Annotated in this window: 49 protein-coding genes and 4 tRNA genes (1 of these 53 running past the window's edge); 40 read left to right on the top strand and 13 right to left on the bottom strand. The window is 54.7% G+C overall.

What is annotated here, in order from left to right; genetic code table 11:
• The 11 genes from LC093_RS10815 to LC093_RS10765 all read left to right on the top strand — a co-directional run.
• Nucleotides 1–1,404, top strand: partial view of a bifunctional prephenate dehydrogenase/3-phosphoshikimate 1-carboxyvinyltransferase gene (locus LC093_RS10815; RefSeq protein WP_226664801.1) — the 3' portion only. Its footprint begins 837 nt before the window's first position; 1,404 of the gene's 2,241 nt are visible here — the last part of the coding sequence; the start codon falls outside the window, past its left edge; it ends in the stop codon at nt 1,402–1,404.
• 73 nt (nt 1,405–1,477) lie between these two features.
• Complete coding sequence (gene cmk, locus LC093_RS10810) at nt 1,478–2,155, top strand: (d)CMP kinase (RefSeq protein ID WP_319004923.1); 678 nt, start codon at nt 1,478–1,480, stop codon at nt 2,153–2,155.
• A 178-nt stretch (nt 2,156–2,333) separates the two neighbouring features.
• Nucleotides 2,334–4,013, top strand: coding sequence for a 30S ribosomal protein S1 (gene rpsA, locus LC093_RS10805; protein WP_226664799.1), 1,680 nt, complete (start codon nt 2,334–2,336; stop codon nt 4,011–4,013).
• Nucleotides 4,014–4,152: 139 nt separating this feature from the next.
• Complete coding sequence (gene ihfB, locus LC093_RS10800; protein ID WP_226664798.1) at nt 4,153–4,461, top strand: integration host factor subunit beta; 309 nt, start codon at nt 4,153–4,155, stop codon at nt 4,459–4,461.
• Nucleotides 4,462–4,537: 76 nt separating this feature from the next.
• Nucleotides 4,538–4,846, top strand: a complete 309-nt coding sequence (locus LC093_RS10795; RefSeq protein ID WP_226664797.1) for a lipopolysaccharide assembly protein LapA domain-containing protein — start codon at nt 4,538–4,540, stop codon at nt 4,844–4,846.
• Nucleotide 4,847: 1 nt separating this feature from the next.
• Nucleotides 4,848–6,038 carry a lipopolysaccharide assembly protein LapB gene (lapB, locus tag LC093_RS10790; protein ID WP_226664796.1) on the top strand — a complete coding sequence of 397 codons (1,191 nt, stop codon included), beginning with the start codon at nt 4,848–4,850 and terminating at the stop codon, nt 6,036–6,038.
• A gap of 36 nt (nt 6,039–6,074) precedes the next feature.
• Nucleotides 6,075–6,788: an orotidine-5'-phosphate decarboxylase gene (gene pyrF / locus LC093_RS10785; RefSeq protein WP_226664795.1), complete on the top strand. Its 714-nt coding sequence runs from the start codon at nt 6,075–6,077 to the stop codon at nt 6,786–6,788.
• 140 nt (nt 6,789–6,928) lie between these two features.
• Nucleotides 6,929–7,237, top strand: coding sequence for a ComEA family DNA-binding protein (locus tag LC093_RS10780; protein WP_226664794.1), 309 nt, complete (start codon nt 6,929–6,931; stop codon nt 7,235–7,237).
• A gap of 90 nt (nt 7,238–7,327) precedes the next feature.
• Nucleotides 7,328–8,272, top strand: coding sequence for an NAD-dependent epimerase/dehydratase family protein (locus tag LC093_RS10775; RefSeq protein WP_226664793.1), 945 nt, complete (start codon nt 7,328–7,330; stop codon nt 8,270–8,272).
• Between the two features lie 2 nt (nt 8,273–8,274).
• Nucleotides 8,275–9,162: an MraY family glycosyltransferase gene (locus LC093_RS10770; RefSeq protein ID WP_226664792.1), complete on the top strand. Its 888-nt coding sequence runs from the start codon at nt 8,275–8,277 to the stop codon at nt 9,160–9,162.
• 76 nt (nt 9,163–9,238) lie between these two features.
• Nucleotides 9,239–11,224, top strand: coding sequence for a polysaccharide biosynthesis protein (locus LC093_RS10765; RefSeq protein WP_226664791.1), 1,986 nt, complete (start codon nt 9,239–9,241; stop codon nt 11,222–11,224).
• A 153-nt stretch (nt 11,225–11,377) separates the two neighbouring features.
• Here the strand turns inward: LC093_RS10765 and LC093_RS10760 are convergent.
• Both LC093_RS10760 and LC093_RS10755 read right to left on the bottom strand, forming a co-directional pair.
• Nucleotides 11,378–11,453 (bottom strand) — tRNA-Asn (locus tag LC093_RS10760).
• A 78-nt stretch (nt 11,454–11,531) separates the two neighbouring features.
• A tRNA-Asn gene (locus LC093_RS10755) sits at nt 11,532–11,607 on the bottom strand.
• A 231-nt stretch (nt 11,608–11,838) separates the two neighbouring features.
• Here LC093_RS10755 and uvrB point away from each other — a divergent pair.
• Entirely contained in the window at nt 11,839–13,848 is a 2,010-nt protein-coding gene (gene uvrB / locus LC093_RS10750; protein WP_226664790.1) for an excinuclease ABC subunit UvrB, read from the top strand.
• Between the two features lie 59 nt (nt 13,849–13,907).
• On the top strand, nt 13,908–15,224 hold the full coding sequence (yegQ, locus tag LC093_RS10745; protein WP_226664789.1) for a tRNA 5-hydroxyuridine modification protein YegQ: 1,317 nt from the start codon (nt 13,908–13,910) through the stop codon (nt 15,222–15,224).
• 98 nt (nt 15,225–15,322) lie between these two features.
• Here the strand turns inward: yegQ and LC093_RS10740 are convergent, their stop codons facing one another.
• The 5 genes from LC093_RS10740 to LC093_RS10720 form a co-directional block, all read right to left on the bottom strand.
• A complete protein-coding gene (locus LC093_RS10740) occupies nt 15,323–16,306 on the bottom strand; it encodes a DMT family transporter (protein WP_226664788.1) in 984 nt (327 codons plus the stop codon).
• Nucleotides 16,307–16,432: 126 nt separating this feature from the next.
• Nucleotides 16,433–17,143 (bottom strand): proteasome-type protease, encoded by a 711-nt coding sequence (locus LC093_RS10735; RefSeq protein ID WP_226664787.1) that lies wholly within the window; start codon nt 17,141–17,143, stop codon nt 16,433–16,435.
• Between the two features lie 65 nt (nt 17,144–17,208).
• Nucleotides 17,209–18,045 carry a transglutaminase family protein gene (locus LC093_RS10730; protein ID WP_226664786.1) on the bottom strand — a complete coding sequence of 279 codons (837 nt, stop codon included), beginning with the start codon at nt 18,043–18,045 and terminating at the stop codon, nt 17,209–17,211.
• On the bottom strand, nt 18,042–18,977 hold the full coding sequence (locus LC093_RS10725) for an alpha-E domain-containing protein (RefSeq protein ID WP_226664785.1): 936 nt from the start codon (nt 18,975–18,977) through the stop codon (nt 18,042–18,044). Before LC093_RS10725 ends, LC093_RS10730 begins: the two co-directional genes overlap by 4 nt.
• Nucleotides 18,971–20,404, bottom strand: a complete 1,434-nt coding sequence (locus LC093_RS10720) for a circularly permuted type 2 ATP-grasp protein (RefSeq protein WP_226664784.1) — start codon at nt 20,402–20,404, stop codon at nt 18,971–18,973. The genes LC093_RS10725 and LC093_RS10720 overlap by 7 nt, the downstream gene beginning before the upstream one ends.
• Nucleotides 20,405–20,746: 342 nt before the next feature.
• Here LC093_RS10720 and LC093_RS10715 point away from each other — a divergent pair.
• The 10 genes from LC093_RS10715 to LC093_RS10670 all read left to right on the top strand — a co-directional run bounded on the left by LC093_RS10715 (nt 20,747) and on the right by LC093_RS10670 (nt 28,862).
• Nucleotides 20,747–20,823, top strand: a tRNA-Val gene (locus LC093_RS10715).
• A 135-nt stretch (nt 20,824–20,958) separates the two neighbouring features.
• Nucleotides 20,959–22,893 carry a threonine--tRNA ligase gene (gene thrS / locus LC093_RS10710; protein ID WP_226664783.1) on the top strand — a complete coding sequence of 645 codons (1,935 nt, stop codon included), beginning with the start codon at nt 20,959–20,961 and terminating at the stop codon, nt 22,891–22,893.
• A gap of 53 nt (nt 22,894–22,946) precedes the next feature.
• Nucleotides 22,947–23,474, top strand: a complete 528-nt coding sequence (gene infC / locus LC093_RS10705) for a translation initiation factor IF-3 (RefSeq protein ID WP_226664782.1) — start codon at nt 22,947–22,949, stop codon at nt 23,472–23,474.
• Nucleotides 23,475–23,620: 146 nt separating this feature from the next.
• Nucleotides 23,621–23,815 (top strand): 50S ribosomal protein L35, encoded by a 195-nt coding sequence (gene rpmI, locus LC093_RS10700; RefSeq protein WP_226664781.1) that lies wholly within the window; start codon nt 23,621–23,623, stop codon nt 23,813–23,815.
• Between the two features lie 33 nt (nt 23,816–23,848).
• Entirely contained in the window at nt 23,849–24,208 is a 360-nt protein-coding gene (gene rplT, locus LC093_RS10695; RefSeq protein WP_010131381.1) for a 50S ribosomal protein L20, read from the top strand.
• A 200-nt stretch (nt 24,209–24,408) separates the two neighbouring features.
• Entirely contained in the window at nt 24,409–25,422 is a 1,014-nt protein-coding gene (gene pheS / locus LC093_RS10690) for a phenylalanine--tRNA ligase subunit alpha (RefSeq protein ID WP_226664780.1), read from the top strand.
• Nucleotides 25,423–25,501: 79 nt separating this feature from the next.
• Nucleotides 25,502–27,880, top strand: coding sequence for a phenylalanine--tRNA ligase subunit beta (gene pheT, locus LC093_RS10685; protein WP_226664779.1), 2,379 nt, complete (start codon nt 25,502–25,504; stop codon nt 27,878–27,880).
• A gap of 126 nt (nt 27,881–28,006) precedes the next feature.
• Entirely contained in the window at nt 28,007–28,312 is a 306-nt protein-coding gene (ihfA, locus tag LC093_RS10680) for an integration host factor subunit alpha (protein ID WP_043315900.1), read from the top strand.
• Complete coding sequence (locus LC093_RS10675; protein ID WP_226664778.1) at nt 28,293–28,658, top strand: MerR family transcriptional regulator; 366 nt, start codon at nt 28,293–28,295, stop codon at nt 28,656–28,658. Before ihfA ends, LC093_RS10675 begins: the two co-directional genes overlap by 20 nt.
• Before the next feature lie 127 nt (nt 28,659–28,785).
• Nucleotides 28,786–28,862 (top strand) — tRNA-Pro (locus LC093_RS10670).
• A gap of 138 nt (nt 28,863–29,000) precedes the next feature.
• Here LC093_RS10670 and LC093_RS10665 read toward each other — a convergent pair.
• The 3 genes from LC093_RS10665 to LC093_RS10655 all read right to left on the bottom strand — a co-directional run bounded on the left by LC093_RS10665 (nt 29,001) and on the right by LC093_RS10655 (nt 31,093).
• Complete coding sequence (locus LC093_RS10665; protein WP_226664777.1) at nt 29,001–29,654, bottom strand: hypothetical protein; 654 nt, start codon at nt 29,652–29,654, stop codon at nt 29,001–29,003.
• 101 nt (nt 29,655–29,755) lie between these two features.
• Nucleotides 29,756–30,163: a hypothetical protein gene (locus LC093_RS10660; protein WP_226664776.1), complete on the bottom strand. Its 408-nt coding sequence runs from the start codon at nt 30,161–30,163 to the stop codon at nt 29,756–29,758.
• 450 nt (nt 30,164–30,613) lie between these two features.
• Nucleotides 30,614–31,093 carry a hotdog fold domain-containing protein gene (locus LC093_RS10655; protein ID WP_226664775.1) on the bottom strand — a complete coding sequence of 160 codons (480 nt, stop codon included), beginning with the start codon at nt 31,091–31,093 and terminating at the stop codon, nt 30,614–30,616.
• Nucleotides 31,094–31,505: 412 nt separating this feature from the next.
• On the opposite strand from LC093_RS10655, the gene LC093_RS10650 reads away from it, so the two are divergent.
• From LC093_RS10650 to LC093_RS10620, 7 genes are all read left to right on the top strand, one after another.
• Complete coding sequence (locus tag LC093_RS10650; RefSeq protein WP_226664774.1) at nt 31,506–33,920, top strand: TonB-dependent receptor domain-containing protein; 2,415 nt, start codon at nt 31,506–31,508, stop codon at nt 33,918–33,920.
• Between the two features lie 358 nt (nt 33,921–34,278).
• Nucleotides 34,279–35,349, top strand: coding sequence for an efflux RND transporter periplasmic adaptor subunit (locus tag LC093_RS10645; RefSeq protein WP_226664773.1), 1,071 nt, complete (start codon nt 34,279–34,281; stop codon nt 35,347–35,349).
• A gap of 4 nt (nt 35,350–35,353) precedes the next feature.
• Nucleotides 35,354–38,494: an efflux RND transporter permease subunit gene (locus tag LC093_RS10640; RefSeq protein WP_226664772.1), complete on the top strand. Its 3,141-nt coding sequence runs from the start codon at nt 35,354–35,356 to the stop codon at nt 38,492–38,494.
• A 67-nt stretch (nt 38,495–38,561) separates the two neighbouring features.
• The gene (locus LC093_RS10635) at nt 38,562–39,779 is read left to right on the top strand and encodes an MFS transporter (protein WP_226664771.1); all 1,218 of its coding nucleotides are present in this window, start codon (nt 38,562–38,564) and stop codon (nt 39,777–39,779) included.
• A 48-nt stretch (nt 39,780–39,827) separates the two neighbouring features.
• Nucleotides 39,828–40,532, top strand: coding sequence for an alpha/beta fold hydrolase (locus LC093_RS10630; protein WP_226664770.1), 705 nt, complete (start codon nt 39,828–39,830; stop codon nt 40,530–40,532).
• 115 nt (nt 40,533–40,647) lie between these two features.
• On the top strand, nt 40,648–41,172 hold the full coding sequence (locus LC093_RS10625; RefSeq protein WP_226664769.1) for an SRPBCC domain-containing protein: 525 nt from the start codon (nt 40,648–40,650) through the stop codon (nt 41,170–41,172).
• A gap of 67 nt (nt 41,173–41,239) precedes the next feature.
• Entirely contained in the window at nt 41,240–42,331 is a 1,092-nt protein-coding gene (locus tag LC093_RS10620; protein ID WP_226664768.1) for an NADH:flavin oxidoreductase/NADH oxidase, read from the top strand.
• A gap of 53 nt (nt 42,332–42,384) precedes the next feature.
• On the opposite strand, the gene LC093_RS10615 is transcribed toward LC093_RS10620, so the two are convergent.
• On the bottom strand, nt 42,385–43,293 hold the full coding sequence (locus LC093_RS10615) for a LysR family transcriptional regulator (protein WP_226664767.1): 909 nt from the start codon (nt 43,291–43,293) through the stop codon (nt 42,385–42,387).
• 4 nt (nt 43,294–43,297) lie between these two features.
• Nucleotides 43,298–44,674: a Na+/H+ antiporter NhaC family protein gene (locus LC093_RS10610; protein WP_226664766.1), complete on the bottom strand. Its 1,377-nt coding sequence runs from the start codon at nt 44,672–44,674 to the stop codon at nt 43,298–43,300.
• A 338-nt stretch (nt 44,675–45,012) separates the two neighbouring features.
• Here LC093_RS10610 and LC093_RS10605 point away from each other — a divergent pair, with 338 nt between their 5' ends.
• The 4 genes from LC093_RS10605 to LC093_RS10590 are packed head-to-tail and all read left to right on the top strand — an operon-like array spanning nt 45,013 to nt 48,647.
• Nucleotides 45,013–45,621 carry a PepSY-associated TM helix domain-containing protein gene (locus LC093_RS10605; protein WP_226664765.1) on the top strand — a complete coding sequence of 203 codons (609 nt, stop codon included), beginning with the start codon at nt 45,013–45,015 and terminating at the stop codon, nt 45,619–45,621.
• 19 nt (nt 45,622–45,640) lie between these two features.
• Nucleotides 45,641–46,174, top strand: a complete 534-nt coding sequence (locus LC093_RS10600; protein ID WP_226664764.1) for a DUF2271 domain-containing protein — start codon at nt 45,641–45,643, stop codon at nt 46,172–46,174.
• Nucleotides 46,175–46,226: 52 nt separating this feature from the next.
• Nucleotides 46,227–47,057, top strand: coding sequence for a DUF4198 domain-containing protein (locus tag LC093_RS10595; protein WP_226664763.1), 831 nt, complete (start codon nt 46,227–46,229; stop codon nt 47,055–47,057).
• Between the two features lie 24 nt (nt 47,058–47,081).
• On the top strand, nt 47,082–48,647 hold the full coding sequence (locus LC093_RS10590; protein ID WP_226664762.1) for a flavodoxin domain-containing protein: 1,566 nt from the start codon (nt 47,082–47,084) through the stop codon (nt 48,645–48,647).
• Nucleotides 48,648–49,524: 877 nt separating this feature from the next.
• Here the strand turns inward: LC093_RS10590 and LC093_RS10585 are convergent.
• Nucleotides 49,525–50,511: a transposase gene (locus LC093_RS10585; RefSeq protein ID WP_226664761.1), complete on the bottom strand. Its 987-nt coding sequence runs from the start codon at nt 50,509–50,511 to the stop codon at nt 49,525–49,527.
• 297 nt (nt 50,512–50,808) lie between these two features.
• On the opposite strand from LC093_RS10585, the gene LC093_RS10580 reads away from it, so the two are divergent.
• The 6 genes from LC093_RS10580 to LC093_RS10555 form a co-directional block, all read left to right on the top strand.
• Entirely contained in the window at nt 50,809–51,825 is a 1,017-nt protein-coding gene (locus LC093_RS10580; RefSeq protein ID WP_226664760.1) for a hypothetical protein, read from the top strand.
• Complete coding sequence (locus LC093_RS10575) at nt 51,822–52,178, top strand: hypothetical protein (RefSeq protein WP_226664759.1); 357 nt, start codon at nt 51,822–51,824, stop codon at nt 52,176–52,178. The genes LC093_RS10580 and LC093_RS10575 overlap by 4 nt, the downstream gene beginning before the upstream one ends.
• Complete coding sequence (locus LC093_RS10570; RefSeq protein ID WP_226664758.1) at nt 52,178–52,528, top strand: hypothetical protein; 351 nt, start codon at nt 52,178–52,180, stop codon at nt 52,526–52,528. Before LC093_RS10575 ends, LC093_RS10570 begins: the two co-directional genes overlap by 1 nt.
• 204 nt (nt 52,529–52,732) lie before the next feature.
• A complete protein-coding gene (locus LC093_RS10565; RefSeq protein ID WP_226664757.1) occupies nt 52,733–53,185 on the top strand; it encodes a hypothetical protein in 453 nt (150 codons plus the stop codon).
• A 929-nt stretch (nt 53,186–54,114) separates the two neighbouring features.
• A complete protein-coding gene (locus LC093_RS10560; RefSeq protein WP_226664756.1) occupies nt 54,115–54,975 on the top strand; it encodes a glycosyltransferase in 861 nt (286 codons plus the stop codon).
• A gap of 177 nt (nt 54,976–55,152) precedes the next feature.
• Nucleotides 55,153–57,671 (top strand): non-ribosomal peptide synthetase (locus tag LC093_RS10555; RefSeq protein WP_226664755.1); only part of this gene is annotated, 2,519 nt, incomplete at its 3' end.

Here is a 57,671-nt window from a genome sequence, read left to right as displayed (position 1 = left end):
TTTACCCGGGCCAAGGCGGCGCGGGATCACTTTACCAAGATGCTGGCTAAAAAAGCGTACACGGAAATTATGGAAGCGAAGGAAGTAACTTTTGTCGCCCAGCCGGGCGGCGCAGTAAAGGGTGATATGCGGGTGCCGGGGGACAAGTCCATGTCCCATCGCTCGATTATGCTGGGTTCCCTGGCAGAGGGTGTCACCGAAGTGGAAGGGTTTCTCGAGGGAGAGGATGCGCTGGCAACCCTGCAGGCCTTCCGGGATATGGGGGTAGTGATCGAGGGGCCGGTCAATGGCCGGGTAACGATTCACGGTGTCGGTATGCGCGGCCTTCAGGCGCCTCCCGGGCCTCTGTATGTGGGTAATTCCGGCACGTCCATGCGTTTGCTGGCCGGGCTGCTTGCCGGGCAGGATTTTGATAGTGAGTTGACCGGGGATGAATCCCTGTCCAAGCGCCCGATGAACCGCGTGGCGAATCCGCTGCGGGAAATGGGCGCTGAAGTTGAAGCTGGTGTAGATGGTCGTCCGCCGCTGAAAATTAAAGGTCGCAACAGCCTGAAGGCGATCGATTACGTCCTGCCCATGGCCAGTGCCCAGGTGAAATCCTGTGTCCTGCTGGCGGGGCTCTACGCCGATGGGGAAACCAGCACTACAGAGCCGGCGCCCACACGCGACCACACTGAGCGGATGCTGGCCGGCTTCGGTTATGATGTTCGCCGCAATGGCGCCCGCGCCTCGCTGACTGGTGGCGGCAAGCTGACCGCCTGTCATATCGATGTGCCGGCGGATATTTCATCGGCAACCTTCTTTATGGTGGCGGCGAGTATTGCGCCCGGTTCCGATGTGCTGCTGAAGCATGTGGGTATCAACCCCACCCGTGACGGAGCTATCAACATTCTGCGCGCCATGGGTGCAGACATTGCGCTGCAAAACCAGCGCGAAGTCGGCGGTGAGCCCGTCGCGGATATTCGTGTACGCTATGCGCCGCTGAAAGGCATCAAAGTGCCAGAAGACCAGGTGCCTCTGGCTATTGATGAGTTCCCGGCGATCTTTGTGGCGGCGGCCTGTGCGGAAGGTGAGACTGTGCTCACCGGTGCCGAAGAATTGCGGGTCAAGGAAAGTGACCGGATTCAGGCCATGGCCGATGGGTTGAAGATCCTCGGTATCGACGCCGAGCCGACCCCGGATGGTATCGCCATTCAGGGCAAGGGCGGTAAAGAGGGTGCAGCAGTGTTTGGTGGTGGTGAGGTGGATAGCCTGGGGGACCACCGGATTGCCATGTCATTTGCGGTGGCGGCGTTACGTGCAGATGCGGATATACGTATCAAGCACTGCGCCAATGTCGCTACCTCGTTCCCCAATTTCGCCGAGCTGGCCACCGGGGCAGGGATGAATCTGGAGGTGTGCTGAGCGCGCGCCCATCCTATACCGGACTGACTTATTGAAAATTAACTAAAAGCTGTATCGATTAGTTATGACTGAACTGACCAAAAATGCTCCCGTAGTCACCATAGATGGCCCCAGCGGCTCCGGCAAGGGCACTATCGCCAAGTTGCTGGCCGACCGCCTGGGATTTGCGCTGTTGGACTCCGGGGCGCTCTACCGCTTGACCGCATTGGCGGCGCTCAATGCCGGGGTGGATCTCGTGGATGAGGCGCGTGTGGCCGATATCGCCGCTAACCTGGATATCCGCTTTGCCATTGCAGATGGTGAGGTGAGTGCGGTGTTGGGCGGCGTAGATGTGAGTCGCGATATCCGTATGGAGGAGGTCAGTATGGCGGCGTCCCGGGTTGCGGCCGTGCCTGCTGTGCGCGAGGCGTTGCTGCAGCGCCAGCGGGATTTTCGTGCGGCGCCGGGTCTCGTCGCGGACGGGCGCGATATGGGCACCACGGTGTTCCCGGACGCGCCGGTCAAAATCTTTCTGACCGCAAGCGCTGAAGAGCGCGCCCGCCGACGCTACGCTCAGTTGCAGGGCAGGGGCGTTTCTGTTAGCCTCCGCGACCTGCTGGAGGACATCCGCGCCCGGGACGACCGGGATATGAATCGCGCAGCCTCCCCTCTGGCCCCGGCGGAAGACGCTGTGGTGCTGGATAGTACGGACATCGATATAGAGGGTGTTCTACAAAAAGTGCTCGAACTGGTGCAGCAACGCGTTGTTTGAGCCCGGGAAGCAACAGGTTTCCACACAAAATTTTTAACAACAGCGGCCGGGGTCAGCCAGAATTGCCCGGCCGCTGTTGTAATTCGACCCGCGTGCTGGCAGCGCGGTGGGACTCTGACTGGCGGTTGACTAAACTACAAAGTTGCCATCGGTGGAGTCCATTTATATAGGTAATGTAATGAGCGAGAGCTTTGCTGAACTATTTGAAGAGAGCCTGAAAAGCGTTGAAATGGCACCGGGCGCCATCGTAACCGGTGTTGTTATCGACGTTGATAAAGACTGGGTAACCGTGCACGCGGGCCTGAAGTCTGAAGGCGTTATCCCTGCGGACCAGTTCAAGAACGACAAAGGTGAAGTGGAACTGCAGGTGGGCGACGAAGTACAGGTTGCCCTGGAAGCGGTAGAAGACGGTTTCGGTGAAACCCGTCTGTCCCGTGAAAAAGCCAAGCGCGCTGAAGCCTGGAAAATCCTCGACGCTGCACACGCTGCAGACGAAGTGGTTAAAGGTGTTATCAGTGGCAAGGTTAAAGGTGGCTTCACTGTTGACGTTGCCAACATCCGCGCGTTCCTGCCGGGTTCTCTGGTAGACGTACGTCCGGTTCGCGACACCGCGCACCTGGAAGGCAAAGAGCTCGACTTCAAAGTGATCAAGCTGGACGCCAAGCGCAACAACGTTGTTGTTTCCCGCCGTGCGGTTATGGAAGCAGCGAACAGCGAAGAGCGTGAAGCACTGCTGGCCAGCCTGCAAGAAGGTATGGCGATCAAGGGTATCGTGAAGAACCTGACCGACTACGGCGCGTTCGTAGATCTGGGCGGTATCGACGGCCTGCTGCACATCACCGATATGGCTTGGAAGCGCATCAAGCATCCGAGCGAGATCGTGAACGTTGGCGACGAGATCGAAGTAAAAGTACTGAAGTTCGACCGCGAGCGCAGCCGTGTATCCCTGGGCCTGAAGCAGCTGGGCGAAGATCCTTGGGTCTCCATCAAGCAGCGTTACCCGGAAAACAGCCGCGTGAAGGCTGTTGTAACCAACCTGACCGACTACGGCTGCTTCGCGGAGCTGGAAGAAGGTGTGGAAGGTCTGGTGCACGTTTCCGAAATGGATTGGACCAACAAGAACATTCACCCGTCCAAAGTTGTCAATGTTGGCGACGAGGTCGAGGTAATGATTCTGGATATCGACGAAGAGCGTCGTCGTATCTCCCTGGGCATCAAGCAGTGCCAGGAAAACCCGTGGGATGCCTTCGCGCGTAAATTCGCTAAAGGTGACAAAATCTCCGGTAAGATCAAGTCCATCACTGACTTCGGTATCTTCATCGGTCTGGACGGCAGCATCGACGGTCTGGTTCACCTGTCCGACATCTCCTGGAACGAAGCTGGCGAAGAAGCCGTGCGCAAGTTCAAGAAAGGTGACGAGCTGGAAACCGTTATCCTGGGTATCGACTCCGACCGCGAGCGTATCTCCCTGGGTATCAAGCAGCTGGAATCCGATCCGTTCTCTGATTACGTAACCAACAACGATCGCGGCAGCATCGTTATGGGTACCATCAAAGAAGTTGACGCCAAGCAGGCGATCATCACCCTGGCGGACGAAGTGGAAGGTGTTCTGCGCGCTTCCGAAATCAGCCGCGACAAGGTTGAAGATGCTCGCAACGCCCTGAAAGAAGGCGAAGAAGTAGAGACCAAGATCACCAGCGTGGATCGTAAGAACCGCGTGATCAGCCTCTCTATCAAGGCCAAAGATCAGGACGATGAGAAGCAAGCCATCAAGGATCACAGCAAGAAGCAGGCTGAACAAGTTCAGCCGGCTACTATCGGTGACCTGATCAAGGCGCAAATGAATAACAAAGACTAATAGTTCTTTGCTATTCCTGGCCTCAGCTTGATTGCTGAGGCCGCCCGAAAGCCGGACTGGGGTTGCCCAGTCCGGCTTTCTATTAGATGATTGCCGCTATTCCAGAATAATCAATGACTTAGAAAGGATTGCGGACTGCATGACCAAATCTGAACTGATCGAGAAGATTGCTCTGAGGTTGGATCAGCTGCCGGTAAAGGACGTGGAGCTGGCGGTAAAAGTCATGTTGGACACTATGTCGAGTGTCCTGGCAGAGGGGGAGCGGATCGAGATCCGTGGATTTGGCAGCTTTTCGCTGCATTACAGAGCGCCTCGTACCGGACGTAACCCCAAAACAGGGGATTCCGTTGAGCTTGCGGGCAAGTATGTGCCGCATTTCAAGCCGGGTAAGGAACTCAGGGACAGGGTAAACCAGCAGTTGAAGCGGGAATCACTGGAAAGTGCGTGATTGCCGGGCTGGTCGCAGTGGGCTAACACTGTAACGGATTATTGAATATTTACTCCTTCCGGGGTCGGAGGTTTTCTTGTCATTTTTGCGTTGGCTATCGCGCCTGCTATTCGGGCTGTTGGCCCTGCTGTGTATCGCGGTGGGTGTATATTTTGCCGTCGATAATCCCGAGACGATCTCGCCGCGCTTTGGCGGATATCAGCTGTTCTCCGGCAGTGTCGGGTTCTGGTTGATCGGTTTCCTGTTGCTTGGTGCATTGCTGGGGTTTCTTGCAAGCCTGTTGCCGTATTACACGGAGCGTCGTCGAGTGGGGCGTTTAGAGCGACAATTACTGCGCACTGAGCGGGAATTGCAGACCGTGCGCCGTCAGGTGTCCGGAGAGTAAATTGAGTGACCTGACGTTTTTCATCTTTATTTTTGCTGCCATCGCCATAGGCTGGTACCTGGGGCGCAAGAGCGGCAAAAAAAAGAGTGCGAGAAATGACCGAAGTCAGGCGCTGGCGCAGTCCTATGCGCAGGGTTTGAATTATCTTTTGAGTGAGCGTCAGGATGACGCGATCGAAAAGTTTATTGATGCGCTTGAGGTGAGCAGTGCCACCTTTGAAACACATCTGGCCCTCGGCAACCAATTGCGCAAGCGCGGCGAGCACGACCAGGCCATCAGGGTGCATCAGAATCTCCTGGCTCGTCCCAGTCTCAACCGTATCAGCCAGCAGAAGGCCCAGTTGGAGCTTGCGCGGGACTATATCGCCGCAGGTTGGCTGGATCGGGCTGAGCGGCTACTGCAGGAGCTGGTGGAAACGTCCAGCGAGCTGCGCAGTACGAGCCTGGAATATCTGGTAGAGGTCTACCGGGATGAGAGTGAGTGGGCCAAGGCGATTCACGCGGTCAATCTCCTTCATGGTCGTCGTTTCAAGAGGTTGTCCCCGGAATGGGCCCCGGTACAGGCGCATTTCTGCTGTGAGCTGGCAGAAGAGGCGATTAACAGCAAAGATTACCTGAGTGCGCGCAAGCACATCGATGCTGCGCTGAATTACGACCGCCATTCGGTGCGGGCGAATCTATTGCTCGGGAGGCTGGAGTACATTCTCGGTAAGCCTCGCGATGCCATTCGGGTGCTCGAGCGAGTGCCCAAACAGAATCCCGACTATATCCCCGAGATGCTTGAGCTGCTTATTACCTGCTATGAGGCGATAGGTGACGACAAGGGCTTGAGCGTTTATCTGGAAGCGCTGCTTAAAGAGCACCCGTCAAACAGCGTGTTGATCGCGCTGACCGGGCGCATACAAAAGCAGCAGGACGAAGCGGCTGCGGCAGCCTTTATGGGGCGCCAGTTGGCTATGCGGCCTTCGCTGCGTGGGCTGGGTTATTTTTTGAACCTGCACACGGATTCGGTGCAGGGCCGTGCGAAAGAAAATTTATTCCTGTTGAAAAGCCTGGTTGATCAATTGATCGCGAGCCGGCCGCACTACCGTTGTAGTAATTGCGGTTTTTCCGGTAACCAGTTGCACTGGCTTTGCCCGAGTTGCAAACACTGGGGCAGCGTCCGCTCTGTAAAGGGCGTGGAAGGTGAGTGATTTTCTCAGGGCGCCAAGTAAATTCAGAGGTTTCCATTGATAGAACAAGTAAATTCCCCGGTAATCGTTGCTCTGGACTATGACAACGCAGAGTCAGCCCTGGCGATGGCGTCCCGTTTGGACCCCAGTGTTTGCAGGGTAAAGGTCGGCAAGGAGTTGTTTACCATCGCGGGGCCTGAGCTGGTGCGCCAGTTGGTGGGGCAGGGCTTTCAGGTTTTTCTGGACCTGAAGTTTCACGATATCCCGAACACGGTTGCCAAGGCTGTCAAGGCGGCTGCGCAGCTGGGCGTATGGATGGTGAATGTTCATGCCGGCGGCGGCGAGCGTATGATGCGGGCGGCGGCGGAAGTGCTGGCGCCGCTTGGCGATCAGCGTCCATTGCTGATTGGTGTCACCGTATTGACCAGTACCGCGGAAGAAGAATTACCGGCGGTTGGTGTTGAGCGCCCGCTGCGTGAGCATGTGGTCTCTTTGGCAAAACTCGCGCAGGACAGCGGCCTGGATGGCGTCGTGTGTTCGGCGATGGAGGCTGAAACGCTGAAGCAGGCATGCGGAAAAGAATTTGCGCTGGTTACTCCCGGTATCCGCCCGGCGGGCTCTGCTGCCGATGATCAGCGCCGTATCGTCACACCGGTTGATGCGCTGAAGTCGGGTTCTGATTACCTGGTGATTGGAAGGCCGATCACCGGTGCCGAAGATCCGATGGTTGCGCTTAACAATATTGTTGCGGATATTGCGGCGAATACCTGATTTTTTGCATGGTACGGTTGCGCCAAGCATGTAACGGCATGTAAGCGCGCTCTTGGCGAGAGGGTGATAAAGTCTTCGGGCTTGGGGAAATTCGTGGTCCCAAGGGATTTAAGACCATAGGACAATGAAAGGAATTTCAAATGAAAGTCTCTCAGAAAACCCTCGCCGTACTTATTACTTTTTTCTGCCTGTTGGGTGGGGCGCAGCTCACTTTTGCTGAGGAAGCTGCAGATACAGTCGCGGCCGAAGCGGTCATGGTGGTCAACGTGAATAGTGCTTCTGCGGAAGAACTGTCTGATCACTTGATTGGCATAGGGCCTGCGCGAGCTGAGCTGATAGTAGAGTACCGGGAGCAGATTGGCGGTTTTACCGCAGTCGAACAGTTGCTCGATGTAAAAGGTATTGGGCTCGCGACGCTTGAGAAAAATAAAGATCGTATCCAGCTTTAAATAAAATCCGGGACAGCGCCAACAGGCGCTGTCTTTTTTTGTGTTCAAGTCGGTACGAGTGTGCCGAAAATATTATGGTTGCTCTGAGCTATGCGTTGGGTGGTTATAGGTAGTTCTGGCTATATCGGGTCCGCACTTTGTCGGTACCTGATTGGCGCCGGCCAAACTGTGGTGTCGGTTTCTCGCCGGGATTCTGCGCCCGCGGGATGTGAGCATTTCCAGGTTCGTGAGTTTACCGCCGACGCAATCGCGAAGGTTTTCACCACTGGCGATAAGGTGGTGTACACGGCGGGCGTGTCGTCGGCTGCTGTCTGCCGCAAGAAGCCTGCCTTGGCTGGCTGGCTGAACGGAGAACTGCCATCGAAACTGCTGGAGAGGGCCGATGCGGCCGGAGTTGAGTCATTTCTGTATTTGTCCAGTGTGAAGGCCCGTTGTGCGCCTTCGGGGGTTATTGCTGGTGAGGAGGCCGGATTTCCGGCGCAAGACGCTTATGGGGCCAGCAAGTGGCGGGCAGAGAAGTTGCTGTTAGCGCAGGGCGTATCCTGTCGATTGAATATTATCCGGCCGGCGGCGGTGTATGGCGGCCTGGCTGAGCACGACGGTGCTCCCGGGCAGGAGGCCTGGGCAAATAGCGAAAGACGAGCGAATAAGGTAGCTGGACTGATAAAAAACCTGGGGAAATGGTTGCCGAGAATTCCGGCGACGGGCTACCGGAGTTTTGTCTGCCTGTCTGACCTGGTGCAGGCGATATTGCTGGTTGGTGAGAGTGGTTGTAGTCGCGAAGTCTTTATCGTTGCTGAACCAGAATTTTATGATGCTGTTGCACTGGTTAAGGCGGTAAATGGTGTCAATATCCGGGGAAGTGCCGGACTATTGCGGCTGATACTGCTTCCTTTCCGGGTTATTCGGCGTACGGGCTTTGGCGCCCGTGTGTTAGAAATCGAAAAGAGTGAGCTGTATAGCGCCAGCCGTTTGAAAACGCTGCTGAACTGGCAGCCCCAAAGCCGATACCAGAATTTTCTTCGAGGTTGTTGATAGTGGATGTTTTGTACTTCTGGTTCGGCTTGTCGATATTGGCGGCAGTGATATGCCTGGTGTCGATGCAGTTTCTACTGGCGAGGATGGGGCAGTTTGCACTCGATGTCCCAAATCACCGTTCGTTACATGAGAAGCCGGTTCCAAGAACCGGAGGCTGGGCGATTTGGTTTGGGGTGTTCTCCGCTCTTTTGGTGAGCCCGCTATCGTTGAATGTGGGCGTGGCTGTCGCATTTGCTTCACTGTTGGCAGTTTCGGTGACCGATGATCTGCGTTCACTCTCGGCACGAGTCCGGTTTGCTGTGCAGCTGATTGCGGTTAGTAGCCTGGTGTTGTCGCTTTGGCCTGGGCTCGCTTGGTGGTTGGTGCCGGTTTTGGTTGTGAGTGGAGTTTGGGTGGTCAATCTCTACAACTTTATGGACGGGATGGATGGTTTTTCGGCCAGCATGACAATAATTGGCTTCGGCTCGCTGGCGATTATTTGTGCATATCGGGAATATTGGGACCTGGCTGGAATCTGTACGGTTGTGGCGGCCGCCACTTTGGTCTTTCTGTATTATAATTGGCCAGTTGCGCGAATCTTTATGGGGGATGCCGGCTCTACAACCGTAGGATTGGCTGCATTTGCTGTATCCATTTATGGTTGGAGCCGGGGGGCATTTCATCCAATAATTCCGTTGATTGTTTTTTCGCCATTTTGGCTGGACGCTACGTTTACTCTGTTGCGTCGAATATTTGCTGGTGAGCGCTGGTGGGAGGCGCATCGGCAGCATGTTTATCAGCGAATGGCGCTCAAGTATGGGGTTAAAAAAGCGCTTGTAGGCGAATTGAGCGTGATGGCGGGCACGGCAAGCGCTGCGACCATTTTGGTAATATGCGACATCGTATAGCGCTACGAGAGTTTTGGCTTGGGTAGGTAGATGCTTGGGGTCGGGTCGAACTCGGTAATTAAATTTGGGGGAAAGAGTGAAGCGCCTGCTTAGAGCTGCTCAAAAAAACTACAAGCCGGTCCTTATGCTGGTGTATGACCTGTTGATGCTGACGACAGCATTCATGCTCGCAATGACCCTGCGCTTCAACGGGGCCGGGCTGATTTCCGAGCCTGAGATGGCCCTGTGTCTGGGAATGACCCTCGTCTCCAGCAGCTTCATCTTTCTCCGCCTTGGGCTTTATCGCACCGTTATCCGTTATATGGGGCAGCAGGCTATCGTTGCTGTGCTGCAGGGTGTTACCGCCTCCGCTGTTGTTCTCGCCGTCGCTTCCTACCTGACCTACGCCGGGGTGCCACGCTCGGTGCCAGTCATTTATTGGTGTTTTGCGCTGATTACGGTCGGTGGTTCACGCTGGCTGGTGCGGCTCTACTATCAGATGGCGCTGGAAATTCACAAGACCAGGGTGGCCATTTATGGCGCCGGTACGGCTGGTCTGCAGCTCTACAAGGCCCTGGTGCATGGTGAAATGTACAAGACGGTGGCTTTCTTTGATGATAACGCCTCCAAGCAGAATACGTTGATAGACGGCGTACTTGTCTACAGCCCCGCAAATATCCATGAGGTGATTGCTGAGCGGGATATTGCCGAAGTACTGCTGGCAATGCCGGGGGTGCCCAAGCGTCGTCGGCGGGAAATTACCCGGAGCCTGCGTGAGCGCGGCCTGGTCGTTAAGGTGATTCCCGGTCTGGAAGAGTTGGTGGATAGTGCAGGGCGTGTTGCGGATGTTTCCCAGATCTATGAAAACATCCTGGGGCGGGCACCGGTGGAGCCGCAGAAGCAGCTGGTTTCGGCCTCGATCTCCGGTAAGGTTGTGCTGGTTACCGGTGCGGGCGGTTCGATCGGCTCGGAACTCTGCCGGCAGATTGTTCAGTGGGGGCCAGCGCAGTTGGTAATGCTGGAGGCGTCGGAATTTGCGCTGTATCAAATTGAGCGTGAATTGCGACAGCAGCAGCTGGATGAGAACTCCTCGGTGGAGGTGGTGCCTCTGCTGGGCGATGTTCGCGACAGAGCCCGTGTTGGCGAGATTATTGACTCTTTCAGGGTTCAAACGATTTATCACGCTGCGGCCTACAAGCATGTGCCGCTTGTGGAGCAGAATGTTTCCGTCGGGGCCGGGAATAACGTGCTCGGTACGCTTGCTGTGCTTGAGGCTGCTGAAGCCTATGGGGTTGAGCAGTTTGTTCTGGTTTCCACGGACAAAGCGGTGCGCCCGACCAATGTTATGGGTGCCACCAAGCGTTTTGCTGAGCTTGTCTGTCAGGATTTCGGGCGGCGCTTTGGGCGCATGCGTGTCTGTATGGTGCGCTTTGGTAATGTGCTGGGGTCGTCGGGTTCGGTGATTCCACTGTTTACCGATCAGATTAATGCCGGTGGTCCTGTTACTGTCACTCATCCGAAAGTGACCCGTTTTTTTATGACCATCCCGGAAGCGGCCCAGCTTGTTCTGCAGGCAGGCAGTATGGGGCGTAAGGGTGAAGTCTTTGTTCTGGATATGGGCGAACCGGTGAGGATTCTCGATATCGCCCGGCGCCTGATCCAGATTATGGGGCACACGGTAAGGGATGAGGCGAACCCTGATGGGGATATCGAAATTCAGATTACGGGTCTCCGCCCTGGTGAGAAGTTGTACGAAGAATTGTTGCTCGGCGATAAAGTTACCGGTACTGATCACCCGATGATTATGCGTGCAGAAGAAGAGCGTCTTTCTTCGGAGCGCTTACAGCAATTGATCAGAGAGCTGCGCTCTGCCTGCGAGCTGCATGATTGTGCCTCTGTGCATCGGCTTCTGATCGAGGCTGTTAAGGATTATGCGCCGAAGCAGGACTTGATCGACGCGGTCTGGTCTCAGGGAGGTGCTCAAGATGGGGTGCCTCTGTTAGAGGGGGCGGAAGTGCGCCGCTTACCTGTGCCTGCGGCCAACCGGGCGCAGAGAATAACTGGAGAGGCTCCACCGGTTTAGTTGCGTTGTGTTTGTTGGGGGCTCTCTGAAAGGGGGTGCCCTCCCGGCAGTGCTTGGTGGGGAGTGGCTTGGTGTAAAGTGATTTCGGGTATTTAAGGTTTTTTGACAGGCAAGAAAAAACCCGCGACCCTTTCGGGTGCGGGTTTTCTTATTTGGCTCCGCCTGCTGGGCTCGAACCAGCGACCCAATGATTAACAGTCATTTGCTCTACCAACTGAGCTAAGGCGGAACTGTAAGGTTGAGTGATAGTTGGTCTCACTCTAAATCGTTAGTCTTGCGGGAATGTTGGTTGCAAGGCTTAAAAATTTGGCTCCGCCTGCTGGGCTCGAACCAGCGACCCAATGATTAACAGTCATTTGCTCTACCAACTGAGCTAAGGCGGAACTACATCTTCCGGGTCGTTTGTGACGTCCCGTTCAGATGGCGCGTATCTTATATAGCACCTCGTAGCTGGTCAACCCCTTTATTCAAAATTAACTCATTGATTTTTCAGTGTTTATTTTCTCGCCGATACGCTGTCGACGAAAGGCAGTATTTGTCGTGCCATTGCCTGAACGCCTACAATTTCGATCCCTGAGGCAACATCGCCTTTACGAATTCTTTGGTGGATAGATATGGAATCACGCCCATTTCAGGTAGTCAGCAAATATGCGCCCGCCGGTGACCAGCCGGCCGCGATTGAAGCGCTGGTGGAAGGGATTGAGGATGGGTTGGCCCATCAGACACTTTTGGGTGTAACCGGGTCAGGCAAGACATTCACCATGGCCAATGTTATCGAACGTTTGCAGCGTCCGGCGATCGTTATGGCTCACAACAAAACGCTGGCGGCGCAGCTGTATGGGGAATTGAAGGAATTTTTTCCCAAAAATGCGGTGGAGTACTTCGTCTCCTATTACGATTACTACCAGCCCGAGGCGTATGTTCCTTCCTCCGATACCTTTATCGAAAAGGATGCGTCGGTGAACGAGCATATTGAGCAGATGCGGCTTTCCGCCACCAAGGCGCTGATCGAGCGCAAGGACGTTATCGTGGTCGCGACTGTTTCCGCGATTTACGGCCTTGGTGATCCGGATAAGTACCTGAAGATGGTGCTGCACCTGGATCGCGGTGACATCGTTGACCAGCGCACCATACTTCGCCGCCTGGCCGAGCTTCAGTACACCCGTAATGACGCAGATTTCCGTCGGGCAACCTACCGGGTGCGTGGCGATATCATTGATATTTACCCGGCGGACTCAGATCTGGAGGCCGTGCGCCTGTCGCTGTTCGATGAGGAAATCGAAGAGATCACCCTGTTTGACCCCCTCACCGGTGAAGTGCTCAAGAAAGTACCGCGGATCACTATCTTCCCGAAGTCCCACTATGTCACCCCGCGGGAAACCATTGTTGAGGCCATTGACGAGATCAAGGAGGAGTTGCGGGTAAGGCTGGAACAGCTGCGTGATAACAGCAAGCTGGTCGAGGCCCAGAGGCTCGAACAGCGTACTCGCTACGATCTGGAGATGATGCAGGAGCTCGGGTATTGCAACGGGGTGGAAAACTATTCCCGTTACCTGTCCGGGCGCGATGCCGGCCAGCCACCGCCCACGCTGTTTGATTACCTGCCTCCCGAGGCGCTGCTGTTTATCGACGAGAGCCACGTTACCGTGCCGCAAATCGGCGGCATGTATCGTGGAGACCGTTCGCGCAAGGAAACGCTGGTGGAATACGGTTTCCGCCTGCCCTCCGCACTGGATAATCGACCGCTCAAATTTGAAGAGTGGGAGCAGCTTTCGCCGCAAACCATTTTCGTTTCCGCGACCCCCGGCAAGTACGAGGGTGAGCATGCGGGCGCCGTGGTTGAGCAGGTAGTGCGGCCCACGGGGCTCGTAGACCCGATTGTGGAAGTGCGTCCGGCGGCGACCCAGGTGGATGACACCCTGTCTGAAATTCACCGTTGTGTTGATGCTGACCAGCGAGTGCTGATCACCGTTCTGACCAAGCGCATGGCGGAAGACCTGACTGAATACCTGCAGGACAGTGGTGTCAGGGTGCGTTACCTGCACTCGGATATCGACACGGTGGAGCGGGTGGAAATTATTCGCGACCTGCGTATCGGCGAGTTTGACGTGCTGGTCGGGATCAACCTGTTGCGGGAAGGCCTGGATATGCCGGAAGTCTCCCTGGTCGCTATTTTTGATGCGGACAAGGAGGGCTTTCTGCGCTCTGACCGCTCGCTGATCCAGACCATCGGACGCGCGGCGCGTAACCTGAATGGCCGGGCAATTCTCTATGCGGATCGTATTACTGACTCGATGCAGCGTGCGCTGGATGAAACCGAGCGGCGACGCGAGAAGCAGTTGGCCCACAATGCGGAGCACGGCATTACCCCGAAGGGGATTCGCAAGAGTGTGGCCGACATTATGGAAGGGGCGATCGCGCCCGGTGTTCCTGCTCGCGGAAAGCGCAAGGTGGCGGAGAAAGAGGGCGCATATGCGGCGGGTCAGAAACCGCTGTCTGACAAGCAGCGCTGGGCGAGGATCGAACAGCTGGAAGAGCAGATGTATAATCACGCCAAGAACCTGGAGTTCGAGGCTGCCGCCAAGTTGCGGGATGAAATTACGCAGCTGAAAGAGCAGAGCTGAGCCAGGTTGACTGCTATGTCGAACCCCCTGTTGTAAGCGTTGTATTCGAGGTACTTCCCATGGTTGAACTGCTTTCCCCGGCCGGCACGCTGAAAAGCATGCGTTACGCTTTTGCCTACGGTGCGGACGCGGTCTACGTTGGCCAGCCGCGCTACAGCCTGCGCGTGCGCAACAACGAGTTCAATAAGGTTGAAAACCTGGCCTCGGCGATTGAAGAGGCGCATGGCCTGGGCAAGAAGGTTTATGTCGCCAGCAACGTCGCGCCGCACAATGACAAGCTGCGCAGCTATATTCGCGATATGGAACCGGTGGTTGCGATGAAGCCGGATGCGCTGATCATGTCGGACCCCGGTTTGATCATGATGGTCCGTGAACACTTCCCGGATGTGCCGGTGCACCTTTCTGTACAGGCCAATGCGGTCAACTGGGCCACGGTCAAATTCTGGCACCAGCAGGGCCTGGAGCGGGTCATCCTGTCCCGCGAACTTTCCCTCGATGAAATTGAAGAGATCCGCCAGCGCTGCCCGGAAATGGAGCTCGAAGTCTTCGTTCATGGCGCCTTGTGCATGGCGTACTCCGGTCGCTGCCTGTTGTCCGGCTATATCAATCACCGGGATTCCAACCAGGGTGCCTGCACCAATGCGTGCCGTTGGGAATACAGTGCCCAGGAAGCCAAAGAAACAGAAACCGGAGACTTGGTGGTGAAGCATGCCGAGCCAGGGGCTGGCGAAGCTGTGCAGGTTCACCCGGAACCCATGTTACTGCGGGAAAAGAACCGTCCGGATGAACTGATCCCGGTGTATGAGGATGAGCACGGCACCTACATTATGAATTCCAAAGACCTGCGCGCGGTCCAGCATGTAAAGCGCCTGGTCGATATGGGAATTCATTCACTCAAGATCGAGGGGCGCACCAAATCCCACTATTACGTGGCGCGGACCGCACAGGTGTACCGTCAGGCGATTGACGATGCGGTGGCGGGGCGCGAGTTTGATTTCGGTCTGATGAATAGCCTGGAACACCTGGCTAACCGCGGATATACCGAAGGGTTTTACCGCCGGCATGTACCCAGTGAATTCCAGAATTATGAAAAAGGGGCATCCAGCAATACCAATCAGCAGTTTGTTGCTGAAGTGGTTTCGGTGGACGACAACTGGGTGCAGGTGGATGTAAAAAACCGCTTCGAGCGTGGCGACACGCTGGAGTTGATCACCCCGGAAGGTAATCACCGGTTCCGTCTGGAAGATATGCAGGGGTTGAAGGGGGAGGTGCTGGATGTGGCGCCAGGCTCCGGGCATTCCGTGCGCATTCCGCTGCCGGTGGACTTGTCTGCTGAGGCGGTCCGCTACGCCATGCTGATGCGGGATTTGAGTTGATCGTCAGCCTGGTACAGGCGTATTTGGCACAAGAAAAAGGGAGGCAATTGCCTCCCTTTTTCTTGTTGGGTTTTCGCCGGGTTTGCTGGCCGTCAGAATCATCCGGTTTTGACGGCCTGCTTGTCCGGGGAGGAGCTGTTGGCTGTGGCGGCGGTTCTTTTCATCAGTAACAGGCTGCCGATAATAATCGCCATGCCCACCAGGTGCATTGGGCCGAAGGGTTCGCCGAGGATCCACGCGGCGCCAAGCAGGGTGACAATCGGCCCGGTAGTGCCTATCGCGCCGGTAGTCGCCGACCCAATCTTCTGAATGGCGGCGCTCATCATGAGTGAGGGGATTACCGTGCATACAAACGCGACCGTAAGCGCGTAGCCGTAAACCGGCCAGGGCTGCATCAGGCGTGACAGGTCACCGCGGGCCAGGAAGTGAATGCAAATGGCAGCACTCGCCACGATCATGGCCAGCGCAGTGAATTGCCGGCTCCCCAGCGCTCGAATCACGTTCTCACTGAAGGCGACATAAATGGAGAACGACAGTGCGCTGCCAAATGTCAGCAGGGCGCCCCAGCTGGTGGGTGCCAGGCTGACCCAGTCGGGCGCGGCCACGCCGGTGCTGAAGCCCTGGTCCTGCCAGAAGATCAAAAGAATCCCGGCGTACGCACAGAGCACGCAGATCAGTTGGCGTGCGGAGATGGTTCGCTTCAGAAATACCCAGCCGAGAAATAAAACCATTGTCGGGTAAAGGTAAATAATCAGGCGTTCAAAATTAGCGCTGATATAGCGCAGCCCCTGTAAATCCAGGTAGCTGGCCAGGTAGTAGCTGCACAATCCCAGTGCAATTACTTGCAGTAGTGCTCGCCCGTTTACGGGCTTCCATTGCAGGCTCAGTCGCAGGCTGGCAAGGATCGCCAGGTAAAACGGCAGCGCCAGCAGCATGCGCAAAAGAATGAAGGTTTCGACATCCACGCCATGGCGGTACGCCAGCTTGATGAAAATCGCCTTGATTGAGAAGAGGGCGGCTGCGCCGAGGGCGAGCAGATATCCGTTCTGCCAAATAGCGGCAGGTTGTGAGGAGGGTTCCACGAAAATCCTTATTGGTGGGGGGTAAATCCGTTAACAGGCAGCTGATGATAGAGGCTGCAGGTCTTTATGCAACCGGCGTCGTATCGATTGGTACGCTGATGCGCGGTGTGGCCAGTGGGAGTGGGGTTACGGCAGGTCGTCGAACAGTAGACGTATTCCGGAGCTCCAGGCATTGCGCAGGCGTTGGAAATATTCGTCATTTTCCTGGATACGCTTACTGCTGAGTTCCAGGCTGTCGCAGCGGTAAGTCGCGATGTCCAGTGGCATGCCGACCGAGAGGTTGGAGTGCATGGTGGAATCGAAGGAGATCAGTGCGCATTTCGTCGCATGATCCAGGCTGGTGTCGAATCTGATAATGCGGTCGAGGATCGGCTTTCCGTATTTGGACTCGCCAATTTGCAGGTACGGTGTGTCCTCGGTGGCCTCGATAAAATTGCCTTCCGGGTAAATATGGAAAAGGCTCGGTGGTGCGCCCTGGATCTGCCCGCCGAACAGTACGTGGCAGCCAAAGTCCACCCCGGCGTTTTGTTGCCCGGCGGCGGTCTGGGCGATGATGGACTTTACCAGGTCGCCGACCAGTTCGGCGGCATCAAACAGGCTATGCGCGGCCAGCAGGTTAGCCTCTTCGTTATCGGCAATCTGCTGTTGCAGGCGATTGATCAGGTACTGGGAGGTGGCCAGGTTGCCAGAGGTCAGCAGGGCAAAGCAGCGCTCGCCGGCCTTCTGGAAAAGGTGCATTTTGCGAAAGCTGGCAATCTGGTCAACGCCGGCATTGGTGCGGGTGTCCGAGGCAAAAAGCAGCCCTTCTTTGAGCCGCATGGCGATACAGTACGTCATGAAATCCCTGTGCGCGTAAAGTCCGAACGGAAAATAGCACGGTGTATGGCGGTTGTCATCGCATGCTATTGCTGCTGGGCCTGCTCCGCCGACTGGCGCCGGTCCACCTGGTCCACCAGCGCGTATGCGCGCATATTCTCTTTGCCGCCACCCCAGCGCACCCCACGTACCGGAGACGCGTCCAGATAATCTACCCCGTGTGCCAGTTTCAGGTGATGGCTGTTGGTGGCCAGGCCGTTACTGACGTCGAAGCTGTACCAGGCGTTTTCAACCCATGCCTCAACCCAGGCGTGGCTGGCAATATGCTGGTCGTCACCTGCGTGGAGGTAGCCACTCACGTAGCGCGCGGGAATGCCCAGCCAGCGGCAGCAGGCAATAAAAATATGGCTGTGATCCTGGCACACGCCGAACCCCTGGGAGAAAGCTTCAGTGGCACTGCTTTGTACATGCGTAATACCGGGGCGGTAGGGGATGCGCGTGAGCAGTGCTGTCATCAGCTCAATCAGTTGTTCGCGTCCGGGCGTGTGGGCTGTGTTGCCGGTATCTGGTGAAAACCCCCGCGCAAATTCGCGCATGGCATCACTCATTTCGGTCAGCGGTGTAGTGCGTAAAAACACATCCGGTGGAACCCGGTTGTGTGTTTCCGGTACTTCCGTGTCGCTGATTTCTGCTGTGCCACTGGCGCGAATTGTAATACCGCGATGTGGTTGGTCGACCGTGCACACGTGCAGGATGTTGCCGTAGGCATCCATCGTTTTGTGAATAGATCCGGGGGCTTCCAGCTGCCAGTGCAGGATTTTTTGCCCGGCCAGCTCCGGTGGGGTCAGGCGCAGGTACTGAATGCTGTGGGTCACTTCCGTGTCATAGGAAAAACTCGTCACGTGATCGATACTGAGCTTCATGCGCCCTCCCAGTAGCTGCGGTGGATTTCATCGCCGATGGTGTGGATCCGCCGGAGTAGGTCGTTGAGATAATTCTGCAGTCCGAAGTCGAGAATGAACTCGACCTGGCCATATTCCAGGCGTGCGTGCAGCTCGGCACAAAGGCGCTTGGCCGCCAGGCCCTGATTGCCCTCGATTGCCGACAGAAGATTCATGATTGCGCCGACGCAGTAGCGCAGCGAGCGCGGCAGTTCCGCAGACAGGGTCAGCAGCTCGGTGACATTGCGCGCGGACAGGCCGCCGGTGTAGCTGTAATGGTAGGCCTCGTAGGCGCCGAGACTCTGCAGCAATGCGTTCCACTGGTAAAAATCGATCGCCTGGTTGTTGTCGCGCTGTGACGTCATCACTTCGAGTTTTACCCGCAGGATGCGCGCCGTGTTATCGGCGCGTTCGATGAAGGTGCCCAGGCGCATAAAGTGGAAAGCGTTGTTGTGCAGCATGGTGCCGTAGGCGGCGCCGCGGAATTCGTGGGAACGCTGCTTTACCCACTCGAGCAGCCCCTTGACGCCTTGATGGCTGATGCCCTTTTGGCGGCGGTGGCGCAATTCCAGCCAGGTGGTGTTGATGCTTTCCCAGGCCTCCGAGGAGAGATTGTCGCGCACGCTGTGGGCGTTGCCGCGCGCCGCCTGAATGCAGCTGTATATCGACCCCTCATTGAGCTCGTCAAACAGGAAGAAATCCATTAATGCATCGGCGCTCACCTGTTGGTGGCGCTCGTGGAACTGGTCCAGGCGGCCGGTAATGGTCAGTGGCGCGAGCAGCTCCTGGCGGCCGCCCTTGGAGTTCGGCATCAGTGCCATGTTGTGGGTGACGTCCAGCAGGCGGGTAATATTTTCCGCGCGCTCCAGGTTCCGTGCCATCCAGTAGATATTGCTTGCGGTGCGGCTCAGCATGGTGCGCCCTCCAATACCCAGGTGTCTTTGGTGCCGCCGCCCTGTGAGGAGTTGACCACCAGGGAGCCTTCCCGCAAAGCAACGCGGGTGAGCCCGCCGGGTACCATGCGGATTTCACGCCCGGTCAGAACAAAGGGGCGCAGGTCAATGTGTCGAGGGGCGATGCCTTCTTCCACCATGGTGGGGCAGGTGGACAGGCAAAGTGTGGGTTGGGCGATGTAGTTGGACGGGTTCTGCTTTAGAAGCTGGCGAAAATGTTCGATTTCACCGCGGCTCGCCTTGGGTCCGATCAGCATGCCATAGCCGCCGGCTCCGTGTACTTCCTTAACCACCAGTTGTTGGAGGTTTTCCAGCACGTAGGCCAGGTCATCCTCCTTGCGGCAGAGCCAGGTGGGTACGTTGTTCAGTATCGGTGTCTCATCCAGATAGAAACGGATCATGTCCGGCACGTAGGGGTAAATGGACTTGTCGTCTGCCACGCCCGTCCCCAGCGCGTTGGCGAGTACCACATTGCCGTCCCGGTAGGCGGAAAGCAGTCCGGGCACGCCGAGCATGGAATCCGGGTTGAATGCGAGCGGGTCCAGAAATGCATCGTCGATGCGACGGTAGATGACATGCACCTGGCGGGGGCCGGTGGTGGTGCGCATGTATACGCAGCTGTTGCGTACAAACAGATCCGCGCCCTCTACCAGGGGGACGCCCATTTGTTGCGCCAGAAACGCATGTTCGAAGAAGGCGCTATTGTAGCGGCCAGGGGTCAGTACCACCACGCAGGGGCTGTCGGCCTCACTGGCGCACTGCAGGGTGTCCAGCAGCAGGTTGGGGTAATGCTCCACCGGGGCCACGCTCTGTGCCAGAAACAGTTCCGGGAATAGCCGCATCATCATCTTGCGGTTCTCAAGCATGTACGACACGCCGGAAGGGGTGCGCAGGTTGTCTTCCAGAACGTAGTACTCGCCATCGCTGGCACGGATCAGGTCGACACCGGTAATGTGTGCGTAGGTTTCCCCCGGTAGGTCGACGCCCATCATGGCGACCTGGAATTGCTGGTTGGTCAGTACCTGCTCGGCGGGAATGATGCCGGCGCGCAGGATGTCCTGGTCGTGGTAGATATCGTGCAGGAAGCGGTTCAGGGCGGTTACCCGCTGGCGGAGCCCGAGTTCCAACTGTACCCATTCGCTGTGGGGAATGGCCCTGGGGATCAGGTCGAAGGGAATCAGTCGTTCTGTCCCTTCCTCTTCTCCGTACACATTGAAAGTAATGCCGAAGCGGCGGAAGAGGGTGTCTGCCTCGAGACGCTTCTGCTCCAGGCTGGCATCCGGTGTTTTTTGCAGCCAGTCGAGGTACGCCTGGTAGTGTGCCCTGGCGCCATCCCCGTGCAGCATCTCGTCAAAGACCTCGGGGCCGGGTATCTGGATCTTGGTCATCCCTGCATCCGTCTTATTGTTTTCAGGACTGTTTTAGGGAGAGAAGTGCAAGCACCGTGCCAGTGCTTGCGCCTCAAGGGGGCGCGTACAAATGCACAATAATTGCGTTTTTGGGCTGGTGAGGGCTGCGGGTGCGCCTTTTTGTGTTGCACCGCTCGCAATATCGCGCTTTAAAAGGCGTCAATTTGGCGCATCTATCGGCAGTTTGACTCTATTTTCGGCGGGAATTGCCGGTAAAATACACGTCGTGAAAAAACTCTTTTCGAGTTGTTGAATTACCCGGGGGGCGGTGCTAAAGTTCGCGTCCTCTGCAGCGGGGTGCACCCCCGGATGCCAGTCTTTAGACCCGTAGCTCAGTTGGTTAGAGCGCTGCCTTGACATGGCAGAGGTCAGCAGTTCGAGTCTGCTCGGGTCTACCAATTTCCAGTGAGTTGTTTCTACTAAAGTTGTCTCAGTTAGGCTGAAATAACTCGCTTTGGGCTTAACGCCCACCATCACCCATGAGAATCATGCGGTCTTTCGTAGGGATCGCCACTGATAGATAAGGAAGTACAATGCCTGTTGTCACCCTCCCTGACGGTTCCCGTCGCGAATTTTCCAACTCTGTTTCCGTGTTTGACGTCGCCAACGATATCGGCGCCGGTCTTGCCAAAGCTGCGCTTGCTGGCGTGGTGGACGGAAAAGAGGTGGATACCAGTTTTGTTATCGATCACGACGTAGAGCTCGCGATCGTTACCGACCGCCAGCCAGAAGGCCTGGAAGTCATCCGTCACTCCACCGCGCACTTGCTGGCCCAGGCGGTCAAGCAGCTGTATCCCGGTGCCCAGGTCACCATCGGCCCGGTCATTGATGACGGTTTCTACTACGATTTTGCCTACGAGCGTCAGTTCACCCCGGAAGATCTCGAGAAAATCGAGAAGCGTATGGAAGAACTGGCCAAGGAAGATATCCCGGTCAGCCGCCGCCTGTTGCCGCGCGACGATGCGGTGAAGTACTTCCGTGAAATGGGCGAGGAATACAAAGCGGAGATCATCGCCAGTATCCCGACCAACGAAGATATCTCCCTGTATCGCCAGGGCGACTTTGAAGACCTGTGCCGCGGCCCGCACGTGCCGTCCACCGGCAAGCTGAAGGCCTTCAAGCTGACCAAAGTTGCCGGGGCCTACTGGCGCGGCGACTCCAACAACGAAATGCTGACCCGTGTATACGGCACCGCCTGGGCCAACAAGAAAGAGCTCAAGGCCTACCTGCACCGTATCGAAGAGGCGGAAAAGCGCGATCACCGCAAGCTGGCGAAGAAGTTCGACCTGTTCCACATTCAGGAAGAAGCGCCGGGCATGGTGTTCTGGCACCCGAACGGCTGGACCGTCTACAGCACGGTTGAGCAGTACATGCGCCAGCGCCAGCGTGAGCGGGGCTACAATGAGATCAAGACCCCGCAGTTGGTGGACTTTTCTCTGTGGCAGAAGTCCGGTCACGCCGACAAATTTGGCGATGACATGTTCACCCTGACCAGTGAAGAGCGTCAGTTCGCGATCAAGCCGATGAACTGCCCCTGTCACGTACAGGTGTTCAACCAGGGCCTGCGCAGCTATCGCGACCTGCCGCTGCGCCTGGCGGAGTTCGGTTCCTGTCACCGCAGCGAGCCCTCTGGCTCCCTGCACGGCCTGATGCGTGTGCGTGGTTTCGTACAGGACGATGGTCACATCTTCTGTACCGAAGACCAGATTCAGTCCGAAGTGTCCGAATTCATGGACCTGCTGCACGCGGTCTACAAGGATTTCGGCTTCGAAGAGGTGATCTATCGCCTGTCTACCCGCCCTGAGCAGCGCGTCGGTTCCGACGAGAGCTGGGATAAGGCGGAAAAAGCGCTGGCAGATGCCCTGAACGCGGCGGATCTGCCGTGGGAAGAGCTGCCGGGTGAGGGTGCCTTCTACGGTCCCAAGATCGAATTCTCCCTGAAGGACTGCCTTGGCCGTGTATGGCAGTGCGGCACCATTCAGGTGGACTTCTCCATGCCGGGCCGCCTGGATGCACAGTATGTAGCGGAAGACGGCTCGCGCCAGACGCCGGTTATGCTGCACCGCGCGACTCTCGGGTCGTTCGAACGCTTCATGGGGATCCTGATCGAGCACTACGAAGGGGCTTTCCCCGCCTGGCTGGCGCCCCAGCAGGTTGCAGTGCTGAATATCACCGATCGCCAGGCCGATTATTGCCGAAATCTGCAAGATCAGCTGGGTGCGGAAGGTTTCCGTGCAGCAGCTGACTTGAGAAACGAAAAGATCGGATTTAAAATCCGCGAGCACACGCTACAGCGTGTCCCTTATCTGCTGGTCATCGGCGATAAGGAAGTGGAAAACCAAACGGTCGCCGTGCGGACACGCAGTGGTGAGGACCTCGGGACTATGACGTATGAGTCATTCCTTGAGCTCCTCCGCGAGGATGTAGCACGCCGCGGCCGTTCGTCTATTGCGGGCACTGAAGAGTAAGTGCCCCTAATAGCTTTTTTAGGTAACTGGAGACGAGTGTTATTAAACGAGATATGAAAGGACGGTCCAAAAAGGCCCGCATTAACGATCAGATCGAAGCTTCTGAACTGCGACTGATTGGCGCGGATGGTGAACAGGTAGGCATTGTAACTTTGGATGAAGCGCTCGAGCTTGCGCAGAAGGCCAGCCTGGATCTCGTTGAAATTGCCCCGGATTCAGATCCCATAGTCTGTAAGATCATGGACTACGGGAAGCACGTGTTTGAGGCCAAGAAGGCCAAGAACGCGGCTAAGAAGAAACAAAAGCAGCAGCAGATCAAGGAAATGAAATTCCGTCCCGGTACCGATATCGGCGACTACCAGATCAAGCTGCGCAACCTGACCCGCTTCCTGGAAGCCGGCGACAAAGCCAAGGTTTCCCTGCGTTTCCGCGGTCGCGAGATGGCGCACCAGGAGCTGGGTATGGAAATGATGCAGCGCATCGAGAAAGATCTCGATGAGCTGGGTGTTGTGGAGCAGCGGCCGAAAATGGAAGGTCGCCAGATGATCATGGTGATTGCTCCCAGCAAAAAGAAAAAGTAAGACTTGGAGTTTACTCCGGGTCTTCTTTTCGGGAAGTGGTCGGGCGACGGCTGCCTTCTCACTCCCGCAAGCTGTCCCTTTACGGGGCAGCCAATATCAACGTAGGAACCTGCTTGCAGGTAAACCTTTAATATTTGGAGTACAAAATGCCGAAAGCAAAAGTACACAGTGGCGCTGCCAAGCGCTTCAAAAAGACTGCGTCTGGCTACAAGCACAAGCACGCTAACAAGAGCCACATCCTCACCAAGATGACCACCAAGCGTAAGCGTCAGCTGCGCGGCACCCAGACCATGAACAAGTCTGATGCCACACTGGTCGATCGTATGCTGCGCGCCAAGTAATTGGCACCACTGAAGGTTTAAGAGGATAGAGTTATGGCCCGTGTAAAACGTGGTGTGGTGGCGCGTCGTAGTCACAAGAAAATTTTGAAGCAGGCTAAAGGTTACTACGGTGCGCGTTCGCGTGTATTCCGTGTTGCCAAGCAGGCAGTCATCAAAGCTGGTCAGTACGCTTACCGCGACCGTCGCGTTAAGAAGCGTAACTTCCGCGCTCTGTGGATCACGCGTATCAACGCCCAGTCCCGCGCTGAAGGCCTGAGCTACAGCCGACTGATTGCTGGCCTGAAAAAGGCGGATATCGCACTGGATCGCCGTGTTCTGGCTGATCTGGCGGTATACGATAAAGCCGCTTTTGCTGCCGTAGTTGAAAAAGCCAAGGCAGCCCTGGCAGCTTAATTAGCGCCTGCATAATGAGCCGACCCCTCGGGGAAGGTTCATGCATTAAAAAATAGGGAAGGGCTGTAATGGCTCTTCCCTATTTTTTTATCGAATTTTGGTACAGTTCCGGCCCGGATATCGCTCCAGTATTGGCGGCGGGAACAATCGCAATACGCGAATGCTAAACGCAAATCATCGAAAAGAACGAGAAGGTTTCAATGCAAGACTTGCACTCCCTCACGGAACAGGCGCTGGAACTGGTGGGCCAGGCGAATGACCTGGCAGCTCTGGATCAGGTGCGGGTAGATTACCTGGGCAAGAAAGGCCACCTCACCGCGCTGCTGAAAGGCCTCGGTAAACTGTCGGCCGAAGAGCGCCCGGCAGCAGGGGCCAAGATCAACGAAGCCAAGCAGCAGGTAGAGTCGGCGATCAAAGTCCGCCGTGACGCGATGGAAAAAGCCGCGATTGAAGAGAAACTCGCGAGCGAAACCATCGACGTAACCCTGCCGGGCCGCGGCGAAGAGCAGGGCAGTGCGCACCCGATCACCCGCACCCTGCGCCGCATCGAAGAAATCTTCCAGCGCCTGGGCTTCTCCGTCGAGCAGGGCCCGGAAGTCGAGGGCGATTACTACAACTTTGAAGCCCTGAACATTCCCGCGCACCACCCGGCGCGCGCGATGCACGACACCTTCTATATCGATCCGTCCACCGTGCTGCGCACCCATACCTCCTCCGTGCAGATCCGCACCATGGAAGAGAAGAATCCGCCCCTGCGCATCATCTGCCCGGGCCGCGTATACCGCTGCGACTCCGACGTGACCCACTCGCCGATGTTCCATCAGGTGGAAGGCCTGGTGATCGACGAGGGTGTGAGCTTCGCGCACCTGAAAGGCTGTATCGACCAGTTCCTGAAAGCCTTCTTTGAGGCCGACGTACCGGTGCGTTTCCGTCCGTCCTACTTCCCGTTCACCGAGCCCTCCGCAGAGGCCGACATCCAGTGCACCAACTGTGGTGGTAAAGGCTGTCGCGTGTGCTCCGGTACCGGCTGGCTGGAAATCCTCGGCTGCGGCATGGTACACCCGAACGTCTTCGCCTCCTGCGATATCGACAGCGAAAAATACTCCGGCTTCGCCTTCGGCCTCGGGGTAGAGCGCATGGCCATGCTGCGTTACGGCGTCAACGACCTGCGCCTGTTCTTCGACAACGACCTGCGCTTCCTGAAGCAATTCTAAGCGCGCTCCTCCCCGTAGGAGCCTGCTTGCAGGCGAACAGCGAACAGCGAAAAACCGAATTCAGAATTAGAGAAAGACTATGAAATTCAGCAATGCCTGGTTACGGGAGTGGGTAAACCCGAGCCTGACAGCACAAGAGCTGGCCGATCAGATCACCATGGCCGGTCTGGAAGTAGACGCAGTAGAAGCCGTAGCCGGTGAATTCTCCGGCGTAGTCGTGGGCGAGATCGTGGGTTGCGAGCAGCACCCGGACGCCGACAAGCTGCGCGTATGTAAAGTAAAAGGTCACCCGGACGGCGAGATGCAGGTCGTGTGCGGCGCACCCAATGCCCGCGTCGGCATCAAGATCCCGTTCGCCACCGTTGGCGCCAAACTGCCGGGCGACTTCAAAATCAAGAAAGCCAAGCTGCGCGGTGTCGAGAGCTTCGGCATGCTGTGTGCCCAGACCGAGCTGGAACTGGGTGACGACAACGACGGCATCTGGGAACTGCCCGCAGACGCGCCGACAGGCAGCGACCTGCGCGAATACCTGCAGCTGGACGACAGCACCATCGAAGTCGACCTGACCCCGAACCGTTCTGACTGCCTGGGTGTCGCCGGTATTGCCCGCGAAGTGGGCGTACTCAACCGCTGCGCGGTAGAAGGCCCGGCGGTAGAGCCGGCCGCGGCAAAAATCGAAGACAGCCTGCCGGTCTCCCTGATGGCGGAAGAAGCCTGCCCCCGTTACGTGGGCCGCGTGATCCGCAATATCGACATTACCGCTACCACCCCGCTGTGGATGGCTGAGCGTCTGCGTCGCAGCGGCGTGCGCTCCATCGACCCGGTAGTAGACGTCACCAACTATGTCCTGCTGGAACTCGGCCAGCCGATGCACGCCTTCGACCTCGACAAGCTGAACGGCGGTATCAAGGTGCGCATGGCAGAGCAGGGCGAGAAGCTGACCCTGCTGGACGAGCAGGAAGTGGAACTGCAGGCGGGCACTTTAGTGATCGCCGACCACAAAGCCCCGCTGGCCATCGCCGGCATCATGGGCGGTCTGGACTCCTCCGTGACCGACGGCACCCGCAATATCTTCCTCGAGAGCGCCTTCTTCTCCCCGCTGGCGATTGCCGGTAAAGCGCGCTCTTATGGCCTGCACACCGATTCCTCCCACCGCTTCGAGCGCGGCGTGGACTACCGCCTGCAGGAAAAAGCCATCGAACGCGCAACCCAGCTGCTGCTGGAGATCGTCGGCGGTGAGCCGGGCCCGGTACACCTGCGCGAAGCCGCAGAAGCCATGCCCGCCGAGCGCCGCATTACCCTGCGTCGCGCACGGGTGAAGAACGGCCTGGGTATCGATATGGCCGACGACGAGATCGTCGAGATCATTACCCGCCTCGGTCTCGAGAAACTGTCTGAGAGCGAAGAGGGCTGGACCTTCCTGGTACCGAGCTTCCGCTTCGATATTTCCATCGAGTCCGACCTGCTGGAAGAGCTGGCGCGGGTATACGGTTACAACCGCATCCCGAGCATCAGCCTCACCGCCGCGCTGGATATCATCCCGCGCGAAGAGGCCGACGTCGCCCAGTCCAGCCTGGAAGAAACCCTGCTGGCGCGCGGTTATCAAGAGGCCATCACCTTCAGCTTTATCGACCGTGAAGCTTCCGCCAAATTTGACCCGGAAGTAGAGCCGGTGGCCCTGCAGAACCCCATCAGCAGTGACCTCGCGGTAATGCGCACCACCCTGATGGCAGGCCTGGTCAAAACCCTGCAGTACAACCTGAACCGCCAGCAGGACCGCGTGCGCCTGTTCGAAACCGGCCTGCGCTTTGTACCGACGGGTGAAGAGCTCAAGCAGGAGCGCATGATTGCGGGCCTGATCTATGGCACCCGCCAGCCGGAAGGCTGGACCGGCAGCAAGGATGTGGTGGATTTCTACGACATCAAAGCCGACGTGGAAGCACTGCTGGCGCGCTACGACGCGGAAGCGGAGTTCACCTTCGTTCCGGCCAAGCACCCGGCACTGCACCCGGGCCAGTGCGCCCAGGTACTGCGCAACGGCGAGGTGGTAGGCGTTATCGGTGCACTGCACCCGACCCTGCAGAAAGCCTACGACCTGCCGAAGGCGGCCTACCTGTTCGAGCTGAGCCAGGATGCCCTGGGTCAGTCTCTGCTGCCTGCGTTCACGCCGCTGTCCAAGTTCCCGGAAGTGCGCCGCGACCTCGCCATCCTGGCGGATGTGGAAACCCCCGTGGGCGATTTGCTCAAGGTTGCGGTTGAGGCTGCCGGCGAATATTTGACGGACTTCAACATTTTTGACGTCTATCAGGGCAAAGGCATTGATTTTAATAGAAAAAGTGTCGCAATGGGCTTGACCTTTCAGCATCCCTCGCGCACCCTTAACGACGAAGAAATCAATGCCGCAGTTGATGCGGTAGTCCGTGAGTTAGAACAAAAATATAACGCCAGCCTGCGCTAATCCCACCAGACCCTCGGGATGTGCAGGTTGACGAGCGCATCCCGAGAGCGTCTGCTACCGGGTTAAAGCCGCCGCGGTATCAGGCTTACAACCGGAGTCGACGCCTCTGAATCTGTTGGGGAACCAATGACAGAGGCACTGACCAAGGCCGGGCTCGCCGAAAAGCTGTACGAAGAGCTGGGTTTCAACAAGCGTGAAGCCAAAGAGATCGTCGAATATTTCTTCGAGGAAATCCGCAACGCGCTGGAAAATAACGAGCAGGTAAAGCTGTCGGGTTTCGGCAATTTTGACCTGCGTGACAAAAGCCAGCGTCCGGGAAGGAATCCCAAGACTGGCGAAGAAATCCCTATTTCCGCGAGAAGGGTAGTTACCTTCAAGCCGGGACAAAAACTCAAGGCACGAGTAGAAGAAGATGCTGGAAGCGAGTCATAACAGCGAACTCCCGGTAATCCCGGGTAAGCGCTATTTCACCATTGGTGAGGTAAGCGAGCTGTGTGCAGTGAAGCCACATGTACTGCGCTACTGGGAACAGGAATTCCCGCAGCTCAGCCCGGTAAAGCGCCGTGGAAACCGACGCTATTACCAGCACCAGGACGTCATCCTGATCCGCCAGATCCGCGCACTCCTGTACGAAGAAGGCTATACCATTGGAGGCGCACGCCTGCAGATGGAAACCGGCTCCTCGGAAAAAGTGCAGACGGTACAATTGCAGCAGGTGATCCCACAGATGATCGCCGAACTGGAAGGTGTACTGGAGCTGCTGGAAGCTGACGCCTGATTCAAAAAGTGAAAAATCAGGCTTGCAATCCACCGGTAACCCGGTATTATTTGCGCCTCATCGCCAAGCGATGCCCCTTATAAATCAAGCACTTAGGTGATTTTCACGCAGCTTGATTTCCTCCTGTCGGAGTGTAGCGCAGCCTGGTAGCGCACCACACTGGGGGTGTGGTGGTCGTCGGTTCAAATCCGGCCACTCCGACCATATATAAAAAGCCCGCTTTATGCGGGCTTTTTTGTTTCCAAAACTATCTACTCTGCGCTGTCTATCCGATGCTGCTCCATGTGGCAGCTATAGGGGGCGCGAGCCTTCTCGCAGCTGGCGCGCGGTAAAAGCTGCCATTCACCAGCGTTTGGTTATCCGCATTATTTTCTCATCTGCCTCGATTAACAAAAGGTCGTAACCTTTCCCATATGCTGTTGTCATTGTCCAGTCAAGTCGCAGCAAGAGGTCCTCAATCCCATCACCATTGAAATCGCCCTTTGCTAGTGTGGTGAAATTGATATCCATGTCATCGAGTTGTACTTGTAATACTGAGGGGCTTATCTCTTGGGTTTTAAGGTTAGGGTAGGCCTTTTCCATCGTCTCATTACTTTCGGTAGGTTTTTCTCCACCTAGGTAGGGGATAGATGTGGCGGGAAGATTGCGAATGAACTCCGATGAGAGCATGTTTGGTAAGAAGGTTGCGGATGAATTCTGGCCATTGAAGAATAAGTTTAGTGCTTGGCAATTCCGCACTAGCATTATAAAAAGTGGAAACTGATCCTCTTTTACGGATTCCTTATGCGTGTTTTCGACATCTGAACAAGATGTAAAATTTATTAGTGAACCGTCCTTTGCGTCCAATTCATAGTTTAGCGCGGTGGATTCATAGCTATTCCCTATAGTTTCCAATCCCGCAAATTCTTCTTCATTTAAAGACTTATTGATGTCTGGAGCATTTCGGGGGGAGCATGCGGCCAGAAAAATCATAGCTAGCAGAGCTAAATATTTCATATTGTTTTTCAGGGTTGTGTAGTCGCTGATTTAGAGTTGGCGCTAAGAAATAGTTGATTCACATAGTTGTTTCGACTTGGGCTTACGTGAGGGCGATAGGATTATATTCCGGCAGTTTTCCAATCTTCACTTTTAATAGCAGCGTTGAATTTAATAAATTGCCCTTTAAGTTTCGTGGCGCCCAGATTGAAGATCATATCAAAAAGCGCTATTTGGGCTGCTGCTGGGAACTGGTCGAACTCTTTCTGGAACCCTCTCCTGGTACTGTACAGTGCGATCAGCTCTTTGTAGAACGAGTCTATGTGGTGATCTCTTTGCCGATCGATATCGGCTTCTTGCATAACAAGCTTGCAGAACTGTTTGTACCAGCCGGCGCGATAGTTGCGCTTTTGTTTTGCGATCTGATCAAACTCTGCTTGTTTCTGTGCGGCAGTGGCCGGGGTGGCAGGCAGGTTGTTTAAAACAGTAAATAGCGGCACTGAGCTAATGGCAAATTTGTTTGGGATCATGTGCCCAATACCTACGGTAACCTTACCCACGATGTCTAGGTATAGGTGGTTATATCGCCCTTCGTATTCTTCTAGTTTCTTTGCGACAGCGCTTTTGATTGTTGGGGCTAACGGCATTTTATATGTCCATTTCTGTCCGTTTGGGTGCCTTTGTCTTATAAAAGTGGCTATATATCGTGGCAAGGGAATTGATTCTACCGCGTAGAATTTTGGTTTGAAAATGAAGGTTGAAGTACGTTAGTACTATGTTTCTTCGGTAGTTCTTGGTGCTGCGAGTTTTGTCGAAAGGTTATGGCTGCTGCGTGCCAATCGGACTTTGATCACTGTGTGAGAGAAAGCCTGGTTGGGGAATTCCGTCACCGGGCTTTTTTATGGTGGGTTCGATCTGAAGTTCGCCATATAGGTATAGGGCCGTGCCTGCCCAAGGCAGACATGCCCATTCGGCAAAGCTTATTTATTCTTGGGAGAAATCCGCATGGTGATGTCCGCATGGAAGACCTCCTCGCCATTGGTATCAAACACACTAACGGGTATCACCACATTCTGCGGAGAGTCCCAATGGAAGTCATCGACCCTGCACACGGCGCGCAAATCGGTCTTGGCCATCTTCAGGTATTGCACGGTCATACCCACCGGAATCCAGCGGAAGTTGCCGTTCAGTGACACGTCCAGGCATACGCCCCCCGCCAGTTCCGCGGCGTTACACATGGCGATGGCGTGCACGGTTTTGATGTGGTTTTGCACCGCGCGCCGTTTTTTCAGTGTTACCTCAACCAGTCCCGGCTTTATCTGGGTGAAGCGCGGTTTGATCGAGCTGAAGTAGGGGGCATTGAAGCAGACAATTTTGCTTACCAGCCAGCGGCCAAAGCCATTGCCGCCGACGCTTTTCCAGAGTTTCAGGATCGGGCTTTTGGAGGGTACGTAAGTCATTGGCTATCTCTGCTTGGCCGTATCATTAAGGCCTTCATTTTTGCAGCTTTGTCGCCCGCAGATTAAGCATCAAACTGCCCGATAGGCTTGTCTATTTCGCTTATCTTTTCTCCTGTAGCTCCTGTTTCCGCTCCGCAACATTTGAATTCAGCAACTCGCTACCGAGTGATTCCAATACTGCCTCTGCATACTCACTGTGTGCGAGTCGACGTGGCTCTCGTCAGACTCTAGCGCTGCGGGCCCCGATTCCTTGATGGCTGTATATAGCTATTGACATGCACTTGCGAATCATTATCATTCAGAATCAAGTTTACAGCCTGCAGTGGTTTGTATTTCGGGGTGGTCAAAAAAGGGCAGTTAAATCTAGGCCTGATTGCGACGCGAAGGATGACTAGAAAGGGGAGTTAGAAGGGTGAAGGGCATCAGGAGCCAGGGTTTTAAATGGAATTTGCTCGCCGCCGCAGTGGTAGCTAGCCAGGTGGCAGGCGCGGCGCAAGCCGAGGAATTGAGTGCAAAGAAATCCGCAGCCAACACAGACGCCAGCATGGAATCCGTGGTGGTCACCGCTACCGGGTTTGAGCAGAAAATAACCGATGCGCCGGCAAGTATCTCGGTGATCAGTGCCGAGGATCTGAAAACGCGCCAGTTCACCAATCTGCTGGACGCAGTGAAATACCAGGAAGGTGTGGATATCGGCAGCACCCGCGACAAGACCGGTCAGGGTTCGGTCAGCATGCGCGGCCTGACTGGGGAATACACGCTGGTTTTGATCGATGGCAAACGCCAGAACAACCACGGCGACATTTACCCGAACAACTTCGGCGGTAACCAGTTCAACCATATCCCGCCCCAGGACACTATCGAGCGTATCGAAGTGATCCGCGGTCCTGCGTCCACCCTCTACGGTGCCGATGCTCTGGGCGGTGTAATCAACGTTATCACCAAGCGCCATGCCGATGAGTGGGGCGGCGGCATGACCTATGGTCGTAGTCTGCAGACCAACGACGACTTCGGTGACGACATCACCACCGACTTCAGTGTGATGGGCCCAATCGTTCCCGGTGTACTGACCCTCGGCCTGCACGGCAGCGTGTACGAGCAGATGGCGTCCAACCCGGAATTCCAACCGGCGGTGGACCCGAATGGCGACGTGCATGTGCGTTCCATGGGCTTTGGCAGCGGCGGCCGTACCGTTGATAGCACCAGTCAGCAATATGGTGTCAGCCTGGCCTGGAGTGCTGCAGACAACCAGTTTGTCCGCTTCAAGTACGACACTTCCGAGCAGTCCTACGACAACACGCCAACCTTCGATATCAATACCGGCGAAATTCTTTATCCGCTGGGCACCAAGGACAATATCGAATCCGTTTGGCGCGACAGCCGCGGCCAGGTTCAGCCGCGCACCGGCTATGCTGCTGACCAGATGTTTACCCGCGACTGGTGGTCTATCAGCCATGAGGGCAAGTGGGGCTTTGCCACCAGCAGCGTATCCCTGAGCTTTGTTGATACCCACAATGAAGGTCGAACACTGCCGTTTACCGTGGCCGAGCGCCTGGAACTTCAGGAAATGTACGACGGCACCGGCGAGTACGCCGGTATGGACGAAGAAGCGCGCAAAGCACTGGCGGAAGCCACCTTCCTGCCTCGCCCGGAGCGTACTCTGGCCAGCAGTCAATACACCCTGGATGCACGGATCGATGTTCCTCTCAGCAATATGCTGGGTGAGCATATTCTGGTTGTTGGTGGGCAGGTGATCGACGGCGAGCTGGAAGACGATGTCTTCGGTATGGAAAACAATGCGGCCGGGGGTGTTCAGGAGCAGCAGATGTACTCGCTGTTTGTTGAAGACAACTGGAACCCGGTGGGCGATATAACGGTGACCGCCGGTATCCGCCACGACAATCATGACATCTTCGGTAGCCAGGTTTCCCCGCGTTTGTATAGTGTCTACACATTGAGTGACCGCTGGACGGTAAAAGGTGGTGTAAGTACCGGTTACAAAACGCCGCTGACCACCGACCTCTATGACGGTGTGACTGGTTTTGGTGGTCAGGGCACTTCACCGTTTGCAGGTAACCCGGATCTCAATCCAGAAACCAGCGTAAACAGCGAGCTCGCGGTTTACTGGACAGCACCCTCCGGTGCGCATAATTTTAATGTGACCCTGTTTCAGACAGACTTTGAAGACAAGATTGCCCGTGGCGATACCATTCTAAGTTGTGAGCAAACGGGTGGTGCACGCCCTTGTGTCAACCTGGGTGAATACGATTCTCTCGGCTACGAGTCCTACAGCCAGAAAATCAACGTGGATAAAGTGGCAATCAAGGGCCTGGAGCTGGCGGGTGAAGTAACGCTGGCCGCAGACTGGTCGCTGCGTGGTAACTACACATGGACCGACAGTGAGCAGTTGAGTGGCCCGGAAGAAGGGCAGCCACTCACCAACACTGCGGAGCATATGGCCAACGCCACGCTCGATTGGCAGGCAACTGGCGATTTTAATGTTTACCTGCAGGCAGAACTGCGCTCCGACCGTTACCGCAGCTGGGACAATGTGCTCGACGAGCCCCACTATTTCGAAAACTACGAAGTACTGAACCTGGGCGCGCAGCTACAGGTAAACGAATACGTGTCCGTAAATGGTCGTATCAACAATTTACTGGATGAAGATTTCACTTCCTACAGCACCGAGTACACCGACCTCGATGGCGATGGTATTTATACTTATGCCAGTGGACGTGGCGCGATAAGTGAAGTGGTATTTAGCGATGACTACAACGTAAAGGACAAGGCGCGCAGCTTCTGGGTGGGCGTGAACGTTTCCTTCTGATTATTTAGGTACGAGGCTAGTACCGAGCATCCTCTTGAGTAGACAAAAAGGCCAGCGGTTATGTGGTAACCGCTGGCCTTTTTTCGTTTGCATTCCATTGCCTGGCTTCGGCATTGCTTAACAGTTCTTTACGATTGTGCATGTCACTCTGATTTTTTGGGGAAAGTGATTAGTAAGTATGGAGATTGGTCATAGAGGTTGCGGGTAAAAACGGCCTGAGAAATGGAAACGTTCATAGAGAGCGGGTAGGCTATACGGCAAGTACAAGAGTGCCAATTCGATAAAAATTGTTAATAGTGGGATTAGTTGCCGCTATTAGCCGGTTTTTGCCGTCGATTACTAACCAGGTGAATAATAAATGCCTTCCTCTTTTATGCTCGCTCCCGCTGCCTGTATGCGGGGCGTTGTTACTGCTTTGTGGGTGTCCTTTGCTCTGGCTGGCTGTAACAGCAAGTTCGGGGAAAATGCCCTTGTTGATCAAGCACCGGTAGCACAACCGGTTGTGACCGAAGTCGTGGAGTGGCAGGCCCGCAAGGTGCGCATTGAAGCGGTAGGCACCTCGCGTGCGCTCAAGAGCGTTACGGTGCACCCGGAGGTCAGCGGCGAGGTTGTGGAAGTGACCTTTGCGGCGGGTGACAAGGTAAAGGCCGGGCAGACCATTGTGCGCCTGGACGACCGCGATCAGCGTTTGGCGGTGCAGATTGCGAGTGTGGAACTGGAAGATGCCAAGCGATTGTTTAATCGCTACCAGCGCACCCGCGGCTCCGGCACCGTGACCGAAAGCGTGTTGGACGATGCGAAGAGCGCGGTTGAGCGCGCGCGACTCAGTCTCGATCGGGCAAAAGTAGCGTTGGATTACCGCAGTATCGAGGCGCCTTTTGACGGTTTCCTGGGTATCAGCAATATCGATCCAGGCTCTCGTGTGGACCCCGCTACCGCAATCACTACCATCGATGACCGCAGCAAGTTGCTGGTGACCTTTCAGGTGCCGGAGCTGTTCCTCGGCCAGATCCAACAGGGGCAGGGGATCGCCGTCGCCACCTGGTCCAACGGCAGCGCGGATCACACCGGCGAGCTGGTGGAGATCGACAGCCGCGTCAATCCAGAGACCCGCACCTTTGCCGCCCGTGCCCTGGTAGAGAACGATCGCGACCTGCTGCGCCCGGGGATGAGCTTCCGCGTGTCGCTGGACCTGGAAGCCGGTCGCTATCCGCTGATTCCGGAAGTGGCCCTGCAGTGGGGCAATGACGGTGCGTTTGTGTGGGGCGTCAATGGCGAAAAAGTTACGCGGATTCCCGCCACCATTGTGCAGCGGGTACCTGGCGCCATTCTGGTGGAGTCCGATCTGCCCGAAGGCATGCAGGTGGTGACCGAAGGCACCCAGCGCATGCGCGAAGGGTTGAGCGTTACCAATATTGCGGGGCTTTAACACAATGCGCGATCAAAACTCGGCCCCACAGGAATTGACCAACCCGGCGAGTAACGCCAAAAGCGATCTCGCCTCCCTCGCCATCCGGCGCCCGGTTCTGGTACTGGTACTGAACCTGCTGATTGCTATTGCCGGTATCGCCGCATTCAGCGCGGTGGAAGTGCGTGAGCTGCCCGATGTGGATGTACCCATCGTTTCTGTGCGCGGTACCTTGCCCGGCGCCTCGCCGGAAACCATGGATTCCGAAGTCACCAGCATTGTGGAAGGGGCGGTGGCGCGGGTTTCCGGTATTCGCCAGATCGAATCTTCCAGTGAGGAAAACAGCTTCCGCATCCACATCGAATTCAATTCCAATGTGGATCTGGATACCGCCGCCGCCGACGTGCGCGAAGCGGTCAGTCAGGCGGAGCGTAACCTGCCCAGTGATGTGGAGCAGCTGACCGTAATCAAGGCCGCGGATCAGCCGGAGCCGGTAGTGCAACTGGCGGTCACCAGTGACACCCTGCGCGATGAAGCACTTACCTACATTATCGAAAAAGACATAGTCCCCGAGTTGATTTCCATCAACGGCGTGGCGGACGTGCCCATCTCCGGGCAGCGCCAGCGAGTACTGCGGGTAGTGCTGGACCCGTTGCGCCTGACAAGCTTTGGCCTTTCGGTGAGCGACGTAGCCGACGTACTGCGCAACGCGCCGCTGGATGTGCCGTCCGGCAGTTTCAATTCCGTGGACCAGCAATTACTGGTGCGCACCGACGCGTCCACCGTAACCGAGGAGCAGGTGCGTGAAACCACTGTCCGTGGCGATATCCGTATCGGCGATGTGGCTCATGTGTCCTTCGGGCCGGAAGATGTGCAGTCCCTAGTGTACTTGAATGATCGCCCGGTGATTGGTCTGGGGGTAGTGCGCCAGGCCCAGAGTAATACCATCGAAATCAGCGACGCGGTGCACCGCAAAGTCGCGTCCCTGAACAAGCGCTTCAACAATCTTTCCATCACCGTTACCGAAGACCGCGCCGTATTTATCAAGGGCTCGGTGAAGGAAGTGGTCACCAGCCTGTTCTACACAGTGCTGATTGTGATCGCCGCCATCTGGCTGTTCTTCGGCAATATCCGCACCACCCTCGTTCCCAGTACCGCCATTCCTATCGCGCTGATCGGCACGCTGGCGGGTATCTGGATGATGGGTTTTTCCATCAACATCCTGACCCTGCTGGCCATTGTGCTGGCCACCGGTCTGGTGGTGGATGATGCGATTGTGGTGCTGGAAAATATTCAGCGCCTGCGGGGAATGGGTATGGGTGCGCGCGCGGCCGCGGTGCTCGGCACGCGCCAGGTAATTTTCGCGGTGTTGGCCACCACTGCAGTTCTGGTGAGCGTATTTATTCCCATCGCATTGTTGCCCAGTACCGCCGGGCGCATGTTCCGGGAATTCGGCATGGTATTGGCGACAGCCGTTGCGCTGTCATCTATTGTGGCGCTGACGCTGGTGCCGATGCTCACCGCGCGGGTCACCCGCCACGAACAGTCCCAGGGCGGCAATAAAATCTACCAGCGGATTACGGCACTGGGTGAACGCCTCGCGGATATTTATCAACGCAGCCTGCAAGCCTGCCTGCGCCGCGGCTGGGTCAGTTTTGCGGTGGCCATGTTGCTCGCGGTGGGCGCTGGTGGCCTGTACACGGTAATCGGCAAAGAGCTGTTGCCTCCGGAAGATCGCGGCATTCTCTACGTGAATGCCACCGGCCCGGACGGGGTAGGGCAGAACTATATCGCCCGTCAGGCGGAACATATCGAGGATGTGGTGCGGCCGCTAGTGGAACGCGGTGATATTACCGACATCATGACCAAGATCGGTCAGTGGGACCCCAACCGTGCGCAGATTACTTTGCCACTGGCGGACTGGGATGATCGCACGGTTTCACAGCAGGATATCAAGCGGGAAATCCAGGGGCCGTTGGAGGCAATCCCCGGTGCCCGTATCCGCGTAGGCAGCCCCAACAGTCTATCGATTCGTGGCGGTGGCGGCGGTATCGAAGTGGCACTGCTGGGGAATGATTACGGACGCATTTACCAGGCCTCCAGGGATATGGCTCGAGCCATGGAAGATCGGTTGCCGCACTTCGGTCGCCCGGAAATCAGCTACCGCCCCACGCAACCACAGCTCTCTATCGAAATTGATCGCCGCCGCGCAGCGGATCTCGGAGTGCCCCTGGACAGTATCGCGACTACATTGCGCACCGTGGTGGATGGCCTCGATGTGGTCGACCTGAATGTGGGCGACCAAGCTGTACCCATCATGCTGGAGACTTCCAATACCACCGTCTCCTCGCCGGAAGACCTGGTAAATCTCTATGTGAAAAGTGAACGGGGTGACCTGCTGCCACTTTCGAGCATGGTGAAACTGCGCGAAGAAAGTGTCGCTGCCGAACTGGATCGCCAGGGCCAGCGTCGCGCCATCGAAATCGATGCGGGCCTGGAGCCGGGCTATCCCCTGGCAAGTGCGGTGGAAGATATCCAGAAACTGGCAGACGAAATTCTGCCGGAAGATATTGGCCTCGCGTTTCTCGGTGAAGCGGATTCCCTGGAAGAAAGCTCCCGTGAAGTGGCCATGACCTACGCCATTGCAGCACTGGTGGTATTCCTGGTGTTGTGCGCGCAGTTTGAAGGTGTGAGCAGCGCGGTGATCGTGATGGTCACCGTACCTTTCGGGTTGGCTGCGGCGGTGTGCGCACTGTTTTTTACCGGCACCACCATCAATATTTTCTCGCAGATCGGTTTGGTGATGCTGATCGGGTTGATGGCCAAGAACGGCATTCTGCTGGTGGAGTTTGCCGATCAGCTGCGGGACAAAGGCCACAGTGTCTATGACGCCGTCACCGAAGCGGCGCGGGTGCGCTTGCGTCCCATCGCCATGACCATGCTCTCTACTGTGCTGGGTGGCCTGCCGCTGATTTTAAGTAGCGGCCCCGGCGCGGAAGCGCGCTCCGCCATCGGCTGGGTAATGTTTGGTGGTTTGGGACTGGCTGCGCTGTTTACCCTGTATCTGACACCAGTGGTGTACCTCGGCCTCGGCCGATTCCACAAGCCGCGCTCGGTAGAAAGCAGTTTGTTAGATTCGGAGCTGGAAAATGCGATGAAAGGATGATTTCTGGCCTCGTTGGACGCGAAAATTCGTTATTCTTCAATTTCGGACCAGAAAATGACGTAACACCATGGCCTTTGAGGTTCTGAAAGACCGCAACTACGCGCTGTACCTGGGCGGGAATACCGTCTCCTGGATTGGTACCTGGATGCAGCGCACGGCTATCGGCTGGCTGTCGTGGGAGCTGACGGAATCCTCAAGCTGGGTGGGTCTTATCGTGCTCGCCCAGTACCTGCCTCTTGTATTTATCGCGCCGCTGTTCGGTGTGCTGATCGATCGCATGGATCGCCGGCGTTACGCCATCGCTTGCCTGTTGGTGCAGATCCTGTTCAACACCGGGCTCTTCGTTACCCATGCCCTGGGCTTCCTCAATATTCACGCGTTGCTCGCCTGTTGCGTATTACTCGGTATTGGCAACGCCGCCTACCAGCCGATCCGGCTGACACTGATTCACGATATTGCCCCGCGGGAATTCCTGACCCAGGCTATCAGCCTCAATGCCGTGGTGTTCAATGTTACCCGCGTGGTGGGGCCGGCACTGGGTGGCATTTCCATCAGTACGATCGGCGTTGGCGGCACCTTTCTGATCAATACCTTGACCTTTCTCGGTACGCTGTTTTCCCTTCTGGTGGTGTATATCCGCCCGACGGCCCGCAGTAGCAAAGGCGGCGGTGTCTTCTTCCAGCTGCTGGAAGGGTTGCGCTATATCAACAGCGTGCCGAAATTTCTTGAGCTGTTTGTGCTCTCGGTCGCCATTGCCGCCTTCGGCCGCGGTGTACTGGAATTGTTGCCGGCGTTCGCCGGTGGCGTCTTCGAGCGCGGCAGCAGTGGGCTCGCCACCCTGATGGCGGTTGCCGGTGCGGGCGGCATTGTGGCGGGGGTGCTGTTGTCCGGAACGACCAAGCGCAGCACCCTGGTGACTTTCATTTCTGTGGGCTGCGCGTTGCAGGGCCTGTTTGTGGCATTGCTTGGTTTTTCCAGCCTGTTTTTACTGGCCGCACTCAGTATCTTTGGCATCGCCGCCATGTCTACTCTCGCTAGTATTGGTATGCAAGCGGCACTGCAGGCGGATCTCGACAGTGCATTTCGCGGTCGTGTGGTCAGCATCTGGGGGATGATCACCGTGGCCGGCCCGGCACTCGGGGCGTCGATCCTCGGTGCTCTGGCGCAAGTAACCGGGCTCCCGGCGGTGGCGATAATCAGTGGCGTTTTGTGTACGCTGATCTGCATTGGTGTCATGTGGCGCAGCCGCTTTTTCCCACTGGGCTGCCGCGGCCTGAAGCGCTGAGCATGCAAGGGGTATGCTAAACACTGATATTTTTGAATGGAGAATCCCGTGAGTACCGCCGCCCCCTCAATCGCTCTTATTCCCGGTTTTATGCTGGATGAAACACTGTGGGATGAATTCCGGGAATTTCTGCCCGGAGACTGGAGCGTTGATACCTCTTCTCTCGGCGACGGTCCAACCATTCGCGATATGGCGGCCGACATTGCCGACCGCCTGCCACAACGTTTTGTCCTGATCGGATTCTCCCTCGGTGGCTATATCGCCAGGCAGCTGGCTGCGGATTTTCCGGAGCGGGTGGAAGCGCTGGTGTTAGTAGTCAGCTCGTTGCGTGACGACACCGCGCAGCAGAGGAAAACAAAAATGCAGGCGGTCCAGGCATTAACCCCGGAGCGATTCCGGGGCTTGAGCAACAGCACCATCGCCCATTCGCTGCACCCGGAAAATGTCGCAGACAAGGCTTTGATTGCGACGATCAAGGAAATGAGTCGCCGCTTGGGTTACCGGGCGCTGGCGACGCAATCGTCATTGGACCGCTCTCAGGTTCCGGTTTCGACAATTGATTGCCCGACCCTGGTGATCGCCAGCGCAAACGATGCCCTGCGCTCACTGGAAGAAGCGGAAGAACTGGCGGCGGCGATTCCCAGTGCCGAGCTGCAGCTGATCGAAGGCTGTGGCCATATGATTCCACTAGAGCAACCGCAGGCGCTTGCTGAGTCCATCCAGCGCTGGCTGGCCACGGGGAACATCCGCTGACGCCTGGTATCAGGCTGGATTATCGCTGCAATCATAAAAGGCGATTGGTGTTATATCTGGTGGTGACTAATATGCCGGGCATTCGAAATGCGAATCCCGCGATAGAGGTCAAGCCATGAATACCCAAAATGCGATTGAATGGCCGGAAAAATTTCTTCCCGGTACCACTGACAATTTTGTCTCCAACGAAATGATTGTTGCCGACTTGAGCGTCGCGGATGTCTGGCCTTACCTGAATACCGCGACCGCCTGGCCGACCTACTACAGCAACTCCTCTGATGTTGATTTCGACGGTGGCGCGGGCCCTGAACTGCGTAATGGCGTTCGCTTTCGTTTCAAGACCTTCGGGTTTCCAGTGGAGTCCAGAGTGGTGGAGTATATCCCTCCTGCAGCAGGAGCGGCGGCTCGCATTGCCTGGCATGGCTGGGCTGAGGGCGACGAAACTACGCGGCTGGATGTTCATCATGCCTGGCTGCTGGAAGACCTGCCCGGTGGTCGGCTGCGGATTCTTACCCAAGAGTCACAGATTGGCGTACCTGCCCGGGAAATGGCAACTACACGCCCAAATCCCATGCTGAATGGTCATCAAGAGTGGTTGGATGGTCTGCTTTCTGCGGCACGTGACCGCGCGTCTTTTTGACTATAGCGAAGTGCCACTACCAACAGCTGTATCCCAGTAAATAAGGATCGAGTACGGAGTTATCGAAATGCCGAACCTGTTTTCAAACTATCGCCTGAAAGATGTGGAATTGCGCAATCGCATCTCCATTCCCCCGATGTGTCAGTATCAGGCCGAGGATGGTTTTACCAATGACTGGCACCAGGTGCACTATGCCGGGCTCGCTCGCGGTGGTGCTGGCCTGGTGATTGTGGAGGCCACCGCAGTGGCGCCAGAGGGGCGAATTACCCCTGCTTGTACCGGATTGTGGAACGATGAGCAGGCAGAAGGCATGCAGCGTATCGCCGCTGCTATCAAAAGCAGTGGTGCGGTACCGGGAATTCAGATTGCCCACGCCGGTCGTAAAGCCAGTGCCAACCGTCCGTGGGAAGGTGACGATCATATTGCCGCAGAAGATCCGCGCGGCTGGCAGCCCATCGGTCCCTCGGCTGTCGCTTTTGGTGAGCATCTTCCAAGGGTGCCACAGGCAATGACACAGAACGATATTCAACGGGTTAAAGCGGACTTTGTCGCCGCCGCCAAGCGCGCCCGCGACGCTGGTTTCGAGTGGCTGGAATTACATTTTGCGCACGGTTATCTGGCGCAGAGCTTTTTCTCCGTGCATGCAAACCAGCGCACCGATGAGTACGGTGGTGATGCCAAAGGGCGCGGCCGATTTTTGCTGGAAACCCTGGCTGCGGTGCGTGAAGTTTGGCCGGAGAATCTGCCGCTTACGATCCGCTTTGGCGTGATTGAATACGACGGCCGAGATGAAGAGACCCTAATGGAATCCATCGATCTGGTGAAAGGGTTTCGTGAGGGAGGTACCGACCTTGTCAGTGTGAGCCTTGGTTTCAACACACCCAAAGCACAGATTCCCTGGGGGCCTGCGTTCCTCGCGCCCATCGCTGAACGTGTGCGCCGCGAAGCGGAATTGCCGGTAGCGACAGCTTGGGGGGTGGGAGAACCACACCTCGCGGATAAAACCGTACGGGATGAGCAGCTGGACCTGGTGATGGTAGGTCGCGCGCATCTGGCTGATCCCCACTGGAGCTACAAGGCGGCGTTGGCGCTGGATATCGAGCGCCCCTCCTGGGTGTTGCCCGCGTCTTACGCGCACTGGCTGGAGCGCTATCAATAACCTCATCATGGGAAGGAAAAGGGTTCTGGCGGTCACTTTCGAGTGGCCGCTTTTTATTTTGGAACTTCGCAGAACTCGTCAAAAAGAATCTGTCGTACCCAGGCTTGGCCGGGGTCGCGATGGCTACGCTCGTGCCAAGCCGCCACTTTAGTAAAACCCGGGACCGTCAGCGGTGGCTCGACCTGTGTCAGCCCTTCCACATTTTTCAAAAGCTTTTCGGGTAGTAGGGAAATCAAATCGCTGTTACGTAGTAACTCCAGTAGCGCGAGAAAACTTGGCAGTGACACCGCCACATGGCGACGGTGGCCGAGTTCTGAAAGTGTACGGTCGGTGACCCCCTGGAATGGATCTCCGTCCAGAGAAACCAGCGCGTGATCCAGTGCACAGAATCGCTCCATGCTGATCTGCTTACAGCGCGCGTCCGGGTGACCACTGCGGAATACACAAATATAGCGCTCATCGAACAGGTGGCGGCTGTGCAGGTCTGCAGAAACCGACTCTGGCGTGAGCAGCGCCAGATCTACTTCACCGCGTTCGAACTGTGCGGCCAATTGCTCCTGTTGCAGAGCGCGTACGGCAACACGGATATTTGGCGCCCGCTGCCGCAAAACCGGTAACAGAGGTAATACCACTGCGCGCAAAGCGTAATCCGTGGCCGCGATCTGCACGGTAAACCGCGCTGTGGCCGGATCAAAATCCTGCGGCTGTAGCAAAGCTTTAACTTCAAACAGAATCTGCTTGATCGGAGCGGCCAGCTCCTGAGCCCGTTGGGTGGGGACCACCCCCCGTTGGGCGCGCACAAACAGCGCATCGTCAAAATTTTCCCGCAGACGGGTGAGCATGCCACTGACTGCCGGTTGGGTGACGGCAAGGCGTTCCGCGGCGCGAGTGACGTTGCGCTCGTCCATCAGTGCGTCGAACGCCTTCAGCAGATTGAGATCGAGATGTCTGAGGTCTTTCATTGGCTTAGGATGGGGCTGTTGCCGGCTTGCTCTGAAATATACCCGTCAAAATGGAAATCAACGCACTGATCCCCAGCAGCCAGCAGTAGTGAATACTGCCCGCCAATACCAGCGGCGAGACTTTTGCCAGAGACGATGCCAGTAGTATCTGTGCGCCATACGGTAACATTCCCTGCACTGTGCAGGAATAAATATCCAGCAGGCTGGCGCTGCGACGCGGATCCACGCCGTAGCGGTTGGCCATCTCTTTGGCGAGCTGGCCGGTCAACAAAATAGCCACGGTATTATTGGCGGTGCAGATGTTAGTCAGTGCCACGGCGGTACTGATGCCCAGCTCGCCGGTTTTGCGCCCGGGTTTGCCGCGGCTGCAAAGCTGGCTGATTTTGTCGATCTGTCGGCCCAGCCAGGCCAGTCCACCACCGGCGTGCATCAGGGCGCCGAGTCCGCCGATCATCAGCGACAGAATCAGAATTTCCTGCATGCCGGTATAGCCCGCGTAAATATCTTTAGACAGAGCCGCGATGGAATAGCCCGGCTGCAGTCCCAGTCCAATGGCGCCCGCCAGTAGAATCCCGATAAACAGTACCAGCAGTACATTCACGCCACTGACTGCCAGTACCAGCACCACTATATAGGGCAGCACCCGGATCAATTCGTAGTCACCCGGTACTGTGACTTGTGCGGTTGTTCCAGAGAAGTACAACCAGATCAATGCGACCACCGCGGCGGGCAGGGCGATCAGCAGGTTCATGCGGAACTTATCCCGCATCTTTACCCCCTGGGTGCGGGTGGCGGCGATCGTGGTGTCGGAAATAATCGACAGGTTGTCGCCGAACATGGCCCCGCCCACCACCGTGCCGATGGTGAGCAGTATCGGCAATTCCGTTGCATCGCTGAGGCCGACCGCGATGGGCGCAATGGCGGCGATGGTGCCCATGGAAGTGCCCATTGCAGTCGCCACGAAGGCAGTGATCAGAAACAGCCCGGGCAGTACTAGCGTCGGTGGAATAACGCTCAAGCCGAAATTCACCGTGGCATCCACACCGCCCACCGCCTTGGCCACACTGGCAAAGGCGCCGGCGAGCAGGTAGATCAGCACCATGGTGATGATGGTCGGGTCGCCAACACCCTGGATAAAGGTATCGATACGTCGGCTCAGGGAGCCGTGGGCGATCAGGATCGCCAGCGCAATGGCCGGCAGAATCGCGACCGGTGCGGATACCTGGTAGAAGGCCATTTCCACACTCTGAGTCTGATACCACAAGCCTGCACCGACAAACAGTGCAAGGAACAGAAGTAGTGGCAGCAGCGCGAGAGCTGATGGTACAGGAGATGAAGTACTTGGGGAGGCCGGCGCCTGCTCCACGGGTTGATGTGTCATTGATACCGCTGTGACAGATGGGATGGGTGGGGTTGCTAGATCGAAAGGGCGCGGATTCTAAACAGTATAGTGGCCTCCCGCCAGGAACTTGCCGTACTTGTCTCTTCACATACCGTTATATAGCCAAAGCGCGAGTCCCGCGTGAATCCCACCTTTACAGAATTTTACGCTTCTGGAAGCGGTGACGCTTTGCGGTTGGTAATGAGATCGATTATCATTAAAGGATTGCAATACATTCTCGCAGAACCCTCGACGCGCCCGGTATGACAGGTGTTCTCAGGGGGCCGATTAAAAATTGTCTCGACCAAAAAGTAAGCAGTTTCGGGGGCGGAATCATAGTGGCTATTTCTCTTGGGTCGGTGCGGCAGTGGCACTGGATCAGTTCTGCTGTCTGTCTCGTGGGAATGCTACTGTTTGCTGTCACCGGGATCACCTTGAATCACGCTGCAGAAATTCCCGCGACCCCCAAAATCGTCAGCCATGAAGGGCAGGTACCTGAAGCTCTGCTGCAGGAATTGAGTGCACTGAACGTGGAGGACGGACAAGGGGCAGCCTTTCCCGACTCTTTGAACAACTGGCTGGCGTCGGAGTACCAGATCTACATTCCCCGCGGTCGCACCGCTGAATGGGACAGCGGAGAGTTTTACCTCGCTATGCCGCGCCCCGGTGGCGATGCCTGGCTTTCACTGGATATTGAGAGCGGCGAGATGGTGTTTGAAAGTACCGACCGCGGCTGGATCGCATACTTTAACGATTTGCATAAAGGAAGAGATACCGGCACCGCCTGGCGCTGGTACCTGGATATTTTTGCAGTCGCCTGCGTGGTGTTCTGCTTGACGGGGTTCTGGCTGCTTTGGCAGCAGTCTTCCCGGCGGGTTTCAACCTGGCCGATTACTGCACTGGGGGTGTTGATTCCCCTGATGATTGCACTGGTTTTCATTCACTGACTGTAATTTTGGGATAAACATGGAAAGAAAGTTGTTTAAAAGTCTCACCGGCCTCGTCGCGCTTGTAGCCTTGTTTCTGGCTATGGGCGCACAGGCGCAAAGCCTGCAGGTACGTATTGAAATTCCGCGACTGAACGTAGCGGAATACCACAAACCCTACGTAGCCGTGTGGCTGGAAGATGAATCGCGTAGCGCTACCCAGATTGCAGTGTGGTACGACGTGGAAATGCGCAACAACGAAGGCGAAAAGTGGCTGAAAGATCTGCGTCAGTGGTGGCGTCGCGGCGGCCGTTCTCTGGACGTTCCCGTAGACGGTATTACCTCTGCCACCTACGGTCCCGGTGAGCATGCACTGGAAGTAGCTATCGAAAGCAGCGATCTCGCCAAGTTGGCTCCGGGTAAATACCGCCTGCGGGTTGAGGCTGCCCGCGAAGTCGGTGGCCGCGAACTGGTGGAAATACCCCTGACCTGGCCTCTTGAAAAGTCCAGCCTGCCATTGTCGGTCAAGGGCAGTGAAGAGCTGGGTAACGTGCGCGTGGCACTTTTGCCCTGACTCTCGAAACGAAACCTGACCTGTATATATTTAGATTTAAAAGGACATACACATGAAAAAGAATTTCACAGGCGTATTGATCGCAGCCCTGATGGCCGGCGGCGTTGCCATGCAGGCCGAAGCACACCGCGCGTGGATTTTGCCGAGCAGCACCGTACTGTCCGGTGAAAATCCCTACGTCACCTTTGATGCGGCTGTCTCGAACACTATTTTCTTCCCAGATCATGTGGCAATGGGTGTTGACGCCGTCACCGCGACCGCACCAAATGGTGAGACAGTTGCGCTGGAAAATGCATCCAAAGGCAAATACCGCTCCACCTTCGATGTACAACTGAAGGAAGAGGGTACCTATAAAATTGGTATTGTTTCTTCCGGTCTGCGTGCTTTCTGGAAAGACCCGGATGGCAAACGCAAAATGTGGCCGGGTCGTGGTCAGCAGGCCAATGACGCTGAGTTTGAAACCGCGGTGCCGAAGGATGCCAAGGACCTGCGTGTAACCCAGAGCTCCCGTCGTATTGAAACCTTTGTTACCGCCGGCGCGCCGACCAACGACGTACTGAAACCTAAAGGTGTTGGCCTGGAGCTGGTACCGGTTACCCATCCCAATGACCTCTATGCCGGTGAAGCGGCCAACTTCAAGCTGTTGATCGATGGCGAGCCTGCGCAAGGCGCGGAAGTCGTATTGATTCCCGGTGGTAGCCGTTACCGCGACAGTCAGGATGAAATCAAGGCTAAGGCGGATGCAAAAGGTCTGTTTAATGTAACCTGGCCGGCCGCGGGTCAGTACTTTATGGAAGCGGAATACGAAGACGAAAAAGCCAAGGCGCCCGCTACCGTTCGCCGTGGTTCTTATTCCGCGACCTTTGAGGTTCTGCCCCTTTAAGGTGGCAGTAGCGGGAGCCATTCAGTGACCGAGAATCAGCGTATTGCGCTTGCCGTTGGTTGTACATTGCTCTGGCTCCTGTGGGTGGGATATCTGTATGTGCAACACCGCCGGACATTACACAGCGCCCGCGCCCAGCAGCCGCCAGTAGAAGGTGGTGTACTCATTGCGTATGCCAGCCAGAGCGGTACCGCCGCGACACTGGCGCGCCAGAGTGCCGATCACCTGGGTGCTTCCGAGCCGGTGACCGTGTTGCCCCTCAGTCAGGTGTCTTCAGAAACCTTGCAAACGGCGCGTAAGGCGCTGTTTGTAGTTGCCACCTACGGTGAAGGCGAAGCGCCGGACAACGGTCAGCGATTTGCCAGAACATTTCTGGCAAAAGCTAATGTCAGCGGAGGAAGTGCGGCCGCACTGGACCTTTCCCATCTTTCCTACTCCGTGGTCGCTCTGGGTGATAGTACCTACGAGCGCTTTTGTGCCTTCGGGCAGCTGATGTTCGATGGTATGGCGCAACTGGGTGCAAAAGCGCTGGAACCAATACATAAGGTAGATAGTGCCCGTGGTGACACCAGCGGCGTTGCCAGTGCGATGCCCGCGTGGTTCCGCCAGCCAAAATCTCCAGCCTTCACGACCAGCGAGCGAGCACCAGAGAAACGGGTCATTTGGTGGCGAATGGCTGAGCGTGTTTTGCTGAACCGCGACAGTCCCGGATCGCCACTGTTTGAATTGACCCTGCGCGCAGTGAGCGATTGGCCCAAGTGGCGGGCGGGTGATGTATTTGAACTGCAGCCGCGTCTACCTCGTGCAGTGGTCGCTGACTGGCTTGCGCAACATCAGCTCGATGCCAACGAGTGGATTGTTGTTGGCGGCCGCGGCCAAACCCTGCAAGCATGGCTGCGTGAGCGCGTGCTGCCGAGTGGGGGTTTCAATCGGGAAAAGCTGATATGCGGGGATTTTTCTGAGTTTCCACTATTGCCAATACGGGAGTACTCCGTGGCATCAAGCCAAGCTGAGAAAGTCCTCAAGCTAATCGTGCGTCAACAGTCTGATGGCAGCGGTAATCTGGGGCTAGGTTCCGGTTGGTTGACGGAGTTCTGTGAGCTAGGGGAACTCTTTGGCGGTCGTTTACGTGAAAACAGCAATTGCCACACTCCCGACCACAGTCGCCCGCTATTGCTGATTGGCGCAGGCAGTGGTCTCGCCGGATTGCGCGCGCAACTGGCGGAGAGAGCCGCACAGGCCTCTCAGAGAAATGTCGGTCCCGTCTGGCTGGTATTTGGTGAGCGTGGCCGCTCAGCCGATCGTCCACTCGCCCACGAAATGGATACCTGGATAAAGCAGGGGATCCTTTCGCGCTGTGATCGTGTTTTTTCCCGCGCTGATTCCGCAAAACCCGGGTACGTTCAGGACTTCCTTGCCGGGCAGAGCGAGGAGTTGCGCAGCTTTATCTCCCGCGGTGCAGACATTTATGTCTGTGGCAACCGCTCCGGTATGGGGGAAGGGGTGGATCATATACTCCGGCAGCAGCTGGGCGGTCCAGAGCTGGAGTCCCTCCTGGACAGCGGCCGGTACCGGCGGGATCTGTACTGACATACCCATAGTTGATAGCTATTTAAATTTTATTGGTTATAGGCTGTGTTGGCAGTGGCGGGTGTTTTAGCTGCCACCAGCGCACTTAACCACGTCCTGCCTGTTGCAAAGTTAAATCGGGGACCTAAAATTCCCTCATCACTCAGGAGAACACCGTGACCAGATTACCAAGTCTTTCAAACCACATAGATTGCGCCGCCCCTCAGGGGATGCGGGCGTGGTTTGTTCGCGTTGAGAAAAATCTGTTCTAACGGCCTCCCGAGTACCGGGGGGCGCGAGCCTTTCGGAATCGGTCTTCAAAAGCCCCCCGCAGGTTCGCCTCCGGGGGTTTTTTATTGTTTGGTTTTGGGCGGGATACTTTTTTTTCTCTGACTCAGTAGCGGTGTCCGTAGCAGTATTGATGAGGCAGGTTTTTCTGCAAAACAAGGATTTATGATGCGCAAAAAATTGAATACGAGAAAGCATTAGGCGTATGAATTCATTGAATAAAAAGGACACCCACTAATTGATTATGTCGGACTCTGGGGTCTTTCCACTGGTATCACTGAATAAAAAGGACACCCACTAATTGATTATGTCGGACTCTGGGGTCTTTCCACTGGTATCACTACGCATGGATAGAATAAAAAGGACACCCACTAATTGATTATGTCGGACTCTGGGGTCTTTCCACTGGTATCACTACGCATTGAATAAAAAGGACACCCACTAACTGAATATGTCGAGCTCTGAGCTCTTTCCATTGGCATAACCATGCCTGATGAGAGCCGTACCGATCAGAAGGGGATTCTGGGTGTGCCTTTTTGTGCCAAATTGGTATTTTCAGGCACAGCAAACTTACGGAGCTGCCGTAGTCGATGCTATGAAGGGGGGAGAGCTAAGTAGCTTGTGGTGAAAGGAGGCGCTCGCAGTCTCGAATACCGTGGGCCCAGTGCTTGCCAAGCTTATCGCATGCTCCACGTACCGCTTCGGCGCTTCCCACCAGGCTTTTGAAACGGCTCTCAAAGTGTCGGTTGAGATAGAGCCAGTGCCTGGGGTCTATCTGCAAGCGCTTGAGGATTGGTGGCAGTTGGCCAGCAATAGCTCCGCGCTTATCTTCACGCAGGCAACGGCCACTCCAGTCCACCAGTTCCAGGTAATCCTGGAGTCGGAAGGGGAGGCCTTCTGGTATACCGCTCCGGGGATTACCGGCGAAGGGCATCAGCCCTGCGGGTTGCCGACGCTCACTGGCGGCCGAGATGCGCTTTTTGGCAGAAGTGTGGTCAGATGTTTCCGGTGTGGCTGCCATCTTTGCGCGAATCGGGTTGAGGTCCACATAGGCCATACAGGCGGCCAGAGCCTGCTCATCCAAAAGTGCCTGAGACTTAAAACGCCCCTCCCAAAAACGACCGCTGCACCTATCCTCCCGATTGGCTTCACGGGCAATAGACTCATTGAGGATTCGCATAAACCAGCTGATATCGGCAAGGCGTGCGCGCCAGACGTCCGCGATCTCCGAGAGACGAAATTGCTCGGCGGAATCCAACACCTCGCCACACACAAATCGTTGAGAGAGGGGCGACCCTTTAAATAGCTGATGCCAGCGTTCCACCACTTCATGCAGATTCCAGTTGGCTACTTTCGCTGTATTGATGTGCAAGACCACATGGTAGTGATTGCTCATTACCGCATACGCACAGATATCCAGTCCAAATATACGGCCCAGCTCCAGGAGCCGGTCTTCGACCCACTGTCGGCGGTGCTCAAAGCTCTGCCCGGTACGATTGTCCCTCCCGCACAGGAAAGCCCGTCGTACACAGCGCGAGACGCAGTGGTAGTAGGGTGTGCTGTCAACGCTGATTAGCGTTTTACGTGGTCTCGTCATCGCTGGCTATACAGGGGTGTATATATAGCCAGTATTGTGATTGCGTGTTTAGAAAGTGCAATAGCCTTGGCGGTTTGTGCTTCGTATTGGCTGGATGCCTTTGCGCTATTTCTCGTTCTCGGCGTGATATGTCGAAGATTGAAAGAATTTCACTGATGGATAAGCACCTAATTCTGAGGCGTTATTGTGGCCCGTGTTTAGCTTGGCGGTACGTCTGTACAATAAATGACCGTTTATTTCTGTTTTGTAGTGGTGAATACTTAGGGTCCAAGTGCCGCGGAGCTCAAGGAGGAGCAGATGGATAAGGATCCAATTCCAGATGAGGCGATGTTCTTCATCGCGGACGGCTATTACAGCATCGATCAAATCATGCGCGTAATTTACGATTATCCGTCTGAAAAAACGCGTGAGCATTTTGTGCAGGTAAATGCACACCTAAAATCCCGGATTGAGCCGGGACAAATGGTAATTGTGACTCCTCCCGATGCGAGCTCTTGCCAGCGCTGGGAGGTGGTTATGCAGGCGGTGGCTCGGCAGGTTGATGCCGAGTTGGCGGCAATGGCAGAAAATGAGCGAAAAACACTTGCACGTAACTATGCACTACTGAGTAATGTCACTACATATACCGCACCAATGTATGGCTGGGTGAACAACTACTTCGCCCGCCGAGCTGACCATGTAAAGCGCATTCTCGAGCAGCTAGACCGATTTCATGGGGCCTCATACCAAACACACGGTAAATTGCCAACAAATCACTTTTTCAGTCAGCGTAAATTGCTATTTTTCCAACTTGATCAAGCCATGAATGGGATGCTCAAGAGAGAGCTGTTCGGTAACCCGGAGTCTGCTAGGAGCCTGAAGCGTCAACTTGGGATCAGTAGTAAAGCTACCGTTCATCAGTGGAAGATGCAGGGATATGTCGATGGCATTAAAGGGTTTGAGAACAACTATCAGAATTTGAAGCGCACCGCGAAGGTGTTTAATAGGCTCGGATATGTTGCTATAGGGCTGGAAGTTATTGGTGGTGCCGCTAATATTCAAAAGGCCTGCGCATTTGAACCGGAGTCGGATCGCTGTACGCGCGCAAGGTTTGTCGAGCCTGGAAAGGTTTCAGGTAGTATCCTAGGTGGTATGGTTGGAGGCTTTCTGGGTTACTCTGCATGCAACTTGTTATTTGGTGTCGAAACGCTTGGGAGTAGCATCCTTTGGTGTGGTATAGCCGTGGGGGGAGTGGGAGGTTATAGCGGCTCTAAGATTGGCGGAGACGCCGGTGAATGGTCAGCGAGCAAGATCTATGAGGTTTCTGTCCAATGACTCTACGTGAGTTGGTTGCATTTTTATTTATTTTGGGTTTCTTCGCTGTTTCGGTATTGGTGCTGATTAACGCAATTTTATTTTATTGCACCCATAGCAAATCGATTAATAAGAAAATTTATGGACATTCTGAGAACTTTGGTTTTTTATTTTCAATAATGGTCCTTTTTGCAGATTGGGCTATTTACTGTCTCAGCAGTACAAGGGCAGAGCGAGCAGGTGTTAGGGAAGTTTTTGCTAATTTGCCTGTCGTTGCGCGTCGACAACTAATATTTCACTTGTTTGGTATGTGGTTTGCCTTTCTTCTTATGGTAACTGGTTGGGCGATTGTGCAGGTGAATGGAATAAATTGATGGGTAGAATTTTTGGTGTATTAGTATTCGCGCTGGCTTTTGTTGGCTGCGGGTCTGGTGATGGTGTGAGTGAGCTGGACACATTGTTTTTGGGCGTCGAGTCTAGTGCGGCTGCTTCTGAAGAGGAGCGACGTATAGAAGACGTCTGGGAGTATATATATGAGAATCGGGTTTATGTCGCAGTCTATGCGATATCGCCTTTGGGGAAAAAAATCGATATTAACGACTTGCCCGATTCCGTTGATTTAGAGGAGGTTGAGGTGGTTTTCTCTAAGGGTGATGAAAAGCGTAGCTATCGATGGGCGCCAATAGATAGTGAAAAAATATATATCTTGTTTCGAGAGAAATAAGGCTAATAAATAGCAAGAGAATAAATAAGATAGCCACATAACTGAATATGTCGAGCTCTGAAGCTTCTCCATTTGCATCACTATACCTGGATAAGAGCTGTATTGATAAGAAGTGAGGGCGGAGTGTGCCTTTTGGAGTCAAAGTAGTCTTTTCAGGCGCAGGACACTTACGGAGCTGCCATGGTAGGTGGTATGGAAAATGCAATGGATAAGCTTGATTTAGCTATTGATATCGCTCGTGTAATTCTAGTCTTTCTGGCTGTGTGTTTGATCATCAGACTTGCCTATCTCACTTTAAAAGTTCATTCAGAAAAGCACTCTAAAGAGGCGGGATGGCTGATCCCACTTTTTTCTTTTGGATCTCGGGCCAGCACTTCATCCGAATCGCCATCAAAGCTATATGGCATCCAGATAGAGCCTGGTGAAACTGTGACCCTGAAAACCAAAGCTGGTTACACTGGCTGTCTCCATATCACTGGAGGATCGGCAAAGTCAGAAGGTGAAGAGTTCATTGTGGGCGATATTCTGGATGTAGGATTGAGTGTTGAGGATATTGCTGAAGCGCAGGAAAAAATCATCGAGGCCGGTGCGCAAGGACTTGAGGCGATGTGGTTTGAGATTTTGTTGGAAGAACCGAGAGCCCGCCAAGTAAAGTAATCATAAATATTACCTTTATCCAAGATCGGCTCGTGGTCTGGATGCTCTCTGAGGGCGGGAAACCGCTGAATATACCGCATACTCATGGCCTGCGGCAGAGCTCAGGTCTTGCATACGTCGCCGGCATGTGGCGTGAAAGTAAAATTTCATGTTTTTTTCACGGTCGAGCCCTCAGCTGGATCGACAATACCCCCGAAAATTTTAAATACTACCGCGTAGTGCAGTGTGTCACAGAGGCTCTACAGCACATTAAGTGGCTTTCTTGACCGCTGGTCATTTATTACACTGAGCTTTGTAGTCGTCCGGATCAAGCCAGGCTTGTGCACTTACATATGAATAGAACTGCTGGAATACATCTTGGGCGGCGCCTGATTCAGAGGACTCAAGGCTGCGGGCAATAGCGGCTTGTGGGCCTTGCTTGGTTGTGAAGGCATTAGTTTTTCAGATTTCCATCAGAACTCCCACCGTTTCGTATACGGTAAGATCTACATTTCCAAAATAAACATTTGCCGAACGAGCTCTGGTGAGCAACTTACTTTGCAAAGTTTCTGTAGTGAAGTCTGCTCAGTAGCGATCAGCCTCTGAATACCAGAGTTCGGCGCTGTGTTCGCCCTTAACCTTCCCGAGATACTTAGCAGAACCGACTATTTCCCAAATAGAAGCTCGCGCTCATGAGCGTGTTCGTTGAAGGTATGGATAAAATTAGATATTTTATCGTTATAACCAAGCTTCATATGGGTTAATGATCAATAAAATATATGCCAAATAAGTTTTAATTTGAAAAAATTGTTACATCTGAAATATTTATTTTTAATGGGTTTCAGGTGTGATTAGAACTTATCGCTTTTTTGTCGCCATAAGAATTATTGGGTGATAATATTACGAATTAGACTGTTTGGTCAAGTGTTGTTAGATTGTCGGGGAAAGGGATGTTCAAGATATCAGTTGTTGTGCCTACGTATAATTCTGTGGATTTACTGGAGCAAACTTTACAAGGTTTTTCTAGGCAATCTGTGTCGCGTGATCAATTTGAGGTAATAGTCGTTGATGACGGATCCACGGATGATACGAAGTCTTTAGTGGATGAATATAGCCGAACTTTAGATATTAGTTACCACTATCAAGAGGATTTAGGGTACCGTCTATCTGCCGCTAGAAACGTTGGGATTAACTTTGCCAAATACCCGGTTACTCTGATTTTCGATTGCGGGATGCTGCCATCAAAGTTCCTTCTGGAACAGCACATAAAGATGCATGCCGGAGGAGAAGATATTGTTCTCGTTGGGCTATCTTATGGTGTTGAGGAGTTTTCGATGGATAACTCACGCGCACTCCAAGATACGATAAGTTACCTGCCATACCATAGTCTATTTTACGAGCTTAATAAGTTCGAAAAATTTTATGACTGTCGATACGATTATTGCCGTTCAGTGAATTTCGATATAAGCAAAAACCCAGCAGCTTGGGTTATGTGCTGGGGGGGGCATATGTCTTCTCGGACTGAGGTGTTTCGGCGTGTTGGTGGGTTTGATGAGTGGTTTACAAGTTGGGGTGGAGAGGATGTGGAGATTGCAATAAGGCTTTATAAGCTGGGTTGCCAATTTAAGGTGATGGAGAACCTGGAAGCTTTGCATATTCCTCATTTCCGCTGTGAAACGTCAAACGTAACGTCTTCCGAAAATAATATTAAGTATATTTTAGAGAAGCACAGCGTTCCTGGAGTTGAGCTACTTGCTACGCATGGATGGAGAGATATTATGAATCTCTACGATGTAAACCGTTCTTTATAGACATATGTGCGTAATGGCGGCGCAATACCGGGTGCTGTTTTTATGAATTTCCAAGGTATATGGGTCCAATAATTCGCTGAAATCCTGTAGCTACTTTAGGGTTGGTTTCTTATTTTCTAGTGGCTTGTTGCGATTTTGCTGGGTTGTTCGAATTGTATTTTGATTTTTGGGGGAAGCGTGGGTTTCAGTAAAAGCGGATTATTTTCATTGCATCCAGCTCAAGAAAGTGTGTATTTCGAGGGCGTGTTAAAGAATTGGCGGCCATTTCAGAATATTTCCTGGGTGGAATTCATAGATGATTTAATTGAGCCTGAGCTGTTTCGTGAGGCTTGGTCGTTACTCTATAAGCATGTGGATGCGCTAAGAGTTAATATTATAGTTTCTGGGGATGGTATCCCAGTGCAGTCGTTCTCGAGCGTGGAGTTAGAGCCGCCGGGAATAGAGTGTATGGATTTCCGTGATGAGAGTAGGCCATTTGAAGTTGCGCTCGAATGGATGCAGGAGCAGCTAGGAAGGGATGCTCAGCCCAAAGAACGGCATTCCTTAAATCAGGCAGTTTTGATGCTTCTACCAGATTCAAAATGCTGTATTTTTATCCTGTCTCATCATCTGGTTAATGACGGAGTTGGAATCCATCAGCTCTTTAAGCTGTTTCATAGGGTGTATGGATGTATTCGGTCTGGAGAATCAGTTGCCTGGTTGAAAGATATTTATCAATACCGCGATGAATTATTGTTGACAACTAAATACTTGGAGTCTGCACAGTACCAAACGGACCAGAGATATTGGCGACAACTGATTGGTGGCGCAGAAATTCAAAAGTTCGATCAAAGGTACGATCGATGGGAGGCTGAATCGCGAGAAATTTGCCTGTCTCCCAATATTGGTTTGAAGCTCAAGAGGTTTTGCTCGGAGTATAATGTGAGTCCGCTATACGTATTAGCGGCTTCATTGGGCATAATTTTTTCTCGATATACAGGGAATAAAGTAGCAACCTTCAGTACAACCTTTCATGGTAGGTCGTCATCTAATGGGGATGTTGCTGTGGGTATGTGCGCAAATCGAGTTCCCTTCGTCAGTGAAGCCCTGTTCGGTGGAAGTTTTCTTGAGAAAGTTTTAGATACTAGAACATCCATCAAGGCTGCAAAGCTTCATGGGAGATTTCCAGCAAGAAAGATCAGCAATTTAATAGGAGGCTCAGAGGATAATTTAGACGTTTGTGTGATTTATGATGATTATTCGAGAATGTCTAATTCTTGGCCAAATTCAATTGTTCAGATAAATAACGTAAATAAACAGCAGCCTTTTGAGGTTCGCTGTATTAAATATACGGAATATGAAGGTTATCGAATTCGTATAGCTTGTCAGCGAAGATTTTTTAGCGATGATGATATAGAAGCCATATTTGGTGGGCTCCTCAATGTTTTTGATATTGCACTTTCAAATCCCGAAGTTAAATATTCTGAAATTATTTCTGATTTTGATGGTAAAGATAAACATTTGATGGGTTTTGTCTGTGGCGCCAACGCTGATTTTCCTGAAGATCTTTGTTTGCACGAGATTTTCGAGTCCCAGGTAGAAAAGACACCCAATAATACGGCGCTGATTTTCAAAAAAGATACGATGACCTATAAGGAGTTAAATTCTCAAGCGAATAGGTTAGCTAGGCATCTTGTAAGTTCCTGTTCTGAAGGCTCATCGAAGTCTTGTAAGGCGATTGGGATCTATCTTGATCGTAGCTTTGAAATGGTTGTATCAGTGCTCGCTGTTTTGAAGGCGGGGTTCTGTTATGTTCCTATTTCGACAGAAGGCCCAGATGAACGGTCTAGGTTTATTTTTGAAGATACCCGGTTAAGTGGGGTTATATCTACCAGTAATCATAAAATGGGCCTAGAGAGCATTGTTTCTTTGCTTGGGTCTGATAATCCAAAGATACTGTTTTTAGATACTTTTGAAGATTCCTTTAAGTATAGTGGCGGCAACCTTGGTAGATACGTACGACCTAGCGATCTTGCCTACATTATTTATACGTCAGGCACTACCGGCAAGCCTAAGGGTGTAATGGTTCCACATCTAGGTGTGGTTAATCGTATTCATTGGATGCAATCTGAATATCCTATTGACGCATCTGACAGGGTGCTGCTCAAGACCCCCTATACATTCGACGTGTCAGTATGGGAATTGTTATGGGCTAATTGGGTCGGGGCGGCCATTGTGATTGCGGATCCAGGAGCGCATAAGGATCCCGGTAAGCTCTCGAATATAATTGCCACGAATAATGTAACCGTTATTCACTATGTTCCTTCAATGCTTGGTGTGTTCTGTAGTTTTCTTGAAAGTAAAGGTGGTAAGTTTCCAGATAGTTTGCATTACATTTTTTGCAGTGGGGAAGCTCTAACTCTTCAACATGTTCAGGCTTTCAATCGGTGTTATAGCCAGTCCAATCATTGCAATCTATATAATTTATACGGACCTACGGAGGCTTCGATTGATGTCTCATATTTTAATAATGCACAGACTTGTACCAACGTAGTACCAATTGGTAAACCTATACAAAATACTTATATTTACGTTTTAGACAGTGCGCTCAATTTACTGCCAGTTGGCGCGGTAGGAGAACTGTATATCGGCGGTGCGGGACTTGCTCGAGGTTATCTGAATCGCCCCGAGTTGACTGCCGAGCGTTTTATTGACAA

It is taken from the genome of Microbulbifer aggregans (assembly GCF_020524005.1).
Taxonomy (GTDB): Bacteria; Pseudomonadota; Gammaproteobacteria; order Pseudomonadales; family Cellvibrionaceae; genus Microbulbifer; species Microbulbifer aggregans_A.
Note: the sequence above shows the minus strand (reverse complement) of the source record. Positions and strands in the feature narration are given on the sequence as shown.

Excerpts from the sequence above, each read along its gene's own strand:
- rpsA (WP_226664799.1), top strand. The coding sequence starts at position 2,334 with ATGAGCGAGAGCTTTGCTGAACTATTTGAAGAGAGCCTGAAAAGCGTT.
- ihfB (WP_226664798.1), top strand. The coding sequence starts at position 4,153 with ATGACCAAATCTGAACTGATCGAGAAGATTGCTCTGAGGTTGGATCAG.
- LC093_RS10780 (WP_226664794.1), top strand. The coding sequence starts at position 6,929 with ATGAAAGTCTCTCAGAAAACCCTCGCCGTACTTATTACTTTTTTCTGC.
- LC093_RS10775 (WP_226664793.1), top strand. The coding sequence starts at position 7,328 with ATGCGTTGGGTGGTTATAGGTAGTTCTGGCTATATCGGGTCCGCACTT.
- uvrB (WP_226664790.1), top strand. The coding sequence starts at position 11,839 with ATGGAATCACGCCCATTTCAGGTAGTCAGCAAATATGCGCCCGCCGGT.
- yegQ (WP_226664789.1), top strand. The coding sequence starts at position 13,908 with ATGGTTGAACTGCTTTCCCCGGCCGGCACGCTGAAAAGCATGCGTTAC.
- LC093_RS10735 (WP_226664787.1), bottom strand. The coding sequence starts at position 17,143 with ATGACGTACTGTATCGCCATGCGGCTCAAAGAAGGGCTGCTTTTTGCC.
- LC093_RS10730 (WP_226664786.1), bottom strand. The coding sequence starts at position 18,045 with ATGAAGCTCAGTATCGATCACGTGACGAGTTTTTCCTATGACACGGAA.
- LC093_RS10725 (WP_226664785.1), bottom strand. The coding sequence starts at position 18,977 with ATGCTGAGCCGCACCGCAAGCAATATCTACTGGATGGCACGGAACCTG.
- LC093_RS10720 (WP_226664784.1), bottom strand. The coding sequence starts at position 20,404 with ATGACCAAGATCCAGATACCCGGCCCCGAGGTCTTTGACGAGATGCTG.
- thrS (WP_226664783.1), top strand. The coding sequence starts at position 20,959 with ATGCCTGTTGTCACCCTCCCTGACGGTTCCCGTCGCGAATTTTCCAAC.
- infC (WP_226664782.1), top strand. The coding sequence starts at position 22,947 with ATGAAAGGACGGTCCAAAAAGGCCCGCATTAACGATCAGATCGAAGCT.
- rpmI (WP_226664781.1), top strand. The coding sequence starts at position 23,621 with ATGCCGAAAGCAAAAGTACACAGTGGCGCTGCCAAGCGCTTCAAAAAG.
- rplT (WP_010131381.1), top strand. The coding sequence starts at position 23,849 with ATGGCCCGTGTAAAACGTGGTGTGGTGGCGCGTCGTAGTCACAAGAAA.
- pheS (WP_226664780.1), top strand. The coding sequence starts at position 24,409 with ATGCAAGACTTGCACTCCCTCACGGAACAGGCGCTGGAACTGGTGGGC.
- pheT (WP_226664779.1), top strand. The coding sequence starts at position 25,502 with ATGAAATTCAGCAATGCCTGGTTACGGGAGTGGGTAAACCCGAGCCTG.
- ihfA (WP_043315900.1), top strand. The coding sequence starts at position 28,007 with ATGACAGAGGCACTGACCAAGGCCGGGCTCGCCGAAAAGCTGTACGAA.
- LC093_RS10675 (WP_226664778.1), top strand. The coding sequence starts at position 28,293 with ATGCTGGAAGCGAGTCATAACAGCGAACTCCCGGTAATCCCGGGTAAG.
- LC093_RS10665 (WP_226664777.1), bottom strand. The coding sequence starts at position 29,654 with ATGAAATATTTAGCTCTGCTAGCTATGATTTTTCTGGCCGCATGCTCC.
- LC093_RS10660 (WP_226664776.1), bottom strand. The coding sequence starts at position 30,163 with ATGATCCCAAACAAATTTGCCATTAGCTCAGTGCCGCTATTTACTGTT.
- LC093_RS10655 (WP_226664775.1), bottom strand. The coding sequence starts at position 31,093 with ATGACTTACGTACCCTCCAAAAGCCCGATCCTGAAACTCTGGAAAAGC.
- LC093_RS10645 (WP_226664773.1), top strand. The coding sequence starts at position 34,279 with ATGCCTTCCTCTTTTATGCTCGCTCCCGCTGCCTGTATGCGGGGCGTT.
- LC093_RS10640 (WP_226664772.1), top strand. The coding sequence starts at position 35,354 with ATGCGCGATCAAAACTCGGCCCCACAGGAATTGACCAACCCGGCGAGT.
- LC093_RS10635 (WP_226664771.1), top strand. The coding sequence starts at position 38,562 with ATGGCCTTTGAGGTTCTGAAAGACCGCAACTACGCGCTGTACCTGGGC.
- LC093_RS10625 (WP_226664769.1), top strand. The coding sequence starts at position 40,648 with ATGAATACCCAAAATGCGATTGAATGGCCGGAAAAATTTCTTCCCGGT.
- LC093_RS10620 (WP_226664768.1), top strand. The coding sequence starts at position 41,240 with ATGCCGAACCTGTTTTCAAACTATCGCCTGAAAGATGTGGAATTGCGC.
- LC093_RS10615 (WP_226664767.1), bottom strand. The coding sequence starts at position 43,293 with ATGAAAGACCTCAGACATCTCGATCTCAATCTGCTGAAGGCGTTCGAC.
- LC093_RS10610 (WP_226664766.1), bottom strand. The coding sequence starts at position 44,674 with ATGACACATCAACCCGTGGAGCAGGCGCCGGCCTCCCCAAGTACTTCA.
- LC093_RS10600 (WP_226664764.1), top strand. The coding sequence starts at position 45,641 with ATGGAAAGAAAGTTGTTTAAAAGTCTCACCGGCCTCGTCGCGCTTGTA.
- LC093_RS10595 (WP_226664763.1), top strand. The coding sequence starts at position 46,227 with ATGAAAAAGAATTTCACAGGCGTATTGATCGCAGCCCTGATGGCCGGC.
- LC093_RS10585 (WP_226664761.1), bottom strand. The coding sequence starts at position 50,511 with ATGACGAGACCACGTAAAACGCTAATCAGCGTTGACAGCACACCCTAC.
- LC093_RS10580 (WP_226664760.1), top strand. The coding sequence starts at position 50,809 with ATGGATAAGGATCCAATTCCAGATGAGGCGATGTTCTTCATCGCGGAC.
- LC093_RS10575 (WP_226664759.1), top strand. The coding sequence starts at position 51,822 with ATGACTCTACGTGAGTTGGTTGCATTTTTATTTATTTTGGGTTTCTTC.
- LC093_RS10570 (WP_226664758.1), top strand. The coding sequence starts at position 52,178 with ATGGGTAGAATTTTTGGTGTATTAGTATTCGCGCTGGCTTTTGTTGGC.
- LC093_RS10565 (WP_226664757.1), top strand. The coding sequence starts at position 52,733 with ATGGATAAGCTTGATTTAGCTATTGATATCGCTCGTGTAATTCTAGTC.
- LC093_RS10560 (WP_226664756.1), top strand. The coding sequence starts at position 54,115 with ATGTTCAAGATATCAGTTGTTGTGCCTACGTATAATTCTGTGGATTTA.